The organism is Arthrobacter sp. zg-Y179, assembly GCF_020907345.1.
GTDB classification, from domain to species: Bacteria; Actinomycetota; Actinomycetes; order Actinomycetales; family Micrococcaceae; genus Arthrobacter_B; species Arthrobacter_B jinronghuae.
Genome location: NZ_JAJJOB010000005.1, coordinates 449,321 through 506,609, shown reverse-complemented (window position 1 = coordinate 506,609; position 57,289 = coordinate 449,321). Strand labels below are relative to the sequence as shown.

53 protein-coding genes and 1 pseudogene (2 of these 54 cut by a window edge) are annotated in these 57,289 nt (G+C 66.2%); 37 read left to right on the top strand and 17 right to left on the bottom strand.

All coding sequences use genetic code 11. The annotated features are described in order from the left end of the window. The 4 genes from trxB to LOC56_RS05565 all read right to left on the bottom strand — a co-directional run. Positions 1–231 carry the 5' portion of a thioredoxin-disulfide reductase gene (gene trxB / locus LOC56_RS05580; protein WP_229951241.1) on the bottom strand. Its footprint begins 813 nt before the window's first position, so the window shows 231 of its 1,044 coding nt (coding positions 1–231); the start codon lies at positions 229–231; its stop codon lies off the left edge, out of view. 180 nt (positions 232–411) lie between these two features. Continuing rightward, positions 412–1,896 (bottom strand): ABC transporter substrate-binding protein, encoded by a 1,485-nt coding sequence (locus LOC56_RS05575; protein ID WP_229951239.1) that lies wholly within the window; start codon positions 1,894–1,896, stop codon positions 412–414. A gap of 165 nt (positions 1,897–2,061) precedes the next feature. Then, positions 2,062–3,723 (bottom strand): murein biosynthesis integral membrane protein MurJ, encoded by a 1,662-nt coding sequence (murJ, locus tag LOC56_RS05570; protein ID WP_269437937.1) that lies wholly within the window; start codon positions 3,721–3,723, stop codon positions 2,062–2,064. Between the two features lie 62 nt (positions 3,724–3,785). After that, entirely contained in the window at positions 3,786–4,316 is a 531-nt protein-coding gene (locus tag LOC56_RS05565; RefSeq protein WP_227920343.1) for an NUDIX hydrolase, read from the bottom strand. Positions 4,317–4,459: 143 nt separating this feature from the next. Here LOC56_RS05565 and LOC56_RS05560 point away from each other — a divergent pair, with 143 nt between their 5' ends. The 5 genes from LOC56_RS05560 (at position 4,460) to LOC56_RS05540 (ending at position 10,865) form a co-directional block, all read left to right on the top strand. Beyond that, positions 4,460–5,986 (top strand): CCA tRNA nucleotidyltransferase, encoded by a 1,527-nt coding sequence (locus LOC56_RS05560; protein ID WP_229951234.1) that lies wholly within the window; start codon positions 4,460–4,462, stop codon positions 5,984–5,986. Continuing rightward, positions 5,983–6,639 (top strand): histidine phosphatase family protein, encoded by a 657-nt coding sequence (locus tag LOC56_RS05555; protein ID WP_229951232.1) that lies wholly within the window; start codon positions 5,983–5,985, stop codon positions 6,637–6,639. Before LOC56_RS05560 ends, LOC56_RS05555 begins: the two co-directional genes overlap by 4 nt. A 696-nt stretch (positions 6,640–7,335) precedes the next feature. After that, the gene (locus LOC56_RS05550; RefSeq protein ID WP_229951230.1) at positions 7,336–7,641 is read left to right on the top strand and encodes a hypothetical protein; all 306 of its coding nucleotides are present in this window, start codon (positions 7,336–7,338) and stop codon (positions 7,639–7,641) included. Positions 7,642–7,819: 178 nt separating this feature from the next. Next, on the top strand, positions 7,820–9,064 hold the full coding sequence (gene mshA, locus LOC56_RS05545) for a D-inositol-3-phosphate glycosyltransferase (RefSeq protein WP_229951228.1): 1,245 nt from the start codon (positions 7,820–7,822) through the stop codon (positions 9,062–9,064). Between the two features lie 115 nt (positions 9,065–9,179). After that, on the top strand, positions 9,180–10,865 hold the full coding sequence (locus LOC56_RS05540; protein WP_229951227.1) for a formate--tetrahydrofolate ligase: 1,686 nt from the start codon (positions 9,180–9,182) through the stop codon (positions 10,863–10,865). Positions 10,866–10,930: 65 nt separating this feature from the next. On the opposite strand, the gene LOC56_RS05535 is transcribed toward LOC56_RS05540, so the two are convergent. After that, positions 10,931–12,016, bottom strand: a complete 1,086-nt coding sequence (locus LOC56_RS05535) for an inositol-3-phosphate synthase (protein ID WP_229951225.1) — start codon at positions 12,014–12,016, stop codon at positions 10,931–10,933. A 196-nt stretch (positions 12,017–12,212) separates the two neighbouring features. On the opposite strand from LOC56_RS05535, the gene LOC56_RS05530 reads away from it, so the two are divergent. The 5 genes from LOC56_RS05530 to LOC56_RS05510 all read left to right on the top strand — a co-directional run bounded on the left by LOC56_RS05530 (position 12,213) and on the right by LOC56_RS05510 (position 19,011). Beyond that, positions 12,213–13,673: a glycosyltransferase family 87 protein gene (locus tag LOC56_RS05530; RefSeq protein WP_229951223.1), complete on the top strand. Its 1,461-nt coding sequence runs from the start codon at positions 12,213–12,215 to the stop codon at positions 13,671–13,673. After that, complete coding sequence (locus LOC56_RS05525) at positions 13,670–14,761, top strand: lipid II:glycine glycyltransferase FemX (protein ID WP_229951221.1); 1,092 nt, start codon at positions 13,670–13,672, stop codon at positions 14,759–14,761. The genes LOC56_RS05530 and LOC56_RS05525 overlap by 4 nt, the downstream gene beginning before the upstream one ends. Next, positions 14,761–16,215, top strand: coding sequence for a phytoene desaturase family protein (locus tag LOC56_RS05520; protein WP_229951219.1), 1,455 nt, complete (start codon positions 14,761–14,763; stop codon positions 16,213–16,215). The genes LOC56_RS05525 and LOC56_RS05520 overlap by 1 nt, the downstream gene beginning before the upstream one ends. A 156-nt stretch (positions 16,216–16,371) precedes the next feature. Next, positions 16,372–17,607 carry a hypothetical protein gene (locus tag LOC56_RS05515; RefSeq protein WP_229951217.1) on the top strand — a complete coding sequence of 412 codons (1,236 nt, stop codon included), beginning with the start codon at positions 16,372–16,374 and terminating at the stop codon, positions 17,605–17,607. Positions 17,608–17,994: 387 nt separating this feature from the next. Next, complete coding sequence (locus tag LOC56_RS05510) at positions 17,995–19,011, top strand: hypothetical protein (RefSeq protein WP_229951215.1); 1,017 nt, start codon at positions 17,995–17,997, stop codon at positions 19,009–19,011. A gap of 25 nt (positions 19,012–19,036) precedes the next feature. On the opposite strand, the gene LOC56_RS05505 is transcribed toward LOC56_RS05510, so the two are convergent. After that, complete coding sequence (locus LOC56_RS05505; RefSeq protein WP_229951213.1) at positions 19,037–19,357, bottom strand: putative quinol monooxygenase; 321 nt, start codon at positions 19,355–19,357, stop codon at positions 19,037–19,039. Positions 19,358–19,471: 114 nt separating this feature from the next. Between LOC56_RS05505 and LOC56_RS05500 the strand changes: the two genes are divergently transcribed. The 14 genes from LOC56_RS05500 (at position 19,472) to LOC56_RS05435 (ending at position 33,330) form a co-directional block, all read left to right on the top strand. Beyond that, positions 19,472–21,154 (top strand): ABC-F family ATP-binding cassette domain-containing protein, encoded by a 1,683-nt coding sequence (locus LOC56_RS05500; RefSeq protein ID WP_229951211.1) that lies wholly within the window; start codon positions 19,472–19,474, stop codon positions 21,152–21,154. A gap of 14 nt (positions 21,155–21,168) precedes the next feature. Beyond that, on the top strand, positions 21,169–22,401 hold the full coding sequence (locus LOC56_RS05495) for an MFS transporter (protein WP_442860068.1): 1,233 nt from the start codon (positions 21,169–21,171) through the stop codon (positions 22,399–22,401). 66 nt (positions 22,402–22,467) lie between these two features. Then, entirely contained in the window at positions 22,468–23,475 is a 1,008-nt protein-coding gene (locus LOC56_RS05490) for an ATP-binding cassette domain-containing protein (protein ID WP_229951210.1), read from the top strand. Next, positions 23,472–24,314, top strand: a complete 843-nt coding sequence (locus LOC56_RS05485; RefSeq protein ID WP_229951208.1) for an ABC transporter permease — start codon at positions 23,472–23,474, stop codon at positions 24,312–24,314. The genes LOC56_RS05490 and LOC56_RS05485 overlap by 4 nt, the downstream gene beginning before the upstream one ends. 33 nt (positions 24,315–24,347) lie before the next feature. Beyond that, positions 24,348–25,304, top strand: a complete 957-nt coding sequence (locus LOC56_RS05480) for an ABC transporter ATP-binding protein (RefSeq protein ID WP_229951207.1) — start codon at positions 24,348–24,350, stop codon at positions 25,302–25,304. Between the two features lie 90 nt (positions 25,305–25,394). Then, positions 25,395–26,348: an ABC transporter ATP-binding protein gene (locus tag LOC56_RS05475; RefSeq protein WP_229951205.1), complete on the top strand. Its 954-nt coding sequence runs from the start codon at positions 25,395–25,397 to the stop codon at positions 26,346–26,348. 4 nt (positions 26,349–26,352) lie between these two features. Then, positions 26,353–27,231, top strand: coding sequence for an ABC transporter permease (locus LOC56_RS05470; RefSeq protein ID WP_229951203.1), 879 nt, complete (start codon positions 26,353–26,355; stop codon positions 27,229–27,231). 174 nt (positions 27,232–27,405) lie between these two features. Continuing rightward, positions 27,406–28,686 carry a M18 family aminopeptidase gene (locus LOC56_RS05465; protein WP_229951202.1) on the top strand — a complete coding sequence of 427 codons (1,281 nt, stop codon included), beginning with the start codon at positions 27,406–27,408 and terminating at the stop codon, positions 28,684–28,686. 204 nt (positions 28,687–28,890) lie between these two features. Beyond that, the gene (gene rpsF, locus LOC56_RS05460; RefSeq protein ID WP_227920298.1) at positions 28,891–29,241 is read left to right on the top strand and encodes a 30S ribosomal protein S6; all 351 of its coding nucleotides are present in this window, start codon (positions 28,891–28,893) and stop codon (positions 29,239–29,241) included. Between the two features lie 34 nt (positions 29,242–29,275). Next, positions 29,276–29,842, top strand: coding sequence for a single-stranded DNA-binding protein (locus LOC56_RS05455; RefSeq protein WP_229951201.1), 567 nt, complete (start codon positions 29,276–29,278; stop codon positions 29,840–29,842). A 150-nt stretch (positions 29,843–29,992) separates the two neighbouring features. Further along, positions 29,993–30,232 carry a 30S ribosomal protein S18 gene (gene rpsR, locus LOC56_RS05450; RefSeq protein ID WP_007269381.1) on the top strand — a complete coding sequence of 80 codons (240 nt, stop codon included), beginning with the start codon at positions 29,993–29,995 and terminating at the stop codon, positions 30,230–30,232. Positions 30,233–30,250: 18 nt separating this feature from the next. Further along, entirely contained in the window at positions 30,251–30,700 is a 450-nt protein-coding gene (gene rplI / locus LOC56_RS05445; protein ID WP_146359901.1) for a 50S ribosomal protein L9, read from the top strand. A 575-nt stretch (positions 30,701–31,275) separates the two neighbouring features. Further along, positions 31,276–32,658 carry a replicative DNA helicase gene (dnaB, locus tag LOC56_RS05440; RefSeq protein ID WP_229951200.1) on the top strand — a complete coding sequence of 461 codons (1,383 nt, stop codon included), beginning with the start codon at positions 31,276–31,278 and terminating at the stop codon, positions 32,656–32,658. 54 nt (positions 32,659–32,712) lie between these two features. Continuing rightward, positions 32,713–33,330 carry a cell division protein CrgA gene (locus LOC56_RS05435; protein ID WP_229951199.1) on the top strand — a complete coding sequence of 206 codons (618 nt, stop codon included), beginning with the start codon at positions 32,713–32,715 and terminating at the stop codon, positions 33,328–33,330. On the opposite strand, the gene LOC56_RS05430 is transcribed toward LOC56_RS05435, so the two are convergent. After that, entirely contained in the window at positions 33,327–35,324 is a 1,998-nt protein-coding gene (locus tag LOC56_RS05430) for an APC family permease (protein ID WP_229951195.1), read from the bottom strand. The genes LOC56_RS05435 and LOC56_RS05430 overlap by 4 nt on opposite strands. Before the next feature lie 526 nt (positions 35,325–35,850). Between LOC56_RS05430 and LOC56_RS05425 the strand changes: the two genes are divergently transcribed. Beyond that, the gene (locus LOC56_RS05425) at positions 35,851–36,726 is read left to right on the top strand and encodes a transglycosylase family protein (protein WP_442860067.1); all 876 of its coding nucleotides are present in this window, start codon (positions 35,851–35,853) and stop codon (positions 36,724–36,726) included. Positions 36,727–36,833: 107 nt separating this feature from the next. Here the strand turns inward: LOC56_RS05425 and LOC56_RS05420 are convergent, their stop codons facing one another. Next, a complete protein-coding gene (locus tag LOC56_RS05420; protein WP_229951194.1) occupies positions 36,834–37,172 on the bottom strand; it encodes a MoaD/ThiS family protein in 339 nt (112 codons plus the stop codon). Beyond that, positions 37,150–38,262: a WD40/YVTN/BNR-like repeat-containing protein gene (locus LOC56_RS05415; RefSeq protein WP_442860075.1), complete on the bottom strand. Its 1,113-nt coding sequence runs from the start codon at positions 38,260–38,262 to the stop codon at positions 37,150–37,152. Before LOC56_RS05415 ends, LOC56_RS05420 begins: the two co-directional genes overlap by 23 nt. Before the next feature lie 177 nt (positions 38,263–38,439). On the opposite strand from LOC56_RS05415, the gene LOC56_RS05410 reads away from it, so the two are divergent. The 5 genes from LOC56_RS05410 (at position 38,440) to LOC56_RS05390 (ending at position 43,074) form a co-directional block, all read left to right on the top strand. Then, complete coding sequence (locus LOC56_RS05410) at positions 38,440–39,369, top strand: DUF4031 domain-containing protein (protein WP_229951516.1); 930 nt, start codon at positions 38,440–38,442, stop codon at positions 39,367–39,369. Beyond that, on the top strand, positions 39,366–40,610 hold the full coding sequence (locus LOC56_RS05405) for an MFS transporter (protein ID WP_229951191.1): 1,245 nt from the start codon (positions 39,366–39,368) through the stop codon (positions 40,608–40,610). Before LOC56_RS05410 ends, LOC56_RS05405 begins: the two co-directional genes overlap by 4 nt. Before the next feature lie 46 nt (positions 40,611–40,656). Further along, positions 40,657–42,015, top strand: a complete 1,359-nt coding sequence (locus LOC56_RS05400) for an MATE family efflux transporter (protein ID WP_229951189.1) — start codon at positions 40,657–40,659, stop codon at positions 42,013–42,015. Positions 42,016–42,110: 95 nt separating this feature from the next. Next, positions 42,111–42,629 carry a hypothetical protein gene (locus LOC56_RS05395; RefSeq protein ID WP_229951187.1) on the top strand — a complete coding sequence of 173 codons (519 nt, stop codon included), beginning with the start codon at positions 42,111–42,113 and terminating at the stop codon, positions 42,627–42,629. 76 nt (positions 42,630–42,705) lie between these two features. After that, positions 42,706–43,074 carry a hypothetical protein gene (locus LOC56_RS05390; protein WP_442860066.1) on the top strand — a complete coding sequence of 123 codons (369 nt, stop codon included), beginning with the start codon at positions 42,706–42,708 and terminating at the stop codon, positions 43,072–43,074. A 4-nt stretch (positions 43,075–43,078) separates the two neighbouring features. On the opposite strand, the gene LOC56_RS05385 is transcribed toward LOC56_RS05390, so the two are convergent. The 3 genes from LOC56_RS05385 to LOC56_RS05375 are packed head-to-tail and all read right to left on the bottom strand — an operon-like array spanning position 43,079 to position 46,973. Then, complete coding sequence (locus LOC56_RS05385; protein ID WP_229951184.1) at positions 43,079–43,969, bottom strand: glycosyltransferase family 2 protein; 891 nt, start codon at positions 43,967–43,969, stop codon at positions 43,079–43,081. Continuing rightward, positions 43,966–45,534: a D-glycero-beta-D-manno-heptose 1-phosphate adenylyltransferase gene (gene rfaE2 / locus LOC56_RS05380; RefSeq protein WP_229951182.1), complete on the bottom strand. Its 1,569-nt coding sequence runs from the start codon at positions 45,532–45,534 to the stop codon at positions 43,966–43,968. Before rfaE2 ends, LOC56_RS05385 begins: the two co-directional genes overlap by 4 nt. Further along, positions 45,531–46,973: an aldehyde dehydrogenase family protein gene (locus tag LOC56_RS05375; RefSeq protein ID WP_229951180.1), complete on the bottom strand. Its 1,443-nt coding sequence runs from the start codon at positions 46,971–46,973 to the stop codon at positions 45,531–45,533. Before LOC56_RS05375 ends, rfaE2 begins: the two co-directional genes overlap by 4 nt. 190 nt (positions 46,974–47,163) lie before the next feature. Between LOC56_RS05375 and LOC56_RS05370 the strand changes: the two genes are divergently transcribed. Both LOC56_RS05370 and LOC56_RS05365 read left to right on the top strand, forming a co-directional pair. Continuing rightward, positions 47,164–48,318: a glycosyltransferase family 9 protein gene (locus tag LOC56_RS05370; protein WP_229951173.1), complete on the top strand. Its 1,155-nt coding sequence runs from the start codon at positions 47,164–47,166 to the stop codon at positions 48,316–48,318. A gap of 578 nt (positions 48,319–48,896) precedes the next feature. Next, positions 48,897–49,124: a hexameric tyrosine-coordinated heme protein gene (locus LOC56_RS05365; protein ID WP_229951171.1), complete on the top strand. Its 228-nt coding sequence runs from the start codon at positions 48,897–48,899 to the stop codon at positions 49,122–49,124. Between the two features lie 44 nt (positions 49,125–49,168). Here the strand turns inward: LOC56_RS05365 and LOC56_RS05360 are convergent, their stop codons facing one another. The 4 genes from LOC56_RS05360 to LOC56_RS05345 are packed head-to-tail and all read right to left on the bottom strand — an operon-like array spanning position 49,169 to position 52,767. Then, positions 49,169–49,645: a MaoC family dehydratase gene (locus tag LOC56_RS05360; RefSeq protein WP_229951168.1), complete on the bottom strand. Its 477-nt coding sequence runs from the start codon at positions 49,643–49,645 to the stop codon at positions 49,169–49,171. A 40-nt stretch (positions 49,646–49,685) separates the two neighbouring features. Then, positions 49,686–50,882: an acyl-CoA dehydrogenase family protein gene (locus LOC56_RS05355; RefSeq protein WP_229951166.1), complete on the bottom strand. Its 1,197-nt coding sequence runs from the start codon at positions 50,880–50,882 to the stop codon at positions 49,686–49,688. Then, positions 50,879–51,808: an amidohydrolase family protein gene (locus LOC56_RS05350; protein ID WP_229951164.1), complete on the bottom strand. Its 930-nt coding sequence runs from the start codon at positions 51,806–51,808 to the stop codon at positions 50,879–50,881. Before LOC56_RS05350 ends, LOC56_RS05355 begins: the two co-directional genes overlap by 4 nt. Before the next feature lie 14 nt (positions 51,809–51,822). Next, positions 51,823–52,767 carry an SDR family NAD(P)-dependent oxidoreductase gene (locus LOC56_RS05345; RefSeq protein WP_229951162.1) on the bottom strand — a complete coding sequence of 315 codons (945 nt, stop codon included), beginning with the start codon at positions 52,765–52,767 and terminating at the stop codon, positions 51,823–51,825. Between the two features lie 176 nt (positions 52,768–52,943). Between LOC56_RS05345 and LOC56_RS05340 the strand changes: the two genes are divergently transcribed. The 4 genes and pseudogenes from LOC56_RS05340 (at position 52,944) to LOC56_RS05325 (ending at position 55,309) form a co-directional block, all read left to right on the top strand. Continuing rightward, positions 52,944–53,396: a MarR family winged helix-turn-helix transcriptional regulator gene (locus LOC56_RS05340; protein WP_229951161.1), complete on the top strand. Its 453-nt coding sequence runs from the start codon at positions 52,944–52,946 to the stop codon at positions 53,394–53,396. A gap of 227 nt (positions 53,397–53,623) precedes the next feature. Next, the gene (locus tag LOC56_RS05335) at positions 53,624–54,154 is read left to right on the top strand and encodes a hypothetical protein (RefSeq protein WP_229951159.1); all 531 of its coding nucleotides are present in this window, start codon (positions 53,624–53,626) and stop codon (positions 54,152–54,154) included. 255 nt (positions 54,155–54,409) lie between these two features. Beyond that, positions 54,410–54,893 (top strand): annotated as a pseudogene (locus LOC56_RS05330) (helix-turn-helix transcriptional regulator). A gap of 5 nt (positions 54,894–54,898) precedes the next feature. Beyond that, positions 54,899–55,309 (top strand): VOC family protein, encoded by a 411-nt coding sequence (locus LOC56_RS05325; RefSeq protein ID WP_229951157.1) that lies wholly within the window; start codon positions 54,899–54,901, stop codon positions 55,307–55,309. 10 nt (positions 55,310–55,319) lie between these two features. Here the strand turns inward: LOC56_RS05325 and LOC56_RS05320 are convergent, their stop codons facing one another. Continuing rightward, entirely contained in the window at positions 55,320–56,525 is a 1,206-nt protein-coding gene (locus tag LOC56_RS05320) for an ROK family protein (protein ID WP_229951155.1), read from the bottom strand. 96 nt (positions 56,526–56,621) lie between these two features. Here LOC56_RS05320 and gap point away from each other — a divergent pair, with 96 nt between their 5' ends. Then, positions 56,622–57,289, top strand: partial view of a type I glyceraldehyde-3-phosphate dehydrogenase gene (gap, locus tag LOC56_RS05315; protein WP_229951153.1) — the 5' portion only. It continues 340 nt past the right edge of the window; 668 of the gene's 1,008 nt are visible here — the first part of the coding sequence; its start codon is at positions 56,622–56,624; its stop codon lies off the right edge, out of view.

Here is a 57,289-nt window from a genome sequence, read left to right as displayed (position 1 = left end):
ATCCGGTCCCATGATGCCTTCGGGGAAGCCGGGGAAGTTCTCCACATCGGTGGTGTTCATCAGCTCGCCGCCGGCGGTAACTGAACTCGCAATCAGGAGCGGCTTCAGGTTGGCACGCGCCGCGTAAACGGCAGCGGTGTATCCGGAGGGGCCGGAGCCGACGATGATGACCTCGCGGACGTCGCCGGCAGCGGCGGCGCCGTCGTTGGCTACGGGGTTTTCGGTGCTCACGGGGCGGTGAACCTCTTCCTTGTAGAACTACAGTGTGGAACTAAAAAACGGAGATCGAATCCCGAAGGACCGATTCCTACTGGGATCACCCGGCACAACGAATACCGGGTCCAGCTTATTCCGGCAGCCCGGGCCGGGACAGGCTCGTCACGGCCGGGCGGCAGGATCGGAGCGCAGGGGTCAGGACACGCCGATTTCGGCGATCCGAAGTCCCCACGGGTAAGCGGCCTGCACCCCGTTGAGGCGGGGCAGCTGCGTGAAGTTGATGATGACATAGCGGGCCGTGGCTGGCTGTCCGTCCGTCTTCGGCACCGGAATGCTGGTGGTGGGACCGGTGAAGCCGCTCTGGGCCACCGAGGTCGCACCCTCCAGATCCGGAGTGTCGTTAAGCATTACGGAGAAGCTGCCGCCCGTGCCGTTCAGCTGCGTGATGTTGACCTCGTTGACCGCCGATTCCGTCCCCAGATCCACCACCATGGCCATGCTCTGGGCGAGCCCGCCGAACGTGTCGCTGGCGTACACGTAGCTGGACCAGTACGAGGACGGGTTGCCGTCGATGATCTGCGGCAGGGCGCCGTCGCTGCCGGAATCGAGCTGCGGGTTCCCCGGAACCAGACGGGTGATGCCTGCAATCTCCGGTGCCGGTGCAGGTGCGGCGGCGTCCGCGCTCGGGGCGGCCTGCGCAGCATCCTGCGTCGGTTCGGTGGAGGCACCCGCTTCCGGGTTGGATTCGAACATGTCGCCCATTTTGCCGAGCTGGGAAACTGCGAGGACCACTGCGAGGACAAGCACGAGACTCAGGACCGCCCCGATAAGCACGCGGCCGGACTTGCGGTTCGGTTTTTCCTCGGCGCTGTCCTCTTCGTAGTCCTCGTCCGGATCACCGTACCCGTAGCCGTCTTCGTCGTAATTTCCTGCCGCCAGGGCGGACTTGGGGAAGGTCGACGCAGAGCGGGAGTTTCGTTCCGGAACAGGTGCAGCCTGGGGCTCGTCATCTTCCCACTTGGTGACCTTGGCCGGGCCGGCTTCGGCGGCGGACTGCCGGGGCCGGTTAGCGGGAGGCGGGGGGACGTTGGCGCCGCCGGTTGCGGCTTCAGCCGGAGCGTCGGCGGACTCGCCGAACTGAAGATCGCGCTCGGCCGCGGCGGCCCCGGCACCGGCTCCGGCAGCAGCGGCGGTGCGTCCAAACCGGGGGAGCTTGGGCTTGTGCGAACCGGAGAGCAGCGGCTTGCGCTGCTCGCGCTCCTCGTGTTCGACGTAGCGGTCTTCCTCGACGGTTTCCGGCTCGCGGGAGCGGGGCACACCGAAGATTTCCGAGCCGAGGGTGTCGGTGAAGAAAGGCTCTACGTAGGGGGCATCCCGCTCAATTACGAGATCCAGGAGATCCGCCGCGCTGGCAGTATTCGTGACCAGATAGGTACGGCCGTCACTGACACCCAGATCCAGCACCTGGACGTTGCCATGGCGTTCACCGGTGGCGATTTCACGGGCGCTTGCCGAGACCTGGCTGGCATTCATGGGGGCGGCTACGAGGATGCTGACGGAGCGGTTCAGGACCTGGTCCACACCATCGAGCACCATGTCCTGTTCAGCTGAAGCGAGTACCAGGGCTGTCACCTTGTAACGCCCGCCCAGTACTGAACCGACGTCTACGGACTGTGGCACGTGTTCCTCCCATGAAAACGGCAATAAGACTGCGTCAGGCTTATCTGACATTGCGTACTCGGATGTTCGTTCACGGACACGGAACACGGCCGGCTGCCGCAGCCCTGAACTGCCTGCTTTGTTCCCATGCTACCCGTGCCGTCACAGAATGCCGGAAGCGGCACTTTAGGGAGTGCGCCGGAGTTTGGCAAGGAGCGGTGCCAGGAACGCGTCAAGCTCGGAGACCTTCAGAACGCGCAGCATGAGGTAGTACGCCACGGCCATCAGGGCGCCGCAGACCACCAGGACCACTGTGGCGGAAGGCACCGACTGCCAGGCAAAGCCGTCGGCCGAGTACCCGCCCAGCACGGCCAAGGCGGCAGACCCGACGGCGGAAGCAGCCAAAGCGGCAACCACGAGCCGGACGTGGACGTCAAAGATCCGGGCCCCGCCGTAGTCGCCGAGGCTGCGGCGGAGGAAGATGTGGCTGAGGACGGCGGCCGCGACGTTGCCCAGGGAATAGGCGATTGCCAGGGCGAAGATGATCCGGTCCGCGGGCAGGGTGGCTGCCCCCAGGGCAAGCGTGATGCCGAAGGCCGAAAGAATCAGCTGCATAACGAGCGGGGTCTTCGCATCCTCGTTGGCGTAGAAGGCGCGGTTCATCAGGAAGGTGGCGCTGAGGAAAGGTGCGCTGATCGCCAGCAGCACCAGCACCTGGGCCTGCAGCGCGGCGGAGACATTCGATCCGCCGCTGAACCAGATGCTGATCGGTCCGGCCAGGACAATCAGCACCGCCGAGCAGAAGACGGTGGCCACGCCGATGGCCCGCAGCCCCTGCGAAAGGGTCGCCCGGACGCCGTCGTAGTTTTTCTCCGAGTAGGCGTGGGACATCTGGTTGAAGAGCACCGTGGCGAGGGACAACGTGATGACGGAGTGCGGAATGATGTACAGCATCGACGCCGTTTCCAGGTTCAGCTGCCCGGCAATCTCACGGCCCATGGCCTGGTATTCGGGCCGGGCTTCGGAGGCGATCGTGGCCACGGCTGTGTAGACCAGGTAAGCGCCGTTGCCCACAAGCATGGTGATGATGGTCCACTTGGCCACCTTCCCGGTTTCCCGCAGGCCCACCCCGCGAAGCCCGAACGAGGGACGCAGCCCCAATCCAAGGCGGCGCAGCGGGACCAGCAGGATCAGTGCCTGCATCACAATGCCGAGGGTGGTGCTGCCGGCCAGGAGAACGGTGGCCTGGGTAGTCCAGTTCTCCGGAGAGAACGACGACGTCTCCTCCCTGCCGATGAACGTAATGAAGACGAGCAGGCCGGCGATCGCGATGATGTTGTTGACCACGGGCGCCCACATATACGCGCCGAACCTGCCGTTGGCGTTGAGGATCTGCCCGATCACCGCGTAGGCGCCGTAGAAGAAGATCTGCGGGAAAAGCCAGTAGGCGAAGGTGGTCGCCAGGGTCAGCTGGTCCGGGCTCAGCGACAAGACCGTGGACAGGATCACGGGTGCAGCGAGCGTGGCCACGAGGGCTATGCCGGCCAGCACGAGGAGGCAGAGGGTGAGGATCCGCGAAACGTACTCGGCGCCGCCGTCGGGCCGCTTGCTCGCCTTGATGATCTGCGGGACCAGCACTGCGTTGAAGACGCCGCCGGCCACCATCAGATAGATAAAGTTCGGCAGCACGTTGGCTGAACTGAAGATATCGGTGACCAGTCCGGTGCTGCCGATGGCGATTGCCAACAGGGCGGTGCGGACCAGTCCAAGGACGCGGGAAACGAGTGTTCCCGATGCCATCACGACACTCGAACGCGTAGTACTGGGGGCTATGTTCTTTTCGGCCATCGTGACCCTATGTTCTCACCTCCGGTCCGGATTGCCTCAAACGGCGCTGCGCCCCGGGGGAGTCAAAGGTAGCGGGGAAGGATCTCGCGGGCGAGGTCCGCGATGCGGCGCTCATTGGGGAAGGAGAGCCTCCGGCCGAGCTCCGCCAGCGGAACCCAGGCGACGTCCACGGCTTCGTGGTCCGGATCATTTTCGATGGTCAGATGCCCGCCGCAGGCTTCCAGGAGGAAGTGGTGGACCGTCTTATGCACCCGGTGCCCGCTGACCGTAAACCAGTAGTCGATACTGCCCAGTGCCGTCAGGATGCGGCCGTCAATGCCCGTTTCCTCCGCAATTTCGCGGATGGCAGCAGCCTGGTTGTCTTCGTCGTTTTCGGGGTGGCCCTTCGGCAGGCACCATTCCAGCCGGCCGCCGCGGTTCAGGCGGGCAATAATCGCGACGTGCAGCTGCTCCGTTGAGGTGTCCACCACAATCCCGCCGGCCGAAACCTCCTCCACCGTGGGGAGGGGGGTATGCACCGAATGCGCACCGGCGCCGCCCATTGACGCAGTCAACGGGGTCCGCTTGGGGGCGCTCGGTACGGGATGGGCCATACTCCCACTGTAACGATCTTTGCCGGGGGATGATGACTGTTATGCGGGCTGCCGGAGAGGAAGCGGGAACCCTCGGCGTGTCCGCGCTCCGGCTCTCACCCCTTGTCGGCCTTCACCGTTTTATCTGGCAGGCTTAAAGCACTATGGTGCACCTTTTTGATAGTTCGGCTTTGAATTCCCCGTTACCCGAGGTGATCCCGGAACTCGGGGCGCGTTTCGAGGATGCCGGGTACGAGCTTTCGCTCGTTGGCGGCCCCGTCCGCGACCTGTTCCTGGGCAGGGTTTCCCCGGATCTGGATTTCACCACCAACGCGCGCCCGGACGACATCATCAGGGTCATCAAGGGCTGGGCCGACACTTACTGGGAGATCGGCCGGGAGTTCGGCACCATCGGGATGCGCAAGGACGGCTTCCAGGTGGAGGTCACCACCTACCGAGCCGATGCCTATGATCCCGACTCCCGCAAGCCCGCCGTGGCTTTCGGCGACAAGCTGGAAGACGATCTGTTCCGCCGCGACTTCACCATGAACGCGATGGCGCTGCGGCTGCCGTCGATGGAACTGGTGGATCCCTTTGGCGGAGCCCGCGATCTGCATGCGGGGATGGTGCGCACCCCCGGTGCGCCGTCGACGTCGTTCTCCGACGATCCGCTGCGCATGATGCGGGCCGCCCGCTTCGCCTCCCAGCTGGGGGTGGAGGTGGCGCCGGACGTTTTCGAAGCGATGCGGGACATGGCCGGGCGGATCGAAATCATCTCCGCCGAACGGGTCCGGGACGAATTGACCAAGCTGATCTGCGGCAAGGCCCCGTGGACCGGCGTGAACCTCCTCGTGGAGAGCGGCCTGGCCGACCACGTGCTGCCTGAGGTTTCGGCGCTGCGCCTCGAGATTGATGAGCACCACCGGCACAAGGACGTGTACCAGCACTCGCTGACGGTCCTCCGCCAGGCGTGCGAACTGGAAACCGACGGCGACGGCCCGGTGCCGGCGCCGGATTTCGTGCTGCGCTTCGCGGCCCTGATGCACGACGTCGGAAAACCCTCCACCCGCCGCTTTGAATCAACCGGGTCCGTGAGCTTCCTGCACCACGACGCCGTCGGCGCCAAGCTGACCGCGAAGCGGATGAAGGCCCTGCGGTTCGACAATGACACCATCAAGGCCGTGGCCCGCCTGGTGGAACTGCACATGCGCTTCTACGGCTACGGCGATGCAGGCTGGACCGACTCGGCAGTGCGCCGCTACGTGAACGACGCCGGTCCGCTGCTGCAGCGGCTGCACCGGCTTACGCGCTCCGATGTCACCACCCGCAACCGGCGCAAGGCCGAGCGGCTGGCCTTCGCCTACGACGATTTGGAGCAGCGCATAGCTGCCCTGGCCGAGCAGGAAGAGCTGGCCGCGATCCGTCCGGACCTGGACGGCGAACAGATCATGGCCCTGCTGCAGATCCGTCCCGGACCGGTGGTGGGCCGTGCGTACCGGTTCCTGCTGGAGGAACGGATGGAAAACGGTCCGCGGAGCGAGGCTGAAACAGCTGAGCTGCTCCGCGCCTGGTGGGCGGAACAGCCCGAGAACCCGAATGCTGCCGCCGGCACAGCACCTGATACAACGGAACCGGAACCCCAGCGGGAACCGAAAGCATCAGGTACGAATATGAAGGACAGCGAAAAATGAGCAACGGGGAAAACTTCGGACCTGCAGTCCCGGACCTGACTCCGTCCGGAACCCGGCTGCCCCGCCTCTGGCTGCTGCGCCACGGGGAAACCGAATGGTCCCGGGAAGGCAACTACACCGGCCTGACGGATATCCCCCTTACGGCCGAGGGCGAGGCCCAGGCTGAGGCCGCGCGGGCCAAGATCGGTCCGGTGGCCTTTGACCGGGTACTGACCTCCCCGCTGATCCGTGCCCGCCGCACCGCAGAACTGGTGGGTTACCCCGATGCCGAGGTGGTTCCGCATGCCCACGAGTGGGACTACGGGGACAACGAGGGCCGCAACAGCCGGCAGGTCCGCGCAGAGAATCCCGGCTACCTGATCTGGAAGGACGGCGTGCCCAACGGGGAGACCCTGGCGCAGGTCGCCGAACGGGCCGACCTCATCATCTCCTCCGTGCAGGCCGGCAGCGGCACTGAAATGGACCGCGACCCCGAAGCGACGCCGGTGGAGAAGGTACTGCTCGTGGCGCACGGCCATTTCCTGCGTATCCTGGCTGCCCGCTGGCTCGGCCTTGCCCCTGAGATGGGCCGGCATTTTGCGCTGAGCACCGCAGCGGTCTGCACCCTCGGCTGGGACAAGCACACGCCCGCAGTTGTCGGCTGGAACCTCTAGTACCGCGACACCGCCCTGCCCGTACGACCCTGAATTAAAAGTTTTTCAGGGAATTTAGCGAAAGTGCTTGGCAGGCCCGTGAAGTCTGTTGTACCTTTCTTTTGCGGGCACGTTAATTGTCCGCAATAGACCGAACTGGATTCCCTGCTTACGCAGCTGCTTCTGCAGCCTTACGTCAGTGTCCAGTACCCCGGGTACCGCGAACAGGAGGTGGAGATTGATGAACACTAATGGAATTCACATCGTAGTTGCCGGTGGCAAAACCGGCGGCAATCTCCGGCCGTCCTTCCGGAAGTCCCAGGTGCCAACCTCGGTCCTCCCCGGTCGGCCCCGCGCCGCTTCCCGGTTTACCGGAACTGCCAGCTGGCCGGCCGTTTCAGCATAAACGCTGCCGACCAGGCAAAGCAGTCTACCGCCACCGGCGCCAGCATCGGGTGCCCCCGTCCGGCTCCACACACGCTCTTCCAACGCCCCTCCCTTTCAGTGGGGAGCTGGCCGGGCCCGTGTAGTGGATTAGGCGCGGCACGCTAGCCGGCATTCCCATTGAAAGGCATTGCCGCGTCAAAGGTCGGGTATTTCCCGCAAATCGCCTTGACGCCGCTTTAATGTCCTTTATTGGCTTCCCGCGTCATTTCGACGTTCTTTTTTTCCTTATTCTTTTGTGCCCATTTTCGGGCCTTCCTGTCGGAGCTTCCAATGCCTGAATTGCCCCTGCCCAATACCACTCTGCCCAAAACCACCCAACCCGGTCCCCGGTCCGGATTCCAGGGCCGGCTGCCCAATGCTGCCGCCGGCCGCGATGAGCCGCTGCTGCCCCGCGCACGGCCTCCGGAACAACCCGCTCCTGTCCTGCGACGCGCAGCCAGGGGGGTGTACGCAATGCTCAAGCGCCTGCGGAGTTCCTACCTCCGGTCCAGTGACGTCCATCAGGCCCGGTTGGACGCGGCCCTGACCGGTGAACAAGGTCACCTGCTGATGCACTACTTCAATTCCGTCAAGTAAGCGAGGTCCCGACCTGTTCAACCGTCGCTGCCCGGCACCTCCCTGTGGGATGCCGGGCAGCGCCGTGCCCGGCATCAGGCGGCGAGGGGACGGACGTGTTCTGGCTGACAGGAAACAAAGCTCGAGCCCTCGGCGTTATAAAGTCGATAGAGAACTTAACGGTCAGGAAGGGAGCGAAGTGCCCCAGGTCAAGCGTGTGGCCATGCTCTCCCTTCATACCTCCCCGCTTGAACAGCCCGGGTCCGGCGATGCCGGCGGCATGAACGTATACGTCCGCTCCGTTGCCCTCGAGCTGGCGCGGGCAGGTACCGAGGTGGAGATTTTCACCCGGGCCACCGACCCTCTGCAGACCGCCGACGTTGCTCTGGCCCCCGGGGTGAAGGTTCGCCACGTGGTTGCCGGTCCCGTCCGCAAGGTGGCCAAGGAAGAGCTGCCGTACCTGGATCTGGCCGGCGCGGTGGCTGAAGCGCAGCCGTTCCTGCTGGCGGGCGGCTTCGATGTTGTCCACTCCCACTACTGGGTTTCAGGCGCCGCAGGACTATCCGTGGCGCGGCAGTGGGACCTCCCGCTGGTCCACACCATGCACACCATGGCTCGGGTCAAGAACCTGCAGGGGCAGCCCGGTGAAGCGCTCGAGCCGCAGATCCGGATCGACGGCGAGGAGCAGATAGTCCGCGGCGCGACCCGGTTGATAGCCAATACCAGCACCGAGGCCGCCGAGCTCGAAACATTTTACGGAGCCGATCCGGACTCCGTGGACGTGGTGGCGCCGGGCGTGGACCTGAATGTGTTTTCACCACGCGGCAGGCCAGGAGTGCAGGCCGGACTGGGATTCCTTCCCGGGGTTTTCCATGTGGTTTTCGCCGGCCGGATCCAGCGCATGAAAGGCCCCCAGATCCTGGTGGAGGCCGCCGCCGAGCTGCGCCGCCGCCGCCCGGACATTCCCCTGCGCGTAAGCATCCTCGGCGCCGGCAGCGGCTCCTCCGTGCTTGACCTGGCACCGCTGGTCCGCCGGTTGGGACTGCAGGACACGGTGTCCCTGCGCCCGCCGGTCAAGCCGCACCAGCTCGCTGCCTGGTTCCGGGCCGCCGACGTCGTGGCCGTGCCTTCCTTCAGCGAATCGTTCGGCCTGGTGGCCCTCGAGGCCCAGGCCTGCGGCACCCCCGTCCTCGCCGCCAATGTGGGCGGGCTGCCCAAGGCTGTGCGCAACGGCAGCAGCGGCGTCCTTGTGGACGGCCATGCCCCGGGCCGCTGGGCCGCCGAACTGGAGGCACTCTACGACGGCACCGACCGCCGTCGTGCGCTCGGTGAAGGGGCTGCCGCCCACGCTCAGGCATTCGGCTGGCGCCGGACCGCCATGCTGACCGCGGAAAGCTACCGCGAGGCGGCCGAGCAGTTCGCCAGCCGCTCCGTGCGCAAGTAGCCCTGGGCGGCTCCACAGGCTGCTGCCGCCCCTGCCCTGCTGATAGCTTGTCTTGCATCCATACGACCAGCGGCCGCCGAGGGTTTTCGTTGACGGCACAGCGGAAGGGCGAAAGATGACTGTCGGTGCCGATATGCCCTCGGACCTCGAGATTTCCCGGGCGGCACGCCTGCTGCCCGTCACGGAGATAGCCCGCCGTGCGTCCATTCCCGACGCCGCGCTGGAACCCTACGGGCGTTACAAGGCGAAGGTTGACCCGGCCCTCCTGCCCGAGGGGCCGGCGCGCGGCCGGGTGGTTTTGGTTACGGCCATGAGTCCCACGCCCGCCGGCGAAGGCAAATCCACCGTGACGGTGGGCCTGGCCGATGCCCTCCAGCGGGCAGGCGAAAACGTGATGATCGCCCTGCGCGAGCCGTCCTTGGGTCCGGTCCTGGGGATGAAGGGAGGCGCCACGGGCGGCGGCTACTCGCAGGTGGTGCCGATGGAGGACATCAACCTGCACTTCACCGGCGATTTCCACGCAATCACCGCAGCCAACAACGCGCTGGCCGCACTGGTGGACAACCACATCTTCCAGGGAAACCAGCTGGGGCTGGATCCGCGGCGCATCACCATCAAGCGGGTGATGGATATGAATGACCGTGCCCTGCGGGACATTGTGATCGGCCTCGGCGGTCCGGCCCAGGGCGTCCCTCGGCAGGACGGCTTCGACATCACCGTGGCATCGGAGGTAATGGCCGTCTTCTGCCTTGCACGGAATCTCTCTGACCTGTCCGGCCGTCTGTCCCGGATCACGGTGGGCTACACCTATGACCGCCGGCCGGTCACCGTTGCGGACCTCGGTGCACAGGGCGCCATGACGCTGCTGCTGCGCGATGCGGTGAAACCAAACCTGGTGCAGACCCTGGCCGGGACCCCGGCACTCGTCCATGGCGGCCCGTTCGCCAACATTGCCCACGGCTGCAACTCGGTCATTGCCACGGCCACAGCACGCCGGCTTGCGGGCATTGTCGTCACGGAGGCCGGTTTCGGCGCCGACCTCGGTGCGGAGAAGTACCTGGACATCAAGGCGCGGGTGGCCGATGTCGCCCCGGCCGCCGTCGTGGTGGTGGCCACCGTCCGTGCACTCAAGATGCATGGCGGAATACCGAAGAGTGATCTGGCCGCGGAGAATCTGCCTGCTCTGCAGGCAGGGACGGCGAACCTGCACCGGCACCTGGAGAATATCCGCCGGTTCGGAATCAACCCCGTGGTGGCGGTCAACCGGTTCAGCACGGATACCGAGGCGGAGCTGCGCTGGCTTATCGACTGGTGCGCGGAGGAGGGCGTGACGGCCGCGGTGGCCGATGTGTGGGCGCAGGGCGGCGGCGGCCCCGGCGGCGACGACCTGGCGGCAGCTGTGCTCCGGGCGTTGGAGCAGCCCTCCGATTTTCGGTTCCTGTATCCGGACGAGCTGCTGGTGGCGGAGAAGATCAGTACCGTGGCCCGGGAAATCTACGGTGCCGCCGACGTCGAATTTTCTCCCCCCGCCCGGCGCCGGCTGCAGGAGATCGAAGAGCGGGGCCTGGAGCACCTGCCGGTCTGCATGGCCAAGACTCCGTACTCCTTCACCGACGACCCCACGGTCCTCGGCGCGCCTGCCGGATTCACCCTCCATGTGCGGGACCTGATCATCAAGACCGGTGCCGGCTTCGTGGTGGCATTGACGGGCGCCGTCATGACCATGCCCGGACTGCCCAGGAACCCGGCGGCGCTGCGCATGGATGTGGCCGCGGACGGCACGCCAAGCGGACTGATTTGAGCTGAACACAGCAATGCCCCCGGTTCCGGAGCCTTCCGAAACCAGGGGCATTGCCGCTGGGGGTCTTAGCGCTCAACCTCGCCGCGGATGAACTGCTCTACCTTTTCCTTGGCGATGTCATCGTTGTACTGCTCCGGCGGCGACTTCATGAAGTAGCTCGAGGCCGAGAGGATGGGCCCGCCAACGCCGCGGTCCAGGGCGATCTTGGCGGCACGCACGGCATCGATGATGACGCCGGCGGAGTTGGGGGAGTCCCATACTTCCAGCTTGTACTCCAGGGACACCGGAGCGTCGCCGAAGTTGCGTCCCTCGAGGCGGACAAAGGCCCATTTACGGTCATCGAGCCACGCGACGTAGTCCGAGGGGCCGATGTGGACGTCGTCGGCCTTCAGGTGGGCCGAGGTGTTGGAGGTGACGGCCTGCGTCTTGGAGATCTTCTTGGATTCCAGGCGCTCGCGTTCGAGCATGTTCTTGAAGTCCATGTTGCCGCCGACATTCAACTGGTAGGTGCGGTCCAGGATGACGCCGCGGTCCTCGAACAGCTTGGCCATGACGCGGTGCGTGATGGTGGCGCCGAGCTGGCTCTTGATGTCGTCGCCGACAATCGGCACGCCGGCAGCGGTGAACTTGTCCGCCCACTCCTTGGTGCCGGCAATGAAGACGGGCAGCGCGTTGACGAAGGCGACGCCGGCGTCGATGGCGCACTGGGCGTAGAACTTCGCAGCCTGCTCGGAGCCGACCGGCAGATAGCAGACCATAACGTCCACCGCGTTGTCCCGAAGGGCGGCAACAATGTCCACCGGCGACGCATCGGATTCAGTGATGGTTTCCCGGTAGTACTTGCCGAGCCCGTCGAGGGTGTGCCCGCGCTGCACGGTGATGCCGGTCTGCGGCACGTCGGCAATCTTGATGGTGTTGTTTTCGCTTGCGCCGATCGCGTCAGCCAGGTCGAGGCCGACTTTCTTGCTGTCGACGTCGAAAGCGGCAACGAACTGCACGTCATTGACGTGGTAGTCGCCGAACTTCACGTGCATCAGGCCAGGGACGGTTTCGTTGGGATCGGCGCTGCGGTAGTACTGGACACCCTGCACCAGCGAAGCTGCGCAGTTTCCAACACCCACAATTGCGACCCGGATGGGGTTCTCGGACACGGTTCTCCTTTGAAGAAAAATGTTGAACGCTGCGCCCCCGGCGCAGACAACCTCCACAGTCTACGTGCTTGGCATCACATCTTCCGTTCGCCCCGGACCGCCGGGTCCTCAGGGCGCTGTTTTCCCCCGTTCCCGTCCGTTTCCCCTCGGTCCCCGCCGTGGCCGAAGCGGCGGCGCACTGGTGGATACTGGACCCATGCAGCCCAACTCCCGGCGCGGTCCGCAGCGCATTGCGGCGCCCTCCCGCAACGATCCGTTCCTGAGGAAGTTCACGGAAGGCATCGGCGGGCCCCTGGGTCGCCATGCCGCCCCCGGCCTCGTCTCGCCCGGATTCTTCACCGTGGAACGGGTGCTGGTCCTATTCACGATCGTCTCCGCACTGCTGGCCGTCCTGATTAAGACACCCTGCCGTGCGGGCGGCTGGAGCACTCCGGACCAGTTTTACTCCACCTGCTATTCGGACTGGCCGGAACTCTTCCGCACCCGGGGGATAGGCGACGGCGTTTTCCCGTTCCTTACGGAGGGTGCGCTTTTTGAGTATCCGGTCCTCCTGGGACTCCTGGCCGGCGCCACCGCCCTGGTTGTGCCCGGCGAAGGGGGCACGGCCTTGAGGTCGCTGCAGTATTTCGACGTCAACGCACTCCTGGCCACGGGGGCGTGGATTGCCACGGTCATAGCGACCATGCGGCTGGCCGGCCGCCGCCCGTGGGACGCTGCCATGGTGGCGGTAGCCCCGGCGGCGATCCTGTCCGTCTTCATTAACTGGGACATTTTCGCAGTGATGCTGGCCACGGCCGGCATGTTGGCTTTTGCCCGGAACCGTCCGGTGGCAGCAGGAGTGCTGATTGGGCTGGGAACCGCACTGAAGCTTTACCCCGTGCTGATTCTCGGCGCCGTGCTGGTGCTCGCGCTGCGGACGCTCCGCCTGCGCCCGGCGGTGCTGACCTTCACGGCTGCGGCAGCAACCTGGCTGGCCGTCAACCTGCCGTTCCTGCTCCGCGATTACGAGTCATGGCGCTTCTTCCTCACGTTCACCGCGGACCGCCCGGCGGGCTACTCTTCCATCTGGTTCGCCTGGAACCTGACCGTGGAGCGGGCCGGCGGAACCGGCGTCGGACCCGAATTCATCAATCTGTGGGCCTACCTGCTGTTTGCGCTGGCGTGCCTTGGAATCGCCGTGCTGGCGCTGCACTGCAGGCGGCGGCCGCGGTTGGCGCAGCTGGTTTTCCTGATTGTGGCGGCCTTCATCCTCACCAATAAGGTCTACTCGCCGCAGTTTGTCCTCTGGCTCATTCCGCTGGTCGCCCTGGCCCGGCCGAGGTGGCTCGACTTCCTGATCTGGCAGTTCTTCGAAGTGCTGCACTGGTGGGCTATCTGGATGTACCTCGCGAAAGAGACCTCCGGCGGCGCCGCCGAGAACAACATCGATTCGCCCTACTACGTGCTGGCTGTTCTGGGCCACGTGCTGGCCACCGTCTATCTGATGTACCGGGTGGTGTCCGACATTCTGGAACCCGACGGCGACCCCGTGCGCCGGGGCGGCGTCGACGATCCGCAGGGCGGACCGTTCGACGGTGCCCCCGACCGCTGGGCCCTGCGGCGGCGAAGGCCGGTATCCTTGGAAACGCATGCGGCCCCGGCGAAAGAAGCACAGTGACCCCCGTTCCATACCGTTCCGAGCAGCTCACCCAAGAGGCGTTCGAGGCGCTCGCCGCCGCGCACCCCGATGTGGTGATCCCGCTGGAGCAAACCCCTTACTGGGCGGATTTTGAGCGGAAGCTTGGCCGCAGCCCGTACGGCATCTGGGCCTATTACGACGGCGACACCCTGGTTGCCACCGCCAGCTACCTCCGCTCCGAACGGCGGCTGCGGCCGTCCCTCGTGGTCGTCAACGGCCCCACCTGGTTCACCACGCGCACGCACAACGCCGAAGCCCGGCTCGTGTCCACTGTGCAGGAACAGTTCCGGACCGATCCCGCCGTCGACCCGCTGTACATCCGGATGCAGATCGCGCATCCGCAGCCGCCCGTCACCGGTCCGCTGGAACACGGCTGGTACGAACGGGAAATCGTCGTCGACCTGACTCCGGATACGGACGAAATCTTCGCGTCGTTCCGTTCCAACGCGCGGAACCTGATCCGCAAGGCGGAGAAGCTGGGCGTCAAGGTCCAGACCATCGAGCGCGCCCGCTGGGCAGAGGTGTTCCGCACGGAACTGTTCCCGATCATGCAGGAAACCGCTTCGCGGGACGGCTTCTCGAGCTTCGAGTCCTCTTTCTACGAAACCCTGCTTACCGAACTCGGCGACCATCTGCGCCTGATGGTGGCGTACATGGACGGACAGGCCGTGTCCTGGCTGATCACCACCGAGTACCGCGGTTACTCGGTTTACTACTTCGCGGCGAGCTCGCACAGCGCCCGCAAGACGAACGCGCCCTACCTGCTGCTCTGGGAGGCCTTCAAGGTCCTCAAGGAAGCGGGCAACACGGCGTGCGGCCTGACCGGGATCGTCAGCGACAACTACCCGAGCCTGATTAACGTCACCACGTTCAAGCGGAACTTCTCCAAGACGGTGGTCACCATCCCCACCACCTATGACATTCCCCTGCATCCGCTGCGGTACGCTCTGGTGGCAAACGCCCTCACGCTGCGGCGCGAGGCACCCGCGAAGCTGCGCGGCCTGCCGGCCTCCGCCAAGGGCCTTGCAGGCCGGATCACCGGACGGAAGGGCGAAAAGGCGGCCTAATGAGCGATGTCAGTGTAGTCGGGGCCGGTCCCAACGGACTCGCGGCGGCGGTCATCATGGCCCGCGCCGGCCTCAAGGTCGAGGTGTTCGAAACCCAGTCCACGGTCGGCGGCGGCAGCCGCACCAAGGAACTGATGGAACCCGGCCACCTGCACGACATCTGCTCCGCAGTGCATCCCATGGCCCTGGCCTCTCCGTTCTTCCGCAGCTTCGGACTGGACCGGCGGATTGACCTGGTGGTGCCGGAGATTTCCTACGCCTCGCCGCTCGACGGCGGCCGCGCCGCACTGGCGTACCGGGACCTGGACCGGACGGTGGAGGGACTCGGAAGGGACGGTGCCGCCTACCGGCGGCTGATGGAGCCGCTGGTCCGGCGCAGCGAGGCAATCACCGAACTGCTGATGGGTTCCCTCCTGAGTGTCCCCCGGGATCCGATTGCGCTGGCGGCCTTCGGACTGGCCGCGCTGGACCAGGGCACGCCGCTGTGGAACCGGCGGTTCGTGGAAGACGCCGCCCCGGCGCTGCTCTCCGGCGTAGCGGCGCATCCGGTGGGGAAAATGCCCTCGCTGCCCTCCGCCGGCGGCGGGCTGATGCTGGGCACCCTCGCCCATTCCGTCGGCTGGCCCATCCCGGTAGGCGGTTCCCAGGGCATCGCCGAGGCGATGGCCGACGATCTGCGGGCGCACGGCGGCACCATCTCCACCGGCCACCGCATCACCTCCCTGGATGAAGTGGCGGGCGCCCGGGCCGTCATCCTCGACGTCTCCCCGTCGGTGCTGCTGGAGCTGGGCGGGGACCGCCTGCCGCCGCGTTATGCGCGGGCACTGGAACGCTTCCGCTACGGCAATGCTGCCTGCAAGGTGGACTTCATCCTCTCCGGCCCGGTCCCTTGGGCCAATCCGGAGATGGCCCGTACCGGCACCGCCCACCTGGGCGGCACCCGGGCGGAATTGGCCGCAGCGGAGGACGACGTCGCGGCCGGCCGGCACCCGGCCCGCCCCTACGTCCTGTTGTCCCAGCCCAGCGGCTTCGATCCCACCCGGGCGCCCGCGGGCCGTTCCGTGCTCTGGTCCTACTGCCATGTGCCCGCCGGATCCACGGTGGACATGACGGAAGCGGTCACCGCGCAGATCGAGCGCTTCGCTCCGGGCTTCCGCGACGTGATTGTCGATTCGCGGGTGACGACGGCGGCGGACCTGGCACAGTACAACGCCAACTACGTGGGCGGGGACTTCGGCGGCGGGGCAGTGACGCTGGCCCAGATGCTGATTCGTCCGGTCCTGTCCCCGAAGCCGTGGCGCACGGCGCTTCCCGGGGTCTACCTCAGCTCGGCGTCAACCCCGCCGGGACCGGGCGTCCACGGGATGGGCGGCCTGCATGCTGCGAAGCTGGCGCTGAGGGACGTGTTCGGGCTGCCGATGCCGTCGCTGGAACCTGTGCAGAGGGCCCGTTAGGGACCTCCGCCTCCCGGCCAATCAGGGGGTTCCACGGCACCCGGGATCCGCCCTGCCTTGGATTGTGATCCCTGTCATAGAACCTTGTATGTTATCGGGTACCGGCACCGCAGCCGGGTACTTGAACTGGGGGAACAAGTCATGGGGGACAGACAAATGGATAGCCGCAGCCCGGTTGATGGCGCGCAGGGGAACCAGGGGGTTCCGCCGCCGCCGCCCGGTCCGGGCATCCAGCAGCAGCAGCACCCACAGCAGCCGCACCAGCCCAATCCCCATGAACCGGCCCCGCAGGCACCGGCTCCGCAGGGCCAATGGCCCCAGACAGCTCCTCCGCCGCCCGGGGGACCCGGACTGCCCGGACAGGCATCGAGGCAGCCGAACCCGAAGCGGCGTAAAGGCCTGATCATTGCCGGCAGTGTTGCCGCTGGACTGCTGGTGATCCTGGGCGTTGGCGGATTCTTCGGCTATAAACACCTCAGCGAGACGACTTACAGTCCCCGGGTGCAGGCAGAGGAGTACCTCCAGGCACTCGTCGACGGGAACGCCGAAAAGGCCCTCAGCATGGCACCGGTTGAATCGGACGACGAGGTGGACACCTCGCTTATGACCAATGAAGCCTTCGAAGCCGCCGAGAACCGGCTCAGCGGCTTTGAGGTGACGGAGGTGGCCGTCGACGGCGACACGGCCACGGTCACGGCAGATATTCGACAGGGCGAGGAAAGTGAGTCCATGACCCTGGAGCTGTCCAAAGCAGGCACTGAGGCTGTGTTCTTCAACAAGTGGAAGCTCGACGGGCCGTTGGATACCTGGACGGTCGACTACCTGGTGGGAGGCGACGTTACGGAATTGACCGTCAACGGGGTAACGGTTCCCGTGAAGCCGGAAGGCAAGCTGGCAGTCTTCCCGGGCGATTACACCTTCAAGGCACCCGAGGGTGACAAGTTCATCCGCTACGGTGACGACATCACGGTGAGCACGGGGCTGATCACCGGCGAAGAGAGCGGCGTGACGGAGATGTCCGTTCTCTACTTCCCGCTCCTGACTGACGCGGTCCGGCCCGAGATTGAGGCCCAGACCGCGGCCCACCTGGACAAGTGCATGCAGTCCACCGTTCTGGTGACGCCGGGATGCCCGAACAAGATGGAAGAAGAAGACCCAAACAACGTCCGGAATATCAAATGGAGCATGCCCAAGGCGCCGACTTACGACGAGATTGACGGCGACCCCCTGGCGCCCTTCCGGGTTGTGGCCAGGGACGGGGAAATCACCTTGAATGCCGAGCTTAAGGTGGGCGAAGACTGGGAACCGGTGGAGGCAAAGGGCGTGCTGTACGAGATTCCTGCAATCGTGACTATCCAGGACGGGAAGCTGACAATGGAGTTCCCCGAATAGCTGCAAAACGTATTGGAGCTTGAGGCCTCGTGTCCCAAGGCCGGTCATGGGGAACTGACAAGGTGGTTCCCCATGACCGTACACATCACCAAAGGGACCTCCTGACGGGCCGGCTGGGGAATCCCTGGGGGACGGGCCCGTAATTGTTACCTCCGTCATGAAACCCGATAAGTTATCGGGTGCCGGCCGCGTAGCCGGGTACTTGAACCGGGGGAGCAAGTCATGGGGGACAAACAGGTGGACTATTACGGGCCGGGGGCCGGAGTGTACCCAGCCGCACCGTCGCCCGATGCCGGCAATGAAAACCAGAAACAGTGGCCAAAGCAGCAGTGGCCTCCGCCGCCCGGTCAGAGCAAGCAAGCGCAGGAACCGGCCGAAGCTGACCCATTGCTGCGCAGACGCCTGATCATCGCAGGGAGCGTCACCGCCGCGGTGCTGGTGGCCCTGATCGTCGGAGGCTACTTCGGCTTCAAGCACCTGAACGAGAACGTGTACGGTCCGCAGGTGCTGGCAGAAGAGTATCTGCAGGCAATCGTCGACGGGGACGTGGAACGGGCCATCGCCATGAGTCCCGAACATAATTGGCAGCACTTCTCCTTGATGACCAATGAGGTCTACGCCAAGGCGGAAAACACGATCACCGGCTTCGAAGTGACCGATGTGGCGGTCACCGACGGCAAGGCCGACATCAGCGTAGACATCGAGCAGGGCGACGACACCCAGGCCGTGACCCTGGACCTGCGCACCGATGGCACTGAGGCGTTGTTCTTTCGCAAATGGAAGCTGAACATCGGTCTGGGGAGCGCCCCGGTGCACTACATACTGCGGGGGGATGCCACTGCCGTGGCCGTCAACGGTGTGGACATTCCCGGCCAGGACATGGAGATGCTCCGAAGCAGCACGATATTTAGTTTCCTGCCCGGCGACTACACCCTGGATGCCTCTGCCGGTACTCCCTACGCCGAATATCCTGACGAGTCGGTGAGTGTGCGGCTGAACCGGGACGGCACTGCTGCTGCTCAGGAACCAACCGTTGACCTGAAGCCGGCTCTGACGGACGCCGGCCGCGAGGAAATTCAGGCCGGGCTAACGGCCCACCTCGAAGAATGCATGAAGTCGACGGAACTGATGCCGAAGGGCTGCCCGAACCAGTGGACGGCCGAGGATCCGGATAGTTACCGGAACATCTCCTGGAGCATGCAGACTGCGCCCACCCTCGACCCCATCGAAAGCGATCCCACGGGACCGTTTTCGGTGAGGGCCGTGAAAGGGGAATTCATCTTGGACTCCGAAGTGAATCGGGGCGGCTCGTGGCAACCGCAGCGGGAGACCTACCAGCTTTACTGGATGTACGCCGATGTGGAGATCAACGGCGAGGACCTGTCCCTCACCTTCGCTGACTGACAGCGCTCCGGCTCCGGACGCCTAGCTACTCGACCGTCAGCTCACCCATCCGGGACCATTCTTCGCCCTCAATGACGGTGTTGATGATCTTCGGGGTTTCCACCAGCGCCGGGACCATGTCCTTCATGGCCTGCTGGAAGTGGTCGCTCTGGACGTGGGCGGCCGCGGCGTCGTCCTTGAACGCCTCGACGAGGACAAACTCGTTGGGGTTTTCCAGGCTGCGGGACCAATCGAACCAGAGATTGCCGGGCTCGGCGCGGGTGGCTTCGGTGAACCCGGCGGTCAGATCCGGCCAGCGCTCGGTCCACTCGGGCTTGACGAGGAACTTGACGGTAATGAAGATCATTTCGGTCCTGCTTTCTTGAGATTTTCCTTGAAATGCCAAGGGTTTTCATCGTATGCCCGGACGGCGGCACCGGGCCACCGGAGGGTGGGACGGACGAAATGGGAAGATGGGTACGTGGCGCACCTCGACGTATCCAACATTGACTATTTCCTCTCCGACGGACGGCAGCTGCTCAACGGCGTCAGTTTCAAGGTCGGCGACGGGCATAAGACTGCCCTGATCGGCCCCAACGGCACCGGGAAAACCACCTTGCTGCGGATTATCGCCGGTGACCTGATGCCGGACGAAGGCACGGTTTCACGGTCAGGGAACATGGGCATCATGCGCCAGTTCGTGGGGCAGGTCCGGGATGACAGTACGGTCCGCGACCTGCTCGTCTCGGCCGCGCCGCCGGCACTCGCTGCCGCTGCCCGCGAAGTGGACGCCGCCGAGCTGGCCATGATGGAGCACGACGACGAGCCCACCCAGATGCGCTACGCCACCGCCATCACCGAATGGGGCGACGTCGGCGGGTACGAGCAGGAGACCGTCTGGGACGAGGTGACCATGGCCGCGCTCGGCCTGCCCTTCGACCGGGCGCAGTACCGCAAGGCCGCAACCCTTTCCGGCGGCGAGCAGAAGCGGCTGGTCCTGGAAGCACTTTTCGCCGGCCCCGACGAGCTCCTGCTCCTGGACGAACCGGACAACTACCTCGACGTGCCCGGCAAACGCTGGCTCGAAGGAAAACTTGCCTCCTCCAAGAAGTCCGTGCTGTTCGTCAGCCACGACCGGGAGCTGCTGGACAATGCCGCAACCCGCATCGTGACCCTGGAGCCGGGCATCAACGGCGCCTCCGCGTGGATCCACGGCGGCGCGTTCGGCAGCTACGTCAAAGCCAGGGAAGACCGCAACGCCCGGTTCGAGGAACTGCGCCGGCGCTGGGACGAGGAGCATCTCAAGCTCAAGGAACTCGTCAACATGTACAAAAACAAGGCCGCGTTCCGCTCCGACATGGCCAACCGCTACCACGCCGCCCAGACCCGGCTGGCTAAGTTCCTCGAAGCCGGCCCGCCGGAAGCCCTGCCCGTTGAACAGAACGTCAAGATGCGGCTGCGCGGCGGCCGCACGGCCAAGCGCGCCGTCGTTGCCGAGAAGCTGGAACTGACCGGACTGATGAAACCGTTCAGTACGGAAATCTGGTTCGGCGACCGGGTGGGGGTGCTCGGCTCGAACGGCTCCGGAAAATCCCACTTCCTGCGCCTGCTGGCACTGGGCGGCAGCGATCCGGATCGGGAACACGAGCCGGTGTCGGAGGTGGAGATCGCCCCGGTACCGCATGCCGGGTCGGTGAAGCTGGGTGCCCGCATCCGTCCCGGGTTCTTCGCCCAGACCATGATGCGCCCGGACCTCGCCGAGCGGACCCTGCTGGACATCCTGCACCGCGGCGATGAACACCGGTCCGGGCTGGGCCGGGAGGCAGCCGCAGGAGCCCTGGACCGTTACGGGCTGGCCGCCTCCTCGGAGCAGAAATTCGAGTCCCTTTCCGGCGGCCAGCAGGCACGCATGCAGATCCTGCTCCTGGAACTGTCCGGCGCCACCCTGCTCCTGCTGGACGAGCCCACCGACAACCTGGACCTGCACTCGGCCGAGGCGCTGGAAAAGGCCATTGACGCGTTCGAGGGGACCGTACTGGCGGTCACCCACGACCGCTGGTTTGCCCGCAGCTTCGACCGGTTCCTGGTGTTCGGCTCCGACGGCAGGGTCTACGAGTCCGAGACTCCGGTCTGGGACGAGAAACGCGTGGAGCGCGTGCGGTAGGGGACAATACTGGCGTGAACGAAAACAGTGCGCAGCCCCTCAACGATGCCGCCCTCCGGCACGAAACCGCCCTCAATAAGGCACTCATTGCCGTCTTCGTGATCTTCGGCCTCAACGGCCTGGTGTTTGCCAGCTGGGCAGCCCGCATTCCGGCCGCCGCCGAGGATCTGGGCATCGGCGCGGCGGGCGTCGGCCTGCTCCTGCTCTTCTCAGCCATCGGATCCGTGGCCGCGCTGCCGCTGGCCGGTTCGGTGGCGCAACGCATCGGCACCGCAGGCACCGTGCGGGCCGGCGGAATTACGACGTCGGCGGCCTCCCTGGCTATTGCCGCCGGACTCAGTCTGGGCTCGATTCCGTTGACCGGTGCCGGCCTGCTGGTCTTCGGCGTCGGCATTGCCGGCTGGGATGTCGCCATGAACCTGGAGGGTGCCGACGTCGAACGCCGGGTGGGCCGGACGGTGATGCCCAAGTTCCACGGCGCGTTCAGCGCCGGGGCGTTTGTTGGTGCCATGATCGGCGCGGTGCTCTCCGCCCTGGGCGTCTCGCTGTCCCTGCACCTGCTGGGCATCCTGACGGTTGTCTGCATCGCGGTGCTGATTGTGCCGCGGAATTTCCTCCAGCTGCCGCACCATGCTGCCGCCGGCGGAACCGACGCGACGGCTAAACCCTCCCGGTTCGGTGCCTGGCGGGAGGGCCGGACGCTGCTGATCGGCGTCGTCGTCCTGGGTGCGGCACTCACCGAAGGTGCGGCAAATGACTGGGTGGCCAAGGCGACCGTGGACGGACTGGGTACCAGCGAGTCCGCCGGTGCCGTGATGTTCGGTGTCTTCGTGGCAGCCATGACCCTTACCCGCTGGTTCGGTGCCCGGCTGATCGACCGGATGGGCCGCGTACCGGCGCTGCGGGTGTGCATGAGCGCCTCCCTCGCCGGCCTGCTGCTCTTCGTTTTTGCCCCGAACCTCGGGCTCGCCGCCCTCGGTGCCGTGCTGTGGGGCATCGGTGCGGCACTGGGCTTCCCTATGGGCATGTCTGCCGCCGGGGAAGATCCGGTCCATGCTGCCGGCCGGGTATCGGTGGTGTCCACCATCGGCTACATGGCCTTCTTCGTCGGCCCGCCGGTGCTTGGTTTCCTGGGCGAGCACTGGGGTGTGCGCAACGCCCTGCTGGTGGCGGGCGCGGCCATGCTGGTTTCCATTGCTTTTGCTCCTGCTGCCGCCGAGCAGAAGACCAAGCCCGGATCCGCCTAAAGCTGCGGACCGTTTCTGTCCGCAAAGGACGGGCGCGGCGGGCCTCCCCGGTCCTACCCTCGACGCATGTCCTTTTCACCACAGTCCACGCCGTTGATTTCCGCCGAGGGGCTGACCAAGGTCTATTCCTCGAAATCCGGTCCTGTGCATGCTCTGGACGGACTGGACATAACTGTCCCTGAAGGAACGGTGACCGCTTTGCTGGGCCCCAACGGGGCCGGGAAAACGACTGCCGTCAAGGTTCTCACCACCCTGATCCGGCCCAATTCGGGTACGGCCGTTATTGACGGCATAGACGTCCTCACCGACCCCAAAGAAGTACGCCGCATCATTGGAGTGTCCGGCCAGTACTCCGCCGTGGACGAAAACCTCACCGGTATCGAGAACCTGGACATGGTGGGGCATCTGTACCACCTGCCCGCCCGGCGCGCGAAGGAACGGGCAATCGAACTCATCGACATGTTCGAGCTGTCCGACGCCGGCAACCGTCCGGTCAAGGGCTATTCCGGCGGCATGCGCCGCCGCCTTGATCTCGCCGGCGCCCTGGTGAACCAACCCCGGGTCCTGTTCCTGGACGAACCGACAACGGGGCTGGATCCGCGGTCCCGGATCGCACTGTGGGGCGTCATCACCGACCTCGTGGCCCGGGGGACCACCCTGCTGCTGACCACCCAGTACCTGGAGGAAGCGGACCAGCTGGCTGACAAGGTGGCCGTGATCGACGAGGGGAAGGTTATTGCCGAGGGCACCTCGGATGACCTGAAGGCACAGATCGGCGGGCACCGCGTAGCGGTGGCACTGCATCGCCAGGAGGATGCTGACGAAGCAATGTCCATCCTGGGCCGGCACGGTTCCGGTGAGCCGCACGTTTCCGGCGACGGCCGGACGCTGGAGGTCGCCGTCGTCGACGGTCCCGCCGCGCTACAGCGCATCCTGTCCGAGCTGGAGGCCGACGGCATCGAACTGCATGATGCCGGCATCCGCCGCCCCACCCTGGACGACGTCTTCCTGCAGCTCACCGGCAAGCCTGCCGAAGCGGACAGCGAAACGGAGAAAGAGGAGGTACGCCCATGAGTGCGGCAGTTTCGGCCACCGGCATCCGGGCCGGCACCCCAAGCCTTCCGGCACGTTGGGCCGGCGACGGCTGGACGGTCACCAAGCGGAACCTGATCAAGATCAAGCGCTCACCGGACATGATCATCTTCGCCGTGCTGCAGCCGATCATGTTCGTGCTGCTGTTCAGCCAGGTCTACGGCGGGTCCATTGCTGTGGCGGGGACGGACTACACCCAGTTCCTGATGGCGGGCATCTTTGCCCAGACCGTGGTGTTCGGGTCAACGTTCTCCGGCTCGGCCATGGCACAGGACCTGAAGGAGGGGATCATTGACCGGTTCCGGACCCTGCCGATGAGCCCGTCCGCGGTGCTGATCGGCAGGACCAACGCCGACCTGGCGCTCAACGGGATCTCCATGGTCATCATGATGGGAACCGGCCTGCTGGTGGGCTGGCGGGTGAACTCCACACCGGGCCGGTTCCTGGCCGCCATCGGGCTGCTCTTGCTGTTCTCCTACGCCTTCAGCTGGGTCATGGCCCTGCTTGGTATGTCGGTGCGTTCACCGGAGACAATCAACAACGCGTCCTTTATGATCCTGTTTCCCATCACCTTCATCTCCAACGCATTTGTACAGAGTTCCAACCTTCCCGGCCCGCTGGAGACTTTTGCGGACTGGAACCCGGTTTCGGCACTTGTGCAGGCCGTGCGCGAGCTGTTCGGCAACCTCGGCACCGCCCCCGTGCCGGACACCTGGCCGATGCAGAACGCCGTTGCCACGGTGCTGATCGGCGCGGCGGTGATGCTTGTGATTTTTGTGCCGCTGGCAGTGCGGAAGTTCGAATCGATCAGCTCCCGGTAGCGGGCCGGAGCCTTTTGGAAACGAGGATCAACCATGATTGAGGCCCGCAACCTCGCCAAGGTCTTCGGCGGCAAGACTGCCGTCGACGGCATCACCTTCGATGTCCAGCCCGGCAAGGTCACCGGCTTCCTCGGCCCGAACGGGGCCGGTAAGTCGACCACCATGCGCATGATCATGGGGCTGGACTATCCCACCGCCGGCAGCGTGGCGGTTAACGGCCGGCCTTATGCCGACCACAAGGCGCCTCTGCGGGAGGTCGGTGCGCTCCTGGAAGCAAAGGCTGTCCACCCTAAACGGACGGCCTACAACCATCTGCGGGCGCTCGCCGCCAGCCACGGCATCCCCAGGGAACGCATCACCGAGGTCATCGAACTGACGGGCCTCGGTGCGGCGGCCAACAAGCGTGTGGGCGGTTTCTCCATGGGGATGGGCCAGCGGCTGGGAATCGCGGCGGCGTTGTTGGGAGATCCCCGCACGCTTATCTTCGACGAGCCGGTCAACGGCCTGGACCCGGAGGGTGTGCAGTGGGTCCGCCATCTTGCGAAGGGCCTGGCCGCGGAGGGCCGCACGGTGTTCATTTCCTCGCACCTGATGAGTGAGATGGCAGTCACCGCCGACCACTTGATCGTGATCGGCCGCGGCAGGATCCTGGCGGATGCGCCAATGGACCAGGTCCTCGCCGGCAGCGGCCGTGAACGCACCATGGTGCGCGCCGACGACGTCGATGCCCTGGAAGCGGCAATAGGTTCGGACGGCGTGGAAATACGCCGCCCGGCACCGGGGCAGCTTGAAATCCTCGGGCTGTCCGCCCGCGGTATTGCCGAAGCTGCGCTGTCGCGGCGGATCCTGGTCACTGAGCTGACCCCGCGGCAGGCATCCCTGGAGGACGCCTATATGGAGCTGACCCGTGGAGAGGTCGAGTACCAGTCCCGGGATATCCAGCAGGACACTTCGGGGAAATCCCTAGTCATCCCTAAGGGGGACCCCTGATTCATCCCTTGGACCGGTCCCGTTGCGGTGCTGGACGCCTATGGTGGAGGTAGACCCCCCAGCTTTAGCTTCCCAACGTGAGGATCACCCATGATCGAGGCATCCGGCCTCTCGAAGCGCTACGGCGGCAAAACCGCCGTCGACAATGTTTCCTTTACTGTCCAGCCCGGCAAGGTCACCGGCTTCCTGGGTCCCAACGGGGCCGGTAAGTCGACCACCATGCGCATGATTGTGGGTCTGGACCGTCCGACTTCGGGCCGGGTGCTGGTCAACGGCAAACCCTATGCCCGGCACAAGGCACCGCTGCGCGAGGTCGGTGCCCTGCTCGACGCGAAAGCCGTCCACACCAAGCGCAGCGCGTACAACCACCTGCGGGCCATGGCAGCCACCCACGGCATTTCCGCCAAGCGGGTGAACGAAGTCATTGAGCTCACCGGTCTGGGCCCGGTGGCCAAGAAGCGGGTAGGCGGCTTCTCCCTGGGTATGGGGCAGCGGCTTGGCATTGCCTCGGCACTGCTGGGAGACCCGCACACGGTCATCCTGGACGAGCCGGTCAACGGACTCGATCCGGAAGGCGTCCTCTGGGTCCGCCACCTGGCCCGGGGGCTGGCCGCGGAAGGCCGCACCGTGTTCCTCTCGTCCCACCTGATGAGCGAAATGGCGCAGACCGCGGACCACCTGATTGTGATCGGCCGCGGCCAGATCATTGCCGATGCGCCCATCGCCGAGATCATTGCCGGCCAGGACAAGGTACGCGTCCTGGTCCGTACGGACAGCCCGCGCGAGCTGCTCGAAGCGCTGGCGGGGCCGGGGGTCACCGGCGTGGAGAAGGAATCCGGGCTGCTGGAGGTCACAGGTGCGGGACCGCGTACCATCGCCGAGGCCGCGCTGGACCGCCGGATCCTGGTGTACGAACTGACGCCCCTGCAGGTTTCCCTCGAGGACGCCTACATGGAGCTGACCCGAGATGACGTTGAATACCGGTCCCAGAACCTGCCGCAGGAGCTAACCGCTGCGGGAACTGCCTCCGGGAAGGGGAAATAGAACCGTGAGTACCGCTACAACATCCAAGAATCCCGCGTCGTCGCCGGCGGCCTCCTCCGGCTCCGGGCTGAGCTTCCTCCGGGTCCTGAAATCCGAGTGGATCAAGATCACTACGGTCCCTTCCACCGTAATCCTCCTGGCCATCACCGTGGTGGTGATGGTCGGACTCGCAGCTCTCGCTGCCTGGGGCACAGCCCAGATTGTCAATGAATTCGGCGGCGGCGCCGGCAGCCCCGAAGCAGCGCAGGCCGGGCCGCCTGCGGCCGACAGCCTGGTTCCGGAGATCCCCGCCAGCGGACTCTTCTTCGGCCAGTTGCTCATCGCTTCCCTCGCGGTGGTGCTCATCGCCTCCGAATGGGGCACCGGAATGATCCGCTCCACCTTCAGTGCTGTTCCGAAGCGCATTCCGGCGCTGCTGGCAAAGAACCTGCTTATCGCCCTGATTTCCTTCGCGGTCGGCGCCGGTGCCGCCTTCATTTCCTTCCTGGTGGCCCAGCCGATCCTGGGCAGCGCGGACCTCAGCCTGTCCCTGGATGATGACGGAGTGCTTGCCAGCATCCTCAACACCGGAACGTGCCTGGCGCTGATCGCCGTGTTTGCCATGGCCATCGGCACCCTGGTGCGGAACACCGCCGGAGGCGTGGTGACCGCCATCGGCATCATCTTCGTCCTGCCCCTGGTGGTGGCCATCGTGCAGAACCTGGCGGACTGGATCCCGGACGCCGCGCGGTTCCTGCCGAGCAACGCGGGAACCCAGCTGGTGACGGCCGGCCCGATTGCGGACGGAGCCCTCACCCAGCTGCAGGGCGGCCTGGTCCTCGCAGCCTGGGCAGCTGTACTGCTGATCGCTTCCCTGGTCGTAACCAAGAAACGGGACGTCTAGGGCACTGAACTTCGGCAAGGGCGGCGGCGGAAGAACGGCCGCCGCCACCCTTGCCGGAATCAAGTCTCACGAACAATTCCTCCACAACCCCCGGCAATGCTCGTGCCGGGGGTTCTTTACGCCCGCGAAGGCCGATGGTTACGCCGGGGCGGCGGGCTCTGGTTGAATCGGAGCATGTCTGACGCATTGGCCCACATAAATGACCTCGGCGCGTTTGTCAGCGCCTCGCCCTCCAGCTTCCACGCTGCGCGTGAAGGTGCGCGCCGTCTGGCGGAGGCAGGGTTCACGGAAGTATTCGAGACCGAAGATTTCCCGCGCTCGGCCGGAAAGTTCTTTGTAGTGCGCGACGGCGCGTTCATCGCCTGGGTCACGCCGGAGGACGCCGGCCCCGCCACCGGGTTCTCGATCCTTGGTACCCACACCGACTCCCCGTCCTTCAAGCTGAAGCCGCGGCCCACCACCGGACGGCTCGGCTGGCTGCAGGCCGGCGTCGAAGTCTACGGGGGCCCGCTGCTGAATTCCTGGCTCGACCGGGAGCTGCAGCTCGCCGGGCGGATGGTCACCCTGGCCGGCGAAGAGCGGCTCGTGGAGACCGGCCCGCTGATGCGCTTTCCGCAGCTGGCCATCCACCTGGACCGGGCCGTGAACGAGGGCTTGAAGCTGGACAAGCAACAGCACATGAACCCGGTCTGGGGACTGGGGGACCCGTCTACGTCCGACCTCGTGGCGCTGCTGGCGGCCATGGCCGGCCTGGCACCTGAGGAGATAGGCGGCTACGACATCGTTGCCGCAGACACCCAGGCACCGCAGGTTTTCGGAGCCGAGGGAGAATTCTTCGCCTCGGGACGGCTGGACAACCTTTCCTCAGTCCACGCCGGCGTCGTCGCACTTATCGCGGCCGACGTCGCGCCCACGGCGCCGGTTGCCGTGCTCGCGGCGTTCGACCACGAAGAGGTGGGCAGCGGCAGCCGGTCAGGCGCGGCCGGCCCGTTCCTCGAAGATGTGCTGCTGCGGATCGGTGACGGGCTCGGCGCGACGACGGCGGACCGTGCCCGGGCGATGGCGGCGTCCTTCTGCATTTCGGCGGATGTCGGGCACGCCGTCCACCCCAACTACGCGGAGCGGCACGATCCCGCCAACCACCCGGTGCTCAACGGCGGGCCGCTGTTGAAGATCAACGCCAACCAGCGTTACACCACGGACGCCCCCGGCATGGCCCGCTGGGCGAGCCTCTGTGCGGCCGCCGAGGTGCCGTACCAGGAATTCGTTTCCCACAACTCCGTCCCCTGCGGCTCCACCATTGGACCCCTGACCGCCACCCGGCTCGGAATCCGGACCGTGGATGTCGGGATCCCCGTACTCTCCATGCACTCGGCCCGGGAAATGGCAGGTGTGGAGGACCCCCGGCGACTGGCCGCTGTGGCACAGCTGTTCTTCGCGGCGGGGGCCGCCTGACCCCGGCGGAAGGGCCGGCGGATGCCGGCGTGTCAATCCCGTCCCGGGAAATCGGATAGGATAAGAAAGTCTGTGCTGTCGGCTTCGGTCGGCAGATTCCCCCCCCGCTGCGGATCAGCTGCATGCCGTGGGGGAGACAACGCAAAAGAACCTCCTGTTACGGAAATGCCGTGACCGTATAGCCCAAAGGAGGTGGGTTCACAAATGCGTGCTTATGAACTGATGGTAATCATCGACCCCGAGGTCGAAGAGCGTACCGTCGAGCCTTCGCTCGACAAGTTCCTCAATGTTGTCCGCAACGATGGTGGAACCATCGACAAGGTAGACATCTGGGGCCGTCGTCGACTGGCCTACGAAATCCAGAAAAAGACTGAAGGCATCTACGCGGTGGTTAACTTCACCGGTACGCCTGCAGCAGCAGCCGAGCTTGATCGCCAGCTGAGCCTCAACGAGACCATCATGCGCACCAAGATCATCCGCCCGGAAGAGCAGAAGATCTCGAAGAAGGATGCCAAGAAGGCCGCTAAGGACGCTGCAAAGGTTTCCGCAGAATAATTTCGGCAACCCGTACTGATATCAGGAGGCTTTCATGGCAGGCGAGACAACAATCACCGTCGTCGGTAACCTAACCAACGACCCGGAACTGCGGTTCACTCCGTCCGGTTCGGCAGTGGCGAACTTCACCATTGCTTCGACCCCTCGGACCTTCGACCGTCAGTCCAACGAGTGGAAGGACGGCGAAACGCTGTTCCTCCGTGCGTCTGTCTGGCGTGAAGCTGCTGAAAACGTCGCCGAGTCCCTCACCAAGGGAACCCGCGTAGTTTGCCAGGGCCGCCTGAAGTCGCGTTCGTACGAAACCAAAGAAGGCGAAAAGCGCACCGTAATGGAGCTTGAGGTCGACGAAATCGGCCCCTCGCTGCGTTATGCCTCTGCCAAGGTCACCCGCACCCAGCGCTCCGGCGGTGGCGGCGGTTTCGGCGGCAACAACGGCGGCGGTGGCGGCGGCGGCTTCGGCGGCAACTCCAACTCCGGTTGGGGCGGCGGCCAGCAGCAGCAGGCGCAGTCCGCACCGGCTGACGATCCCTGGGGCGCCCCTGCGGGCGGCAACTCCGGTGGATGGGGCAGCGGCCCGGATTCGAACGATCCGCCCTTCTAAACCTCTTCATTCGAAGAGCGGCTAACCCCATTCGGGAGAAGCGGCCCTTCACCCGGCGCCTTCGGGCGCCATCCTCAGACGGCAACCGCCGTCGAGCCCATCCCGTGGAAAATGTATCCACGGGCTCCACTAGACATAAGGAGCTCCACGATGGCTAAGGCTGAACTTCGCAAGCCCAAACCAAAGTCCAATCCCTTGAAGGCCGCTGACATCACTGTCATCGACTACAAGGACGTAGCATTGCTGCGCAAGTTCATTTCCGACCGCGGAAAGATCCGCGCTCGTCGCGTAACTGGCGTCTCCGTGCAGGAACAGCGCAAGATCGCCCAGGCAATCAAGAATGCCCGCGAAGTTGCTCTCCTGCCTTACTCCGGCGCTGGCCGCGGCTAAAGGAAAGGAACCTAACTCATGGCAAAGCTCATTCTGACCCACGAAGTAACCGGTCTCGGCGCTGCCGGCGACGTCATCGAGGTTAAGGACGGTTACGCACGTAACTACCTCCTGCCCCGCGGCTTCGCTCTGACCTGGACCAAGGGTGGCGAGAAGCAGGTTGAGTCCATCAAGGCTGCCCGCGCTGCCCGCGAGCACGCTTCCCTGGAAGATGCTCAGAAGCAGGCTGCTGCTCTCTCCGCCAAGCCGGTCAAGCTGACCGTCAAGGCCGGCGAGTCCGGACGCCTCTTCGGTACCGTCAAGCCCGGCGACGTTGCCGCTGCTGTCGAAGCCGCCGGTCTCGGCGCCATCGACAAGCGCAAGGTTGAACTCCCGACGCACATCAAGTCGGTTGGTTCCTTCCAGGCCAACGTCCGCCTGCACAACGATGTTGCAGCCGTCATCGACCTCGAGGTCGTTGCAGGCTAACGTCTGACGCAGACACACAAGCACCCTCCGGCCCTTCGGGCCGGGGGGTGCTTGTGTGTGGGGAACCGCTGCCGCGGCAGCCTTTCTCCACGCCCCGGCCGCAGACCTCCGCACTCCGTGGTCCGCTGAGGCGGCTGTTGTGGATATCGCGGGGGTCATGTGTGGATTTCGGCACCCCTAGGCCTGTTTTGAGCTCCTGTCAACATGGCCCCGGCGCCCCGGCGCGGCGGAAAAATAGTTTGTTTACACAGGTGTGGACAAGCGTTTGCCCTAGTCAGAGCCCCTTTTGTGGAAAAAGTAAAGATTTATCCACATGCTTATGCCCAGCCTGTGCACAAGACACGCCGCGTTATGCACAGACTGTCCACAGGACCTGTGGATAACTCGTTTGTCGGCAGGGCGAAGGGGGCATACGGTTGCGGTGAATCCCTTCTTCAGACGCATGTCCGCCGGCTCGGATCCGTCAGCACCGCCGCCGCCGTTCCGGCCGAAAGTCAGTGCGGGCTGATAGAGATAGACAAGCCCTCCGGCAGGGCAGGGATCGAAACGTCTTAGCCTTTATTGAAAGGGTCACAGTGTCGCTCACGCATACGGACTCCCCGGCATCAACATCAAGTCCGGACTTCGCGAGGACACCGCCGCAGGACCTGGTCGCGGAACAATCGGTGCTTGGCGGCATGATGCTCTCCAAGGACGCCATCGCAGACTGCGTGGAAGTCCTGCGTGGGCTCGACTTCTACCGTCCTGCCCATGAGGCCATCTACGAGGCCATCATCGACCTCTACGGCCGCGGGGAACCGGCGGACGCCGTCACCGTTTCGGATGAACTCACCAAGCGCGGCGAGATTGGCCGGATCGGCGGACCGGCCTACCTGCACGAACTGATCCAGTCCGTTCCTACCGCGGCCAATGCCGGCTTCTATGCCGAAATCGTGCGCGAGCGGGCGGTTCTGCGCCGCCTCGTTGGTGCGGGCACCAAGATTGTCCAGCTGGGTTACTCCAACGAGGGCATGGAAGTGGATGACATCGTCAACGCTGCCCAGGCCGAAATCTACGCCGTGGCCGAGCGCCGGACTGCAGAAGACTATGTGCCCCTGAAGGACATCATCGAGGGCACGGTGGACGAGATTGAGTCAGCCGGACACCGCGGCGAAGGCATGACCGGCGTGCCGACCGGCTTCTACGAGCTGGACGAGCTTACCCAAGGCCTGCACCCGGGCCAGATGATCGTTATCGCTGCCCGCCCCGCCGTCGGCAAGTCCACCTTCGCGCTGGACTTCGCCCGGTCCGCGGCCATCAAGAACAACATGACCACCGTCTTCTTCTCCCTCGAAATGGGCCGCAACGAAATCGCCATGCGCCTGCTCTCGGCTGAAGCGACCATCGGCCTTCAGGACCTGCGCAAGGGCACCATTAAGGACGAGCAGTGGGGCAAGATTGCCACCACGATGGGCCGGATGAATGACGCGCCGCTGTTTATTGATGACAGCCCGAACATGTCCCTGATGGAAATCCGGGCCAAGTGCCGCCGCCTGAAGCAGCGCCATGACCTCAAGCTCGTGGTGCTGGATTACCTGCAGCTGATGTCCTCGGGCAAGCGGGTTGAATCCCGCCAGCAGGAAGTTTCCGAGTTCTCGCGTGCGCTGAAGCTGCTGGCCAAGGAACTGGAAGTTCCCGTGATCGCGTTGTCGCAGCTGAACCGTGGTTCGGAGCAGCGCACCGACAAGAAGCCGATGGTCTCCGACCTGCGTGAATCGGGCTCCATCGAGCAGGATGCGGATATGGTCATCCTGCTGCACCGCGAGGACATCTACGACAAGGAATCGCCGCGTGCCGGCGAGGCCGACGTCATCGTGGCCAAGCACCGTAACGGCCCCACCAAGACCATCGTCGTAGGGTTCCAGGGCCACTATTCACGCTTCTCGAACATGGCGGTTGAGGGCGGCAGCGGCTTCTAGCCGCTGCGTTCACCGCCCCTCCACCGCTTCCCCCACCGCCCCAGGAGATCCAGCATGCCCAAGTCCAAGCCCCGCAAGAAAGCCGTCTCCAAAAAGAAGCAGGCCCGCCGCGCCGAGCATGAAGTCAATGCTCTGCTGCGGGGCGAAACCGCCTACTTCAGCGATGAGGCAGAGGCGCTGCTCACCGCCCGTGGCTGGATCAGCGAGCGGGACCAGCCCGGCGGCCCGGACCAGGGCGATGCCTGGTACTGGATGCCGTCCCAGCTGCCGGCTTACCTGGAGGAAGGCGAACCCGTCCCCACCTCCATCTACCCGTCTTCCGAGAGCACCTTCGTGAGCCAGTTGGCGACACCGGACGGCTCCGTTCCGCCCGTGGCACAGACGGAGTACGACTCCCTTGAGGAACTCGAGGGGGACCTGGACCGGCTGGAGGCCTATCGGGTGCCCGACGACGCGTGGACCGTCCTGGGCGGAGGCCCGTCGGCTGAAGAGACCCCCGGCGATCTCATCGACTCAATTACCGAGGAATGGGAGCTCATTGCAGAGCTCATCCACTTCCCGTACAGCAACGACACCGGTCCGCGTTCCTTTGCAGCCGTGGAGCAGGCCGTGCAGGACGGCAGGCTTACTGAGTACGCCTACCGGTCAATCCTGGCCGGCCGCGCCGCCTAGCCCCGGCTTGAGGCGCCGGGGCCGCCGGCCGGCTCTCCGTGGCTATCGTGGCTGGAGGCCAGCTGCCATGGCACGGAGGCGACCATGATGGCCGGCTCGAAGTGCAGCCGGGCTTTGATGCGCAGGGCGGTCTGGTTGTGCACCAGCTGTTCCCACCACCGGCCCACAACGTACTCCGGAATGTAGACCACGAACAGTTCCCGCGGCGCGTTGCGCCGGGCATCGCGAAGGTACGCCAGCACGGGGGAGATGGTCTCACGGTACGGCGAGGAGAGGACCGTCAGCGGCACGGGGATCTGCAGGCGCTCCCAGTCGGCCAGTGTGCGGCGGGTGTCCTCCGGATCAAGATCCACAATGATCGCGTTCAGGCTTGAGGGACGGGACGCCCGTGCATAGGCAATGGCCCGCAGGGCAGGCTTGTGGACCTGCGAAATCAGGATTACCGCATTGACCCGGGAGGGCAGGGCCAGACCGTGGTCGTCGGCGCTGAGCGCCAGCTCGCGGGCAACCGTGTCGTAATGGACCCGGATGCCGTACATGATCACGTAGAGCACGGCCATGGCCAGCAGGGCAATCCACGCACCGTGGGTGAACTTGGTGATGATGACGATGAGCAGCACCAGGGCGGTCATGCCGAAACCGATGGAGTTGATCGCCCGCGAACGCTGCATCCGGCGTCGTACGTCCTTGTCCCGTTCGGTGCGCAGCTTGCCGGTCCAGTGCCGGATCATGCCCAGCTGGCTGGCGGTGAAGGACACGAAGACCCCGACAATATAGAGCTGGATCAGCTGGGTGACATCGGCGTCAAACGCAATGATGAGCACCAGGGCGCCCAGGCCCAGGGAAATGATGCCGTTGCTGAACGCCAGCCGGTCCCCGCGCGTGCGCATCTGGCGGGGCAGGAACCCGTCCTTCGCCAGGATCGAGGCCAGCACGGGGAAGCCGTTGAACGCGGTGTTGGAGGCAAAGACCAGAATCAGTCCGGTGGCGGCCACGACAAGGTAGAAGGCGATGCTGCCGTCGCCGAAGATGGTCTCCGCCAACTGGCTGATCACCGGATGCTGCACGTAGTCCTCGCCCACGGGGGAACCGTTGGCCGTGAGCTGGGTGGCCGGGTCCTGGGCTACATGGACCTTGGTGAGGTTGGCCATGGCGATGATCCCGCCGATCATGGCTGCGGAAATCACACCCAGGAGCAGCAGCGTGGTGGCGGCATTGGCACTCTTGGGTTTGCGGAACGTCGGGACGCCGTTGCTGATGGCTTCAACGCCGGTGAGTGCGGCTGCGCCCGAGGAGAAGGCCCGCAGCAGCAGGAGGACGCCGGCAAGTCCTACCAGCCCTTCGTCGAAACCTGATTCCCGCACCAGTTCAAAGGAAGCCGAGGGGGCCTGACGGAGGTTTCCGCTGAGGAACTGGAGGAAGCCGGTGAGGCACATGCCCAGCACGGAAGCCATGAAGATGTAGGTAGGTACGGCAAATAAGGCGCCGGCCTCCCGGATGCCGCGCAGGTTAACCAGAACCAGCAGCGCTACGCCGATCACGGCGATGGTGGCCTGGGTGCCGTGCAGCGCGGGGATGGCGGTCACAAGGTAGGACGCCGCCGAGGACATCGACACAGCGACGGTGAGCACGTAGTCCACCAGCAGCGCGGAGGCGACGGTCAGGCCGGCGGGCTTGCCCAAGTTGGTGCTCGCAATTTCATAGTCACCGCCGCCGGACGGATACGCGTGTACGTTCTGCCGGTAGGAGGCCACCACCGTGAGCAGGACGACAATAACGGCCAGCCCCACCCAGGGGGAGAGGGTCACTGCAGCGACGCCGGCCAGCGCCAGGGTAAGGAGAATCTCATCGGGCGCGTAGGCAGCAGATGAGAGGGCGTCCGAGGCGAAAACCGGGAGCGCAATCCGCTTGGGGAGGAGGGTGTGCGAGAGCCGTTCGTTGCCGTAAGGACGCCCGACCAGAATGCGTTTGAGCGCATTGAAGAATGTGAGCACGAGGACCAACGTTAGACCCGTGCGCCTGCACTGTCCAGAAGCGGAAAACGCAGTGGCTGCGCCCTCCTCCGGGCCTGGCCGGCCCGGCTGGGCCACCGGCACCATCCGGCACTCGGGCACCATCAGCGGAGCGCGATCACCGGGGCCTGATCAGGGGCACCCGGGGCAACCGGGGCAGACGGTTGGTGGGGCGCGGGGATCGAGTCCAGGCAGGAGTTATAGGTTGCCGTCTTTTAGTGTCTTTCGTCACTACCAAAAAATGACGTGGATCACCAAAAAGGGGTTCTGAACCCTCAAAACCAGTCTGTGACAAAAACTACAAAACGGGGTTTGGATTCTACTTCTCGCGCTTGTTTGCGCGGATCTGGAAAAGATAACGATTCATGCATACTTGATATCGATTTGATCTCGATAAAAGACTCCCCTACGTTGGTTAAGGCCCTGATCGAGGGCTGGACCGCCTGACTGGATCGAAGTCGGCGGCGGCCGGCACCAATCCTGGTGCGGCCTCAAACCAGTAAGCCTGATGCCACGCGTCCACTGCACGTCGCCGCTGCGTGGCATTGACGAAGACCTCTATCACTTTGGGGAAGGCGACGGCGTGCAGACGCCCGGGGACGGGATGAGCGCAGGTGGAACCCATGGGAGCAAAAGACTTATGAAGAACCAGAAGATCCGTCGTATCGTTCGCCGTGGCCTGGCTACCGCCGCCATCACCGGTGCTGGCGCTGCAGGACTCGTAGGAATGGCCGCCCCGGCCAACGCAGCCTCCATGGACTGGGACGCCCTCGCACAGTGCGAAAGCGGTGGCAACTGGTCCATCAACACCGGCAACGGTTACTCCGGCGGACTGCAGTTCAGCCCCAGCACCTGGGCAGCCTTCGGCGGCACCGGCGACGCAGCGAATGCCAGCCGGGAGGAGCAGATTGCCGTAGCCGAGCGTGTCCTGGCTGAACAGGGCCCCGGCGCCTGGCCTGCCTGCACCGCCAAGCTGGGCCTGACCGGCGCTACTGCCAACCCGCAGGCAGCCCAGGCTCCGGTTGAGCAGGCTCCTGTCACCGAAGCCGCTCCGGTTGAGACCTACACCGAGCCCGCTCCGGTGGTCGAAGCCGCTCCGGTTGAGACCTACACCGAGCCCGCTCCGGTCGAGACCTACGTACAGCCGCAGACCGTTGCTCCGGCACCGGCCAGCGTCCCGGTTGAAGCCGTGGCTCCGGTTCAGACCCCGGCCCCGGCCCTGTCCGGCGAGACCTACGTCGTCCAGGCCGGTGACACCCTCTCCGAGATCGCCGAGAAGCTCGGCATCGAAGGCGGCTGGCAGGCGCTGTACAACGCCAACCTGGACACCGTAATCCACCAGGACCTGATCTTCACCGGTCAGACCCTGCAGCTGCCGGCCTAATCACGGCAGAGTGAGTCTTCGGTAGCTGTTCCGCCTTAGTGCGGCGATCGAAGCAGAACGGGCGCTTTACGCAAATGCGTAAAGCGCCCGTTCCTTTTTAACTCTCCTCACCCGCCGGCGATCGACTGCAGGACCAGAAGCTCTGCGCGGACGGGCAGCACGGTGGACGCACCGTCCAGGTCCCGGACGTCCTCCCCGTCCAGGTACAGGTTCACATAGCGGCGCAGCTCCCCGGTTTCATCACAGATCCGGCGGTACACACCCGCAAAATCCGCCTGCAGGAGCGCCAGGACATCCGCAACCGTGACGTTTCCCGGTGTCCCTGCACCGGGCGCGGGACGAAGGGTCAGCATGCGCCGCCCATCCGCGGCGTCGGCCAGCGCCGCAGGAAGCAACAGGGCGACGTCGGTGCGGCCGGGAGCGTCAGGCCGCAACTGCGCGGACACAGAGCACATCCGGAAGATTTGCCGCTACCAGGTGAAAGCTCTCACCCTCGTCGGCGCTGGCATACACCTCGCCGCCGCGGGTGCCGAAGTAGATACCGGCGGGATCGGCGCCGTCAACATAGGCAGCATCGCGCAGCACGGCGTTGAAATCATAGGCGGGCAGACCGTCGTCGAACCGCTCCCAGCTCCCGCCTGCATCGGTGCTGCGGTACACCGCCGGGCGGCCCTGCGGCGGATTGCGTTCCCCCGCCGAACCCAGCGGAATGGTCCAGATGGTGTCCGGGCGGGTTGGGTGGGCAAGCATCACGAACCCGAAGTCCGCGGGAAGGCCGTCCGCAATAGACAACCACTGTCCGCCGGCGTCGTCGCTGCGGTACACCCCGCCGTGGTTCTGGGCGTATAGCCGCTGCGGGTTGCCTGCGTCCCGGGCCACCTTGTGCACGCACTGTCCGAACTCTGGATATTTCTCCGGCATAAAATCCGCGATGATGCCGGTGTTGAACGCATCCCAGCTCTCGCCGCGGTCATCGGAGCGGTAGACCCCGCCGCTGCTGATCGCCACGTGGACGGAATCATCACTCGGACTCGGCAGCACCGTATGGGCGGCCGGACCGCCGTAGCCGGCACCCCACTGGGTGCGGTGCGGGTGGTCCCACAACCCCCGTACAAGTTCGAAGTGCTTGCCGCCGTCCTCGGAGCGGAACACGGAGATCGGTTCGCAGCCCGCCCAGACCACGCCCGGCCGGTCCGCGCTGTCCGGTGCCAGCTGCCAGATGCGCTCCAGCGAGGCGCCCGTGTCCTCGGGAAAGGCAATGGCTGCCTGCTCGGGTTCCTGCCAGGTCCGCCCCAGGTCATCCGAAATCGCGACATTGGTGCCCCACCATTCGGACCGGACACCGGCCAGCAGGCGAGGGGTCCCGCTGCGGGTGTCGAAGGCCAGGGACGGGACCTCCGTCATGGCAAATTCCGGCCCGCGCAGTTCCCAGTTTCGACGGTCCGGGCTCGTGGCCAGCCACAGGCCCTTACGGGTTCCGATGGCGACCACGGTGGCGGCACCGGGGGATACGGCGGGGGACACGGCAGCGGGCATCGCTTCGGGCACGGCATCCATGCGGTTATTCCAGCACCGGGGGTGCCCTGGAACAAGGGCATTCTCAAAGACCGGCTTCCCTGAGCCCCAACGGATGCGCACCGCCGCATGGAAATTGCTGCCCCGGGTGCGATAGACATACAGGATGCTGTTGTTGCAGCCGGAATCCCGGCGTCCATGATTTACATCGATCCGCCGATGTGGCCGGCGCACAACACCCTCTTCTCGCACCTGATTTCCAACTCGGGGCTGGACGAGCTGCATGCGTTCACCCGGGAGGCCGGCATCTCGGACCGGGCGTTCGACGGCGACCACTACGACGTGCCCCGGGAACGCTATGACGCGCTCGTGTCGCTGGGGGCCGTGCCGGTCAGCTGCGGCGATCTGGTCCGCATCCTCATCTCCAGCGGGCTGCGGATCCCGGCTCGGGAGCGTCCTTCTGCCCTTGCCGTGCCGCTGCGCCACCGGTGGAACCTGCTGCTGCCGGGGATGCCGGAGCTGGGCGAATACCTGCTTCAACTCTGGAATGAACCGCACCGCCGTTACCACGACCGCAGGCATCTGCTGCAGGTCCTGGAGGCCCTGGACCTGCTTGCCGGCGGAGAGATTCCCCGCCCCGTGGCCCTGGCCGCCTGGTTCCATGACGCCGTGTACACCGGCCGGGCCGGCGAGGACGAGGATGCCTCGGCCCGGCTGGCCGAGCAGCTGCTGCCCGGCGCGGGTGTGGCTGCCGCAGAGACCGCGGAATGCGCACGGCTGGTCCGCCTGACGGCTAGCCATGATCCGGCTGCAGCTGACAATAACGGCGCGCTGCTCACGGACGCGGACCTGGCAGTGCTGGCCCGCGAACCAGCGGGTTATGCCGCCTATCTGCAGGCAGTCCGCGCCGAATACGCGGACCTTTCAGCGGAGGACTTCACCGCCGGACGACGCCGGGTGGTCCGGCAGCTTGCCGCAGCGGATCCGCTCTTCCGGACGCCCGTCGGACGGCAGCTCTGGGAGGAGCGGGCCCGCCGCAACCTCGCTGCGGAACTGGCGGGAGGCCCGCCCGGCGCGTCGGGGACGGCACCCGCCGGCGCCCGGGATGCGGCCACGGACCAGCCATGACAAGACGCGACAACGCGCCCGGGTTCAGCGGCCAGTTCACCGGGCACCGGCGCGGCAGCCCCGGCTACCGCGGCGTCTTGGTGGGATTGGCCGCGGCCGGTGTGGCTACCTTCGCCCAGCTGTACTCCCTGCAGGGAGTCCTGCCCGAACTCGCTGCCGATCTGGGTATCTCTGCGTCTTCGGCCGCGTTGACGGTTTCCGCAGCCACCCTCGGACTCGCCGTCACGGTGATTCCCTGGTCCGCCGCAGCGGACCGGTTCGGCCGGCTGCCGGCCATGCGCCTGGCGATCCTGGCCGCGGTAGTGCTGGGCCTGGCCGTTCCCCTGAGTCCCAATCTGCCGGTGCTGCTGGGACTCCGCTTCCTCGAGGGGGCGGCACTGGGCGGGATTCCGGCGGTGGCGCTGGCCTACCTCAGCGAGGAAGTGAGCAGGCTGCATGCCGCCGTGGCTGCCGGGACCTACGTTTCGGGCACCACGATCGGCGGCCTCGCGGGCCGGATCCTGGCCGCACCCCTGGCGGAACTGGTGAACTGGCGGGTGGGTGTAGCCGCGGTGAGCCTCCTGGCCGCCGGAGCCGCAGCCGTTTTTATGCTCACCGCACCCCGCCAGCACGGCTTTGTGCCCGTGCGCCGTGCCGCCCCCGGACACGGTCTGGCTGCGCGGCTGGCGGCGAACCTTCGCAGCCCGCGGCTGCTGGCCCTGTATGCACAGGGGTTCCTGCTGATGGGCGGCTTCGTGGCGGTCTACAACTATCTGGGTTTCCGGCTGGGCGAGCCGCCCTTCGGGCTGCCCCAGAGCCTGGCCAGCTCCCTGTTCCTCGCATATCTGGCCGGAACCTGGTCCTCACGGGCCGCCGGCACCCTGGCGGCCCGGCTTCGCGGCGGGCGGAAGCCGGTGCTGCTGCTGTCTCTCGGCGGCATGGGGGCGGGTCTTGCCCTGACGCTGGCGGACAACCTTCCGGCAATCGTCGCCGGACTGCTGGTCTTCACCGCCGGTTTCTTCGCCGCGCATTCCATTGCCTCCGGCTGGACTCCGCTACTCGCCCGGGAGGGGCGGGCGCAGGCCTCCTCGCTCTACAACCTCTTCTACTACACCGGGTCCAGCCTGCTGGGCTGGGTGGGCGGCTATTACTTCCAGCAGGGCGGCTGGCGGTTCCTGGTGCTTTTTGTCGGCGTGCTGCTGCTGGCGGCGGCACTGGTGGCCGTCCTGGTCCTGCGCCGTAACGACGACGGCGGGGAGTAACGCCCGCTTTCGATGCGGGGCTTCCGCAAAACGTAGGCTGGAAGGTGTGAAGACCGAAGCGGACCTTTCCTCCCGGCGGCTCAGCCGCCGGATCCTGGCCCTGGCCCTCCCGGCGCTGGGCGCACTGATTGCCGAACCCCTGTTCCTGCTGGCGGATTCCGCCATCGTCGGCCACCTCGGCGTGGCCCAGCTGGCCGGCGTCGGCCTGGCCTCCACAGTGCTGCAGACCGCCGTCGGGCTGATGGTCTTCCTGGCGTATTCCACCACGGGAACGGTGGCGCGCTACCTCGGCGGCAACCGGCAGCCCGAGGCGCTCGCTGCAGGACGGGACGGCATTGCCCTGGCCGTCCTGTTGGGCGCGGTGCTTTCGACCGCGGGGTACCTGTTCGCTCCACAGCTGTGCAGCGCCATGGGTGCCACCGGTGACGTGCACCGCTACGCCGTCGACTACCTGCGCTTTTCGATGCCGGGCCTGACCGCGATGCTGGTGGTCCTGGCCGCCACCGGCGTGCTGCGCGGGCTGCAGGACACCCGCACCCCGCTGGTGGTCGCGACGGCCGGCTTCGCCGTGAACATCGGGCTGAATTACCTGCTGGTCTACGGGTTCTCCCTGTCCGTGGCGGGATCCGCCCTGGGCACCAGCATCGCGCAGTGGGGCATGGCGGTGTTCTACCTGATCGCGGTTGCGCGGATGGCACGCTCCCACGGTGTACCCCTGCGTCCGGCGGTCTCGGGCATCCGGGCCACCGCCCACGTGGGCTCGTGGCTGATGCTGCGGACACTGAGCCTGCGTGCGGCGGTGCTTGCCACAGTCATCGTAGCCACCGCGCAGGGGCCGGAATCCCTCGCAGCGCACCAGCTGGTCATGACCGTGTTTACCTTCCTGGCGTTCGCGCTGGACGCACTGGCCATCGCGGCGCAGGCAATGATCGGTAAGGAACTGGGGGCCGGAGATACGGCGACGGCCCGCGCACTGACCCGGCGGATGATTGTGTGGGGCGTGGGCTTCGGCGTCATCACCGGAGCGCTGCTGGCGCTGGTGGCGCCGGTCGCCGGCGTGCTCTTCACCAGCGACGCCGGAGTGCAGCAGGCCATGACCGCCGGGCTGTGGATCCTCGCGGTGTCCCAGCCGATCTGCGGGCTGGTGTTTGTGCTGGACGGAGTGCTGATCGGGGCGGGGGATGCCAAATACCTGGCCCTCACCGGCGTGCTGAACCTGGCCGCCTATCTGCCCCTGCTCATCTGGGTGCACGCTGCTGGCCTGTCCGGCGCCGGGGGGATCGCGTGGCTGTGGGCGGCGTTCGCCCTCGGCTATATGAGCGCACGCGGAATCACCTTGTCCTGGCGGACCCGGCGGGACGCCTGGATGGTGACCGGTGCCGTGTCCGGTGCAGGGAGCGACTAAGCTTGACGGTGGCCAACCGGCCACCGATATGACGTAAAAGTGAAAGCGGAGGCTCTGCAGTGGGCGCATCCAATCCCGGAGCACCTTGGGGACCCATGCTGGTCCGTTCAATGGTCGCAGCAGTCTACGGCGTGCTGACCGTGTTCTGGCAGGATCCTACCGAGCCTGTCCTGGTGGTTGCCGGCGGCACCTATCTGCTGCTTACCGGCGTCGCACTCTGGCCCATGCTTACCGCGGCACGCGGACACGGCAACGTTCGGACCTTCCTGCTGGTTGAAGCCGCCGCCTATGTTCTTGCCGGTGCAGCCACGCTGGTCTTCGCCTCGGCGGAAGCATTCCGGGTGTCGGCCGCCGCCGCCCTCATTCTCGGGGGAATCCTGGAACTCACCCTCTGGGTCCGGAACCGCACCGGATTCCTGCCGGCCCGTGACTGGCTGATCACCGGTGCCGCCGCCCTCGTGGCTGGCATCCTGGTCCCGCTCGTCTACGACCTGGGCGTCCGGGCGCTGCTCGGCGTGACCGGTGGCGCGGCGATCATCATTGCGGTGATCGTGGCCATTTCAGCGCTGGGCGCCCGGCATGATTCCCGCGCCGCCGTGGACGAGCAGGCATAGGCCGTAAACTAGGTATCGCGCGCGGTGCAGTTACGCACCGATCCGCGCCACCCCAACGCAGCAGGAGGCAATGATCGTGGCGAACAGCTCAACCGGTGGACCGCAGAGGCGGAACTCCGTAAAGGCACCGCTGATTTTCTCTGCCGTGCTGGCGTTGATTGCAGGCCTTGCCACCATGATCTTCGCCACCGGGGGAGCGGAGCAGGAGCTGCGGTTCGACCTCGGGCTTATTGCCGTCGGCATTGCGTTTATCGCGTCGCTGCTGGTCTCTTCACTGCTGCTGATGACGGAGAAGCCGAACCCCGAGCACCTCAGCCAGGGTTCGGGCATCCACCGCAGCTCGGCAAAGATTCCGGGCGGTGCGGGAAACATCGGCAAGCCGACCCCGCCCGCGGGTCACACGGACGACGACGATTCTCCCCGGCCCACGGATCCCACCGCCTGAGCAGCTAGATCTCCCTGGACGGGTCGTACTCCCCGGTGCCCAGGATGAGTTCGGCGGCGTCAGCGGACCGGTCGGTCACCGTGGTCGGCGACTCCAGGTGGACTGCACCGGACGGAATCATCCCGGCGCCGCCGAACCTTTCCATTACCCGCCACTGGGCTGCCACGTCCTCCCCGGCGTGCCCGGGCGGCAGCTGGTCCCAGAACCCGAAGCCGCCGCACGCAAGCAGTGCCTGCCGGTCATAGAGGACGCAGGCCCCCACCCAGGCGATCCGGTACAACCGCCATTCTCCGGGCGGGAGGCGGAGGTCGGAAGCCACATGGGCCAGATTCGCCGCGTTGTGCAGGGTCCAACGCGAGAAGCCCGGCTGGCTGCGGCGAATCCGTTCCGGCTGCACCTGTCCGTTTTCCCACATCTCGAACGGCTGCTGTTCCTCGGGCCGCCGGTCGGCGAGATAGGACAGCCCCTGTACGGCCGCCCCCACGAATCCGCCGCCGGACGCAGCCAGGGCCCCCGTCAGCCGGGCCAGCATGTCCGGTTCCAGCCAGACGTCGTCGTCCAGGAACAGGACCTGCGGAGCACCGGACTGCCCAAGCAGGAAGTGCCGCTGTTCGGCCAGCCCCCGCGTCGGCAGGTGCCTCAGCAGCCGGACCGGACGGCCCTGCGCCTCCAGGACCCGGACCATCGCTTCGGCGGCGGGATGGTTCCAGGACGGGACATCGGTACTTTGGTCGCTGATAACGACGGCGAAGTCCGGCCCGTCCTGCGCGGCCAGCCCGGCGAGGGTGACCGCGAGTTCGGCCGGCCGGTTGCGGGTCGGAATCAGCACGTCCACCTCCGCCGTGCTGCCCGAATCGGGCGGGCCGCCCCAGTCCCCGGACCAGCGGCGCGTCACGGCGGGTCCCCGGGATTGTTCCCGCCTCCGGCAATGCCGCCGCTGCCCGCGGGGTTCCCGCCGGTCTCCCCGGCATCATTCGCGGTGCCGCCGGACCGGATCCGGGACACCAAGGCAGTGGTGGAGTGGTCGGAGACGTAGTCCAGGATCAGCACCCGGCCGCCGCACTCCTCCACCACCGGGGTTTCCGCCAGCATCTGCGCGGAGTAGTCCCCGCCCTTGGCGTAAATGTCCGGACGCAGTTCCCGGATGAGCGGAATCGGCGTGTCCGTCTCGAACACGGTCACGTAGTCCACGCAGCTGAGCGCGGCAATGATCCCGGCCCGGTCATGGACGGGATTGATGGGACGGCCCGGTCCTTTCAGCCGGCGGGCGGACGCGTCGCTGTTGAGGGCGACCACCAGGATGTCGCCGAGCTGCTTGGCCTGGTTCAGGTACCGGGTGTGCCCGCGGTGCAGGACGTCGAAACACCCGTTGGTCAGGACAATCCTGCGCCCGGCAGCCCGCTCGGCGGCGGTCCGGGCCAGGAGATCCGCCTGGCTGAGCGCCGTATCCGCAAAGCTGTCCAGATGCTTTTCCAGGTCGGCGGTGCTGCACACCGAGGTGCCGGGCCGCTGGACCACAATATCGGCGGCGTTCTGCGCCAGGTCCGCGGCGGTGGACAGCGGCAGGCCTGCGGCACGGGCCAGTGTCAGGCAGGCAACGAAGGTGTCGCCTGCACCCGAGGCCTGTTTTTCGGCAGCGGGACGCGCCCAGGTGCGGTGGAACCCGCCGTCGGCGCCGATCACGGCCGCGCCGTCGCGGTCCAGGGTGACAGCTGCCGCTGCCGCACCGGCGGCAGCCAGCAGGTCCGGCGCATAGGTGCGAACCGCGGCGGCACGGTCCGGCCCGAGCGGCTTTGCCCCGCCCAGCAGTTGTGCGGCTTCGGCGGCATTCGGTGTAACCAGGTCGGGCGCCAGAGCGGCCCAGCCCGCGGCGTCGTGCGCATCCACGACGGTGAGGCGACCGCCGCGCAGTGCCACCAGGGCATCGCGGACGGCGCCGTGCAGCAGCCCGGTGCCGTAGTCGCAGACCACCAGCGCATCGGCGTCTTCCAGCAATGCAGGCACGGAAGCCGCCAGCAGTTCCTCCGCCTCGGCCGGGAACCGCCCGCCGTCGTCGAGCCGGAACAGTACCTGCTCCGCGGCGACAATCCGGTCCTTCGTGGCGGTCGCGGCGCCGGGGTGCTGCACCATGCCGCGCAGGTCCACGCCCGCCTCGGCCAGGATGCCGCGCAGCCGGTCACCGGCGGCGTCGGCGCCGGTCAGTCCGCCAAGCCGTACCCGTGCACCGAGGGCCTGCAGGTTCATGGCGGTGTTTCCCGCACCGCCGGGTGCGTAGTCCTTCCGCTGCACATCCACCACGGGAGCCGGCGCCTCCCGGCAGAACCGTTCGGTGACCCCGGACCACCAGCCGTCCAGCATCACATCGCCGATGACCGTTATGCGCAGGGAGGCTGCCGCGAGACGGTCAGGCAGCCCTGGCGCGAGGCTGCGGACCTCCCCGGGGTTCCGGAAGTCCGTCACTCCGGTATTCCCGGTGCCGCGGTGCCCGGGGAGCCGACGTGGACCACCTTTACCAGGGAGAACTCGTCCAGGAGTTCCGGGCCGTAGCCAAAGCCGCGGCCGCTCCGGCGCCGGGGCTGCGCCGAGCCGCCCGGGGCGCCGCCGAAGACGGCGTTGATCTTCACGGTGCCCACGTCCAGGGCAGCCACTGCCCGCTGCGCGTGGGCAATGCTTCCCGTCAATACAGTGGCGGCCAGTCCGTAGGACCCCCCAGCTGCCAGGGCGAGCCCTTCGTCGAAACTGTCCACCACCTGAATGGGGGCCACGGGGCCGAACGTTTCGGCGTCGAAGACCTCCATCCCGGCCGAACAGTTCAGCAGGACGGTCGCGGGGTAGTGGGCCCCGGGTCCTTCCGGCAACACGCCGCCCTCTGCAATCGTGGCGCCGCGGGTCAGCGCCTGGGTTATCTGCTGGTGCACGGTGTCGCGGAGCCGGGCATCCACAAGGGGCGCCACCGCGCCCTCCCGATTCCGTCGCCGCGCTTCGGCAATGAGCTCGGCGCAGAACGCATCCGCGATGTTCCGGTGCACGTAGATGCGCTCCACCGAGGTACAGATCTGGCCGCTGTTGCTGAATGCCCCGACAGCTGCCTGTCCGGCCGCCCATCGCGGATCCACATCCGCATCAACCAGCAGCGGATCGTTTCCGCCGTTCTCTAGAATGACGTGGGCTCCCGTCAGGGCAGCCGCCCGGGCAATCCTTGCGCCGGTTGCACTTGAACCCACGTGTGCCAGGACGTCCACCCCTGCCTCCATGCTCAGCTGGGCACCCACGTCCGGGCCGCCGGTGACCGTTGTCAGGACACCGGCGGGGAACACCGGGGCGAGGATTTCCCCGAGCAGTTTCCCGGTGTGGGGAGAACGCTCGCTGGGCTTGCTGATTATCGTGTTCCCGGTGGCCAGCGCCGCGCCGATCAACCCGGCGGCCACGGCCACCGGGTCGTTCCACGGTGTCAGCACCACGGCGACGCCGCGCGGTCCGGTTACCGTGTAATCCGCGGCCAGTGCCGCACCGCGGAGGCTGTGCCCCCGGTGCACCGGGCCGAGTTCGGCGTATTGCTCCAACGTGGCCGCCCCGGCCTGCACCCCGGCGAGGGCCTCGGCCTCCGGCCGTCCGGTCTCGCGGGTGTTCCACCCGGCCACTTCGGCGGCCCGCAGTTGCAGGGCAGCGGCAGCGGCGCGCAGGAGGCGTCCCCGCTCTGCGGGGTCGGTGCCCGCCCACCCGGGGAGGGCGCCGCGGGCTGCCGCCACGGCGGCCCGGATGCCGGCACGTCCGTCCTGCTCCACCCGACCCACCAGTGTTCCGTCCCGCGGATCGAAAATGGTGATCGGCTCGACGGAACCGTTGGGGTGCATCGGGGAAGCGGGCCGGGGAGCCGGCGGCTGAATGGTGGTGGACATGCTGCTCCTTGTCGCGCGTTGTATAGCTCCCATACCCCGTTTCCGGCGGGTTCAGACAGGTGGGGAAAGCAGGTGCGGGCTCCGCTCACCTGGAGTAAACACCTCCCTTGGGTCCGGCGCCGCCAGCACCTATGGTGAGTGCCCACAGGGCAGACCGCGCGTACGCGGGTCCTCGGCGAAAGGAAGCCCAATGATGCAGAAGACCACGGAACAGCGCGGGCCGCTTCACCCCCGGGGGGACCGGCCGGGACTCGTCCGCGGGGTCGGCCCCCTGGCCGCGCCCTTTCCGAATGTGAAGAAAATCGCCGTGCTGCGCGGCGGAGGGCTGGGGGACCTCATGTTCGCCCTGCCTGCGGTCGAAGCGCTCGCCGCCGCTTATCCGTCCGCATCCATCACACTGCTCGGCACTGCGCTGCACGCCGCCCTCCTGGCGAACCGGCCCGGACCGGTGCAACGGGTGGAGGTCCTGCCAGCCGCCCCCGGCATTGCCTCCGGACCGCAGGACCCGGAGGCCGTTGAGGCATTCCTGGCCCGGATGCAGCGGGAGCGGTTCGATCTGGCCGTACAGGTGCACGGCGGCGGCCGGAACTCGAACCCCTTCCTGCTCCGCCTGGGGGCACGGCACACGGTGGGGACCCGCACCCCCGATGCCGCCGCCCTGGAACGGAGCATCCCCTACATCTACTACCAGCACGAGGTCTTCCGGGCGCTGGAAGTGGCCGGGCTCGCCGGAGCCGCCCCCGTCAGCCTGGACGCGCAGCTGCCCGTCCTGCCCGAAGAGGCAGCAGCGGCGCGGGCCCTGGTATTGCCGGACCGGAACCTGGTGAGCCTGCATCCCGGGGCCACGGACCCGCGGCGGCGGTGGCCGGCGTCGTGCTTCGCGGAGGTGGCGGTGCGTGCCGTCGCCCGGGGCTGTCAGGTGGTGGTGGTGGGCGACGACGCCGACCGGGGCCTCGGGCAGGAGGTTGTGCACCGGGCGCTCGCCGAGGCCGGACGCGATGTACCCGTCCGCTCGCTGGCCGGCGAACTGGGCATCGGCACGCTCGCAGCCCTGCTGCAGGCCAGTGCGGTAATGGTGGGCAATGACAGCGGGCCCCGGCACCTGGCGCAGGCGGTTGGAGCCGCCACGGTGGGGATCTACTGGTTCGGCAACGTCGTCAACGCCGGGGCGATGGGCCGCACCCGGCACCGGGTGCACATGTCCTGGGTGTCGGAGTGTCCCGCCTGCAAGGCAGACGTCACGCAGGTCGGCTGGACGGCGGAGCGGTGCGAGCATGATGACTCGTTTGTTGCGGAAGTGCGGGCAGCAGATGTGTGGGCCAACGTCGACCAGCTGCTGGGGTAGGAGCAGCCGGGGCTGGGGATCTTCCCCGTTGGCCGCCCTATTGACTGCTTCATGCCTCAAGCTCAAGCTTTTAACCGCTGGGGTTTGGTGCCTATGTAAGGGCTGAAAGATCTGGTTCCGCTTGCTCTATTTCTCGGAGCAATTTCGTACGCAGCGTTTGCCGTTCCACTTGCGTTTGCCGGCACGGCTTACGCGCGTGCCACTCGAGTCAAGGAGAAGTGGTCAACGGACGTGGCGACATTGGTGCTAGTTTTTCTCGCGTGTTTTTCCGGGGGTGGCACGTTTGTTCTTTACCTCGAAGCAAAGGAAATATGTGCTGATCTGAAGGCCGGTGTGGCAAGTGGAACGTACCCGGAGCAGTCCGTCGAGAAATGTACCAAGGGCTCTTTGAACCGTAAGGGGCGATCGTTCCTCATGGCGTGCCGCCGGCACCCGCCGTCCTGACTCCAGGGGAGGGTAAAGCGACGGAAACGGTTGAGTGCCGGGCGGTGCGGCGCGAGACTGGTGCCGTCGGGTGTATCCGCCCGCGTGCGCCGAACCGGCAGGCCGGCGGACTTTGAAAAGACAGGACGGACACCATGGAGCTTGTGCCGAACAATTCGCTTAAGTGCGCAACGCCGGAGGAAGGGCGGCAACTGGCCGTCAACCTGGCGCTGCAGACTGCCTTCGCCATTCAGCCGGACGGGCAGGTGGAGCACATCATCCGGGATGCCTATGCCAACAACCCGGACAGCATCATCGCTGCCTCACACGTGGTGGCCACCGAGTTCGCGACCGTTGCGGCCGCGAACAACTACTGGCGGTAGCCTTCGGCCAGTCCGCTCCGCCCCGCCCCGCGCCGCCCGACCGGCTAGGCGTACAGCCGGCTGAGGAACCGGGCGATAACGGCCGGTCGCTCCTGGCCCTCGATTTCGATGGTGAGGTCCGCGACCACGTGCAGGCCGTTGCCCTTGACCTCCTGGACATCGGCAATCACGGCGGTCATCCGGATCCGGGAACCGACCTTCACCGGCGAGGTGAAGCGGACCTTGTCCAGACCGTAGTTGACCTTTGTCTTGACGCCCGTCACGTCGAGGAGCTCGCCCCACATCGGGATCAGCAGCGACAGTGTCAGGAATCCGTGGGCTATCGGGGCGCCGAAGGGACCGTCCTTGGCCCGCTCCGGATCCACATGGATCCACTGATGGTCGTCGGTGGCATCGGCAAACAGGTCCACCTGACCCTGCGTAATCTCGCGGTAGGCAGAGGTGCCGACGTTCTTGCCGATGAGGTCCTTGACCTCTTCGAACGCTACGACGGTCTGGGCGGAGGCGGGTGCTTCAGTCATGGAAAACTCCTAGGTTGCTGGACGGATACGGCGGAACGTGTCAGGCGAAGGCGCTCTTGCCGGTGACTGCGCGGCCGACGACCAGCGCATTGATTTCGTGGGTTCCCTCGTAGGAATAGACGGCCTCGGCGTCGGCGTGGAAACGGGCGACGTCGGTGGCCAGGGTGATCCCGTTGCCGCCGACCACTTCGCGGGCCAGGGCTACGGTTTCACGCATGTGCAGGCTGATCCACATCTTCGCCAGGGCGGAATCCTCATCCCGGAAAATCCCTTCCTGCTGGCGCTCCGCGAGGCCTGCCACCAGATTCAGGGACGCGGTGACGTTGCCCAGCATGCGGGCAAGTTTTTCCTGGACCAGCTGGAAGCTGCCCAGCGACCGGCCGAACTGTTCGCGGCTGCGCACGTACCGCAGGGCGGCTTCGTATGCTCCGGCCTGGATGCCGGTGGCAATCCAGGCGACGTCGGACCGCATGGCCCGCAGCATCGCCGCGACGTCCTTAAAGGAGTTCACGTTGCCGAGCCGCCGGGATTCAGGAACACGGACACCGTCGAGGTAAATATCGGCATTCTGCATCATCCGCAGCGACGTTTTGCCGCGGATCTTTTCGAGCCGCACCCCGGGCGCTTCGCGGTCCACGAGGAACCCCTTGACCTGTCCGTCGGCGCCGTCCCGGGCGAAGACCGCCAGGTAGTCGGCGGTGAACGCCCCGCCGATCCACCGCTTGGCCCCATCCAGGATCCACTCTTCGCCGTCGCGGCGTGCCGACGTCGCCAACCCGCCGGCAATGTCCGAACCGTGCTCGGGCTCGGTCAGGCAGAACACGCCGGTCATCTCAAAGGAGGTGATCAACGGATCCCACTGCGCGAACTGCTCCGGCGTTCCGCCTACCCGGCAGGCTGTGCGGAAGAGCCCGGCCTGCGCGGTGTAGTAAGTGGCAAGCGAGGCGTCGGTGCGGGCCAGTTCGAAGATCCGGAAGCCGTGGTAGAGCGCGCGGGGTTCGGCGCCGTCCGCGGTGAGTTCCTCCGGAACCATCAGGTTCAGCTCCCTGAGCGGGCCGTCCAATTGGTATGGGAACTCCCCGGCCTCCCAGTATTCCGCCAGCAGCGGCCGGGCGGAGTCCTCCAGCACCCGCCGCAGGCGCCGCAGCGGAGCCTTCTCCGCCTCGGTCAACCGCCCCTCGACGTTGAACGGATCGCAGTCTGGGTACAGGCGCGGCTCGGTCAGCACCCCGGTCATGCGCTTTCCCCTGCGCTGGCAGCGCTGGCAGCGGCGCCGGCCGCTGTATCCAGCCCGAGCAGGCGCACCGCGTTGTCCTTGAGGATTTTCGGGCGTACTTCATCCTTGAAGCTCTGCTGCTCAAAGGCGCCCAGCCACTTCTGCGGGGTGATCAGCGGATAGTCGGTGCCGAACAGGACCTTGTCGGCCAGCATGGAGTTCGAGGCGCGGACCAGGGACTCTGGGAAGTACTTGGGCGACCAGCCGGACAGGTCGATCCAGACGTTGGCTTTGTGGGTGGCGATGGAGTTGGCCTCGTCCTGCCACGGCACTGACGGGTGCGCCATGATGACCTGCAGTTCCGGGAAATCCGCGGCGACGGCGTCGAGCAGCATCGGGTTCGAATAGGCGAGCTTGATGCCGTAGCCACCGGGCAGCCCGGCCCCCATGCCGTTCTGCCCGGTGTGGAACAGGGCCGGGACGCCCAGGGCGGAAATGGCCTCGTAGATCGGATAGAACTGCTGGTCAGAGGGGTCGAAGTTCTGCAGCGAGGGGTGGAATTTAAAGCCCTTGACGCCGTAGTCCTCCACCAGCATCCGCGCCCGGTCCACGGCACGGCTGCCCTGCAGCGGATCCACCGAACCGAAGGGAATCAGCACGTCATTGTTGCGTGCCGCGCCTTCGGCAATCTCCTCGATGGAGTTCGGTTCGTGGCCCAGTGCGGTGGTGGCATCCACGGTGAAGACGACGGCGGCCATCCGCCATTCGCGGTACCGCTCGGCGATGGTGTCCAGGGAGGGGCTGCGGTCTTCGGATTTGAAGTACTTGGCGGAAGCCTCGGTGAGGGCTGCGGGCAGCGACGCGTGGCCGTGGTCGGAGCACTCGATGTGTACATGCATGTCGATGGCGTCCAGGGACGCGAGGTCCAGGCCGTATTCATATCGCATAGCGGTTTCCGTCCCTACCGGGCCTGCGGTTCAAGTTCTTCGGGCAGCGGAGGCATCTTTTCGCCGACCGGCTGGAGGTTTCCTTCGATGAGCGCCGGGAACTGCTCGCGCAGGGCCTCAAACGTCCACCCGCCCTCACGGTATTCGGTGACCACGGGTACCGGGTGGGAGAAGATCTGCAGCCGGTCGCCGCCGGCGCCGATAACCTGCCCGGTGATCCCCGCCGCGTCGTCGGAGGCCAGATATGCGATCAGCCCGGCGACGTCGGCGGAGGTGCCGAAACCCAGGTCCTTGCGGAAGAAGTCCGGCATCGGCTCGCCGCGGCGTTCCGCCTCGACGGCGGCGCGGAAGTAGGGGACCGTCTCGGTCATGGCGGTGGCGGCCACGGGGATGACGGCGTTGGCGGTGACGCCGGCCTTGCGCATTTCCAGCGCCCAGGTGCGGACCATGCCGACGATGCCGGCCTTGGCGGCGGCGTAGTTGGTCTGCCCGAAGTTGCCGTACTGGCCGGTGGGGGAGCCGATGGTGATGATCCGGCCGGCCACGTTGTTTTCCTTGAAGTACCGGTAGGCCTCGCGGGCGCAGGTGAACGTTCCGCGCAGATGCACCTGGATCACGAGGTCAAAATCCTCGTCCGTCATCTTCAGCAGCGACTTGTCCCGCAGCACACCCGCGTTGTTGACCAGGATGTCCAGGCGGCCGAAGGCGGACACGGCGCCTTCCACCAGGGCGGTGGCGGCTTCAGTGGTGCCTACCGGGGCGACGACGGCGACGGCCCGGCCTCCGGCGGAAGTAATCATTTCGACGGCACGGTCAGCTGTTTCCTGGACCACGTCATTGATCACGACGGCGGCGCCCTGGTGGGCGAGTTCGGAGGCGTAGGCCAGCCCGAGGCCCTGGCCGGAGCCGGTGACGACGGCGACCTTTCCGGCAAGTGCACCAGTGGAATCGTTGGTCATGGGAAGCTCCTTTGCTTAGGCCAGCCGCATGTGACTGCGGCCACGTTGCGGCGATGTTCCCATTCCACGGCATATCATTGAAAAAGTCAACAGTTAATATCCTCACTTATTGGGAGAAGGGACTATCTCCTAGGATGGGGTTCTGACCGTGCCCCTGCTGAAGGATCAAACACTCCATGAGCACCTTCCCTGACGGCGTTGCCGCCCGCTTCGCCGCTACCGATCTCGGTGCCGAACCCGTCTTCCTGATGGCCCGCGCCGCGTCCATGGGCTCGGCCGAGGCCAACCGCCGGCTGGCCGACCTCGGCCTGAAAGTGCGCCACTACTCCGTGCTGTCCCTGGCCTGCAGCGGAGCGGCGCCGACACAGCGGGAGCTGAGCCAGTTCCTGGTGCTGGATCCCAGCCAGATCGTGGCCATCATCGATGAACTGGAGAGCCGCGGCGCCGTCGAACGCCAGACCGACCCCCGGGACCGCCGCTCAAAGGTCATCGTGCCCACCGAGGACGGACGGGCCCTCTACGCACGCGCGCGGGACGTGGTGGATGGTGCCACCGAGACTTCGGTGGCACAGCTCTCCGCCGCCGAGCAGGACGAACTGCGCCGGCTGCTGCAGAAGGTGGCGTTCTAGGCAGCACTCCCCGGCCCTGCAGCGCCCCTTTCGACAGATACGCCCATACGCATATATCGCGCCCTGCTGGTTCTGGTCCTGCCCCGGCGCCGTCGGCATTCCTGTACTTGGCATCTCCCTGACGGTGCGCTTGCCGCTGGTCCTCAGCGGCTTTTAAGAATTCTCAAAGAAACAAGTTCGAGGATAGAACTGTCAGCGAACCGGTTATTCGGAGGTGAAACAGCACCATGGATATAGGCAGCGGAGCTCGGAAAGTTATCGTCTGGGGCGGCGGCGCCCTTGCCGGTGTGGGCCTGCTGGTTGCCAGTTTCTTTGCGGGTACGGCTGTAGCGGACAACGCCGAGCTTGAGCAGGCCGGCTCCACCACCCAGGAACAGGACGCCGGGGACAACGAGAGCCGGGATCTGTTCGACGAGCAGGACAGTCAGGGCCAGGACACCGAAGGCGAGGACACCGACGGCGAGGACGCCGACGGCCGCGACGGTGACCGCGACGGCGACGGACGGGGTCCCGACCGGGAGGACGCCGAGGGGCCGAACCAGGACCAGGGCACCGACGGCGAGGAGGAACAGGATCCGGACGGCCAAGGTCCCAACCAGGAGGACCAGGAGGACCAGGACGCCGAGGCGGGTGAAGGCCGCGACGACGGCGGCCGCCACCACGGCCGGCACCATGACGGCCCCCGCGGCGGCGACGGCGGGCCGGATGAGGACCGGGAATCCGAGAGCGAAAGCGGGGACGGATCGGCTCCCGCGTAGTTCACAGCCATAAGGGCCGGGTGCAGAGGCACCCGGCCCTTTTGCGTGTGGAGCAACCGAACAGCCACACGGAAGCAGTGCGCTCGGGCTCTTGGGGAACCAACGTGCGGTTTTCGGTATCCTGCCGCTCGCTGGAGTGGAACCATGGCAAAAAAGGCCGGTGGACAAACCGATCAGGAATCAAGAAGCGCCTTCCGTCCGGCCGTCGGTAGCGTGAGGAAACACCGGACAGGACAGCAGCAGGGGAAGCATTCGATGAGTGTCGTATCAGCAGCCGCGGACAAGTACGGGGGATCCAGCGGGTCGTTGGAGAACTCGCGCCGGCTGGCGGACCTCGCCCGGCTGCGGCGGGTGCGGGACCGGATCGACCGCGAGTATGCCAAACCGCTGGACGTCGAAGCACTCGCCCGCGGAGTTTTTATGTCCGCCGGCCACCTCAGCCGCCAGTTCCGCCTGGCATACGGGGAGTCGCCGTATGCGTATCTCATGACCCGGCGCATTGAACGGGCCATGACCCTGCTGCGCTGCAGCACCCGGAGCGTCACTGACGTGTGCTTCGCAGTGGGGGTGCTCCTCGCTGGGTACCTTCAGCACGCTGTTTACCGAGCTGGTGGGGGTCCCGCCGGGAACCTATCGGAGGCTGGCGGCAGAGCAGGAGCTGGAACTGCCGGGGTGCGTGACCCGCACGGTGCAAAGACCGATCAGGAAAGGGCGGTTTCCGCCGCCCCAGAGAGGGTGAGTCCGATGGATATCTCCATCAATGCTGTATTTCTTCCCCAGACCGATCCCGATGCTTCGCTGGCTTTCTACCGCGATGTGCTGGGCTTCGAAGTGCGCAACGACGTCGGCTACGGCGGCATGCGCTGGATTACGGTAGGTCCGCCGGACCAGCCGGGAACCTCCATTGTGCTGGAACCGCCCGCAGCGGACCCGGCAGTCACTGACGCCGAGCGCAGGACCATCGAGGAAATGATGGCCAAGGGCACCTATGCCGGGATGCTGCTGGCAACGGCCGATCTGGACGCGGCGTTCGAGCGCGCCGTCGCCGGAGGAGCGGAGGTGGTCCAGGAGCCCATGCAACAGGATTGGGGTGCCCGGGACTGCGCGCTGCGGGACCCGGCCGGCAATCAGCTGCGGATCCAGGAACTGCGGTAGGCCTCCGGGACTACTCCCGGCGCGGTTCGGGCACCAGGTCCAGGAGGTGGGTCTCCACGTAGTCCAGGGCCAGGCGCACCGCACCGGTGGGCACCAGCATGGTGCCCAGGTTCGAGACGGCCACCCGGGGCGGCGTGACCACGTAGCGGTCCAGCTCACGCGTCATGGCGGGCAGCAGGGCAGTGGCCGACGCCGCCACCGCGCCGCCGATTACGATCAGCCGCGGATCGAAGAACGAGGAGACCAGTGCCAGTACCCGGGCCATCCGGCGGGCAATACGGTCGAGGATTTCTTCGGCAACCGGGTCTCCCGCCTCGGCCGCTTCGAACACCAGCCGGGCCGAGGCGCGGTTGGTGTCCGGTCCCACGAGTTCGCGGATCCGGCCGTTGTGCCCTTCCTTCAGCGCGGCGCTGCCCCAGAGGCGGGCCAGCTTGGCGATGCCGTCCTCGTTGCCCACGCCTTCCACCAATTCCAGCGCACCCATCGCGCCGGTGCCGCCGGACGAGCCGTGCAGCAGGCGGCCGGACTCGATGATGCCGCTGCCCAGGCGCTCGCCGGCCAGGATCACCGCCAGGTTGTTTTCGCCCGCGCCCACCCCGCGCCAGCGTTCCGCCAGGGCCGCGAGCTTGGCATCGTTTTCCACGAGCAGCGGCCAGCCGCGGGAATCGCTGAAGATGGTGCTCAGTCCGAGATCGAACATCGGGGCCACCTCCTGTCCCGGGGCGACGTCGCCCGCGCCGGTAACCTGCGCCGCAATGCCCATCCCGGCGCACAGTACGGCCGACGAGGAAATCCCCGCGTCCTGCAGGGCGGCATCGACGGCCTCGGTGACCACGCGCCGTCGTTGTTCCGGTTCTCCGCCGTGACGCGGGAACCGGGCCTCTGATTCTCCGACGACGGCGCCCGCGAGGTCGGCGACCAGCACCCGGACGGTGGCGATGCCGACGTCGAGCCCCAGGACATAGCCGGCACTCTCGTTGAATTCGAACCGGCGGGCGGGCCGGCCTTTTTGCCGGTCGATGCGCGGGGAATCCGTTTCCCGGGCCCAGCCTCGGGCAATCAGGTCATCACACACGGCAATGACGGTGGCGCGGGTCAGGCCGGTGGCGTTGATCAGGTCGGTGCCCGTGGCGGAGGGGGCAGCACGGAGCACCTCCAGCACTGCGCGCAGGTTGGTGCGGCGCAGTAGCTGCGGAGTGTTTGCTGAGGCGTCCATGGAAGTGCCCTTTGACGTGTGGCGGTAATAACAGCATAATTATAGGAGACAATAAATTTAGTTCCTAAATTTAGTTTCAGCATCAAGGAGGCACCAGTGACGGTACGCGTCGGAATCAACGGTTTTGGTCGGATTGGCCGCAACTACCTGCGGGCAGCCCTGCAGCACGGCGAAGGGTTCGAGGTTGTCGCAGTTAACGACCTCGGCGACCCCGCCCAGCTGGCCCACCTGCTCAAGTACGACTCGGTAGCCGGACGCCTGGCCGAGAAGGTCACCGTCGAAGACGGAAACCTCGTGGTCGGCGGCCACACCATCAAGGTCTTCGCTGAGCGCGATCCGGGCAACCTGCCCTGGGCCGACCTCAACGTGGACATCGTCATCGAATCCACCGGCTTCTTCACCAACGCCGACGATGCACGCAAGCACATCTCCGCCGGCGCCAAGAAGGTCCTGGTTTCCGCACCGGCCAAGGGTGACGCGTTCACCGTGGTCATGGGCGTAAACGAGGGCGACTACGACGCCGAGAAGCACGACGTCATCTCCAACGCTTCCTGCACCACCAACTGCCTGGGCCCGCTGGCCAAGGTCCTGAACGACGCCTTCGGCATCGAAAAGGGCCTCATGACCACCGTGCACGCCTACACGGCAGACCAGAACCTGCAGGACGGCCCGCACAAGGACCTGCGCCGCGCCCGCGCCGCAGCCCTGAACATGGTCCCCACCTCCACCGGTGCCGCCAAGGCCATCGGCCTGGTCCTGCCGGA

Coding starts and splice junctions, on each gene's coding strand:
- LOC56_RS05335 (WP_229951159.1), top strand. CDS start 53,624: ATGGATATAGGCAGCGGAGCTCGGAAAGTTATCGTCTGGGGCGGCGGC.
- LOC56_RS05490 (WP_229951210.1), top strand. CDS start 22,468: ATGTCCTTTTCACCACAGTCCACGCCGTTGATTTCCGCCGAGGGGCTG.
- rpsF (WP_227920298.1), top strand. CDS start 28,891: ATGCGTGCTTATGAACTGATGGTAATCATCGACCCCGAGGTCGAAGAG.
- LOC56_RS05395 (WP_229951187.1), top strand. CDS start 42,111: ATGCTGGTCCGTTCAATGGTCGCAGCAGTCTACGGCGTGCTGACCGTG.
- LOC56_RS05320 (WP_229951155.1), bottom strand. CDS start 56,525: ATGGACGCCTCAGCAAACACTCCGCAGCTACTGCGCCGCACCAACCTG.
- LOC56_RS05365 (WP_229951171.1), top strand. CDS start 48,897: ATGGAGCTTGTGCCGAACAATTCGCTTAAGTGCGCAACGCCGGAGGAA.
- rplI (WP_146359901.1), top strand. CDS start 30,251: ATGGCAAAGCTCATTCTGACCCACGAAGTAACCGGTCTCGGCGCTGCC.
- LOC56_RS05480 (WP_229951207.1), top strand. CDS start 24,348: ATGATTGAGGCCCGCAACCTCGCCAAGGTCTTCGGCGGCAAGACTGCC.
- LOC56_RS05340 (WP_229951161.1), top strand. CDS start 52,944: ATGAGCACCTTCCCTGACGGCGTTGCCGCCCGCTTCGCCGCTACCGAT.
- LOC56_RS05415 (WP_442860075.1), bottom strand. CDS start 38,262: ATGCCCGCTGCCGTGTCCCCCGCCGTATCCCCCGGTGCCGCCACCGTG.
- LOC56_RS05360 (WP_229951168.1), bottom strand. CDS start 49,645: ATGACTGAAGCACCCGCCTCCGCCCAGACCGTCGTAGCGTTCGAAGAG.
- LOC56_RS05345 (WP_229951162.1), bottom strand. CDS start 52,767: ATGACCAACGATTCCACTGGTGCACTTGCCGGAAAGGTCGCCGTCGTC.
- murJ (WP_269437937.1), bottom strand. CDS start 3,723: ATGGCCGAAAAGAACATAGCCCCCAGTACTACGCGTTCGAGTGTCGTG.
- LOC56_RS05325 (WP_229951157.1), top strand. CDS start 54,899: ATGGATATCTCCATCAATGCTGTATTTCTTCCCCAGACCGATCCCGAT.
- LOC56_RS05520 (WP_229951219.1), top strand. CDS start 14,761: ATGAGCGATGTCAGTGTAGTCGGGGCCGGTCCCAACGGACTCGCGGCG.
- LOC56_RS05475 (WP_229951205.1), top strand. CDS start 25,395: ATGATCGAGGCATCCGGCCTCTCGAAGCGCTACGGCGGCAAAACCGCC.
- LOC56_RS05435 (WP_229951199.1), top strand. CDS start 32,713: ATGCCCAAGTCCAAGCCCCGCAAGAAAGCCGTCTCCAAAAAGAAGCAG.
- LOC56_RS05560 (WP_229951234.1), top strand. CDS start 4,460: ATGGTGCACCTTTTTGATAGTTCGGCTTTGAATTCCCCGTTACCCGAG.
- LOC56_RS05355 (WP_229951166.1), bottom strand. CDS start 50,882: ATGACCGGGGTGCTGACCGAGCCGCGCCTGTACCCAGACTGCGATCCG.
- LOC56_RS05530 (WP_229951223.1), top strand. CDS start 12,213: ATGCAGCCCAACTCCCGGCGCGGTCCGCAGCGCATTGCGGCGCCCTCC.
- LOC56_RS05465 (WP_229951202.1), top strand. CDS start 27,406: ATGTCTGACGCATTGGCCCACATAAATGACCTCGGCGCGTTTGTCAGC.
- LOC56_RS05375 (WP_229951180.1), bottom strand. CDS start 46,973: ATGTCCACCACCATTCAGCCGCCGGCTCCCCGGCCCGCTTCCCCGATG.
- LOC56_RS05485 (WP_229951208.1), top strand. CDS start 23,472: ATGAGTGCGGCAGTTTCGGCCACCGGCATCCGGGCCGGCACCCCAAGC.
- LOC56_RS05405 (WP_229951191.1), top strand. CDS start 39,366: ATGACAAGACGCGACAACGCGCCCGGGTTCAGCGGCCAGTTCACCGGG.
- LOC56_RS05505 (WP_229951213.1), bottom strand. CDS start 19,357: ATGATCTTCATTACCGTCAAGTTCCTCGTCAAGCCCGAGTGGACCGAG.
- LOC56_RS05455 (WP_229951201.1), top strand. CDS start 29,276: ATGGCAGGCGAGACAACAATCACCGTCGTCGGTAACCTAACCAACGAC.
- LOC56_RS05370 (WP_229951173.1), top strand. CDS start 47,164: ATGATGCAGAAGACCACGGAACAGCGCGGGCCGCTTCACCCCCGGGGG.
- rpsR (WP_007269381.1), top strand. CDS start 29,993: ATGGCTAAGGCTGAACTTCGCAAGCCCAAACCAAAGTCCAATCCCTTG.
- LOC56_RS05540 (WP_229951227.1), top strand. CDS start 9,180: ATGACTGTCGGTGCCGATATGCCCTCGGACCTCGAGATTTCCCGGGCG.
- LOC56_RS05550 (WP_229951230.1), top strand. CDS start 7,336: ATGCCTGAATTGCCCCTGCCCAATACCACTCTGCCCAAAACCACCCAA.
- LOC56_RS05565 (WP_227920343.1), bottom strand. CDS start 4,316: ATGGCCCATCCCGTACCGAGCGCCCCCAAGCGGACCCCGTTGACTGCG.
- LOC56_RS05515 (WP_229951217.1), top strand. CDS start 16,372: ATGGATAGCCGCAGCCCGGTTGATGGCGCGCAGGGGAACCAGGGGGTT.
- LOC56_RS05555 (WP_229951232.1), top strand. CDS start 5,983: ATGAGCAACGGGGAAAACTTCGGACCTGCAGTCCCGGACCTGACTCCG.
- LOC56_RS05350 (WP_229951164.1), bottom strand. CDS start 51,808: ATGCGATATGAATACGGCCTGGACCTCGCGTCCCTGGACGCCATCGAC.
- LOC56_RS05425 (WP_442860067.1), top strand. CDS start 35,851: ATGCCACGCGTCCACTGCACGTCGCCGCTGCGTGGCATTGACGAAGAC.
- LOC56_RS05410 (WP_229951516.1), top strand. CDS start 38,440: ATGATTTACATCGATCCGCCGATGTGGCCGGCGCACAACACCCTCTTC.